The sequence below is a fragment of the Streptomyces sp. NPDC003635 genome, assembly GCF_053587635.1.
Genome location: NZ_JBSFOK010000016.1, coordinates 57,119 through 114,789, shown reverse-complemented (window position 1 = coordinate 114,789; position 57,671 = coordinate 57,119). Strand labels below are relative to the sequence as shown.

The window sequence follows — 57,671 nt, the reverse complement described above, 5'->3', positions numbered from 1 at the left end:
GGAAGTGGTCGGGGGTGGGCCAGTTGAAGCCGGTTCCCTGGACGACCTGGATCTTCTCGCGCAGGAGCAGGTCCAGGACGAACTTCTCGTCGTCGTGGATCTTGTGCACCTTGGGGTCGAGCCGCGGGAAGGCGTACAGCGAGCCCCTCGGTTTCACGCACGACACCCCGGGGATCTCGTTGAGCTTCTCCCAGGCCACATCGCGCTGTTCGCGCAACCGTCCGCCCGGCGCGGTCAAGTCGTTGATCGACTGGCGGCCGCCCAGCGCGGCCTGGATGGCGTACTGCGCGGGCGCGTTGGCGCACAGCCGCATCGAGGCCAGCATGGTCAGCCCTTCCAGGTAGTTCCGGGCGTGCTGCTTGGGTCCGGTGACGACCAGCCAGCCCGACCGGAAGCCCGCCACCCGGTAGGTCTTCGACAGGCCGCAGAAGGTGAGGACCACCAGGTCGGGGGCGAGGGCGGCGGCCGAGTGGTGGACCGCGTCGTCGTAGAGGATCTGGTCGTAGATCTCGTCCGCGAAGACCATCAGGCCGTGCCGGCGGGCGAGGTCGAGGATGCCCTCGATGATCTCCTTCGGGTAGACCGCGCCCGTGGGGTTGTTGGGGTTGATGATGACCACGGCCTTGGTGCGATCCGTGATCTTCGACGCCATGTCGTCCAGGTCCGGGTACCAGTCGGCCTGTTCGTCGCAGAGGTAGTGGACCGCCTTGCCGCCCGCGAGGGTGGTGACGGCCGTCCAGAGCGGGAAGTCGGGGGCCGGGATCAGAATCTCGTCGCCGTCCTCGACCAGCGCGGTCACGGCCATCGAGATCAGCTCGGAGATCCCGTTGCCGAGGAAGACGTCGTCCACGTCGACGTCCAGGCCCAGGTTCTGGTAACGCCCCACGACGGCCCGGCGGGCCGACAGGACGCCCCGCGAGTCGGTGTAGCCGTGCGCCTGGGGGAGCATCCGGATCATGTCCTGGAGGATCTCCTCCGGCGCCTCGAAGCCGAACAGCGCGGGGTTGCCGGTGTTCAGGCGCAGCACGCTGTGGCCCGCCTTCTCCAGTGCGTCGGCGTGCTCGATCACCGGGCCGCGGATCTCGTAACAGACCTCGCTGAGCTTGTTCGACTGCCGGAACTCCATGCGCCCCTCCAGTATCTGGTGTCACTTGGTTTTACCAAGTCCGCGCTTGGAAAGTCCAATGACATGTCTAGACTGCGTGCCATGTCACCACGCCGAAGCTACGACCAGTACTGTTCCGCCGCCCGCGCGCTGGATGTCGTCGGCGACCGCTGGACCCTGCTGATCGTCCGTGAACTGCTGGCGGGCCCGCGCCGCTACACCGACCTGCACGCGGACCTGCCGGGCGTGAGCACCGACGTACTCGCCTCACGGTTGAAGGACATGGAACGGGACGGCCTGACCACCCGCCGCCGACTGCCGCCCCCCGGCGCCGCCTACGTCTACGAACTCACCCCGCGTGGACGCGAGTTGCTGCCGGTCCTCCAGGCCCTCGGTACCTGGGGTCAGGCCGAACTCGGGACCCGGCGTCCGACGGACGCGGTGCGCGCCCACTGGTTCGCGCTGCCGCTGCTGCGGGCCCTGGAGGGGGAGGGACTCGTCGAAGTGCGGCTGGAGGAGGGGGAGTTCCATGTGTACGTCGGCGGGGCGGACGGTTCCGTCTACGGCGACGGACCCGCTCCGGCCGAACCCGACGCACGGCTCGCGCTGGACACCGACACGTGTACGGCCGTGGCGCGGGGGGAGTTGAGCGTGGCCGACGCGGTACGGGACGGACTGATCAGCGTCACCGGGGACGGAACCCTCGCCAAAGCGTTGCGGGAGGCATAGGAAAGGGGCCCGCCGGACGACGGGCCCCTACGACGCGGACGCGGTCAGACTCCCGGCGGTCGCCCGGTCCCGCGCGTCAGCGCGTACCCGCCGATGCCGGCGAGCGCGGCCAGCACGCCGCCGATCCCCGTCCACACCCAGCGGTCGGACCACCAGCCGGACGCCCAGCCGTCCTCCGGGTCGATGCTGGACAGCACGGCGGCCGAACTGTCCCTCTCCGCCTCGGACTTCACCGCGACACCCGGCACCAGCGGCTCGGCCAGCGAGCCGTCCACGGCCGCCGCGCCGCCCATGTCCTTGGAATCGACCCGGACCGAGGCCCGCACCGGCAGACCGAGGTCGGCCGTCGCGAGGTTCACCACGGTCAGCCGGACGTAGTACGTGCCCGGCAGCGGGTCGTTCGCCCACGGCTCCGACCAGGCGCGGACCGTGCGCAGCACACAGGCCAGCTCCACGGAGGAGGCGTCGGCGGCGACGGCGCGCGTCTGGGAACCGTACTGGCAGGCCTGGCGGCGGCGCAGTCCGTCGTAGACGTCGATCTGCCAGGTCTCGGCGGCGTGCGTGTCGGGCAGCCGCACCGTCGCCTTGACGTCGGGGCGCTGTCCGGCGTCCGCCGGGAAGGACCAGTACAGGTAATCGCCGGCCGAACCGCTGGCGGTCGCCTCCTGGCCCTGCTCGATCTCCGTCGCCGTACGGAAGGACGTACCCGCCTCGTCCGGGGCCTTCTCATCGGCGAGGGCGGGCGCCGCCGCGAGTCCCAGCATCAGCAGGGCCGCTGTCAACGTACGTGTGATGCGCATCAGTTGGTCCTCCAGACCGCGACCCGCCAGCGGGACACCCAGCCCCAGATCAGCCCGGCGAGGAAGCCGGTCAGGATCAGCGCCCCGAGCAGCCACCAGCCGCGCCCGAGGCCGAAGGAGGCCACGTCGCTCGACCCCGACGGACCGTCGACGACGTCCACGGTCAGCTCCAGTGGCAGACCGGGCGTGGTCTTCACCCCGGAGGCGGCCGAGAAGGAGTGCGTGACCTGGAGGCAGACCGTCTCCGCCGGGGCGTCCTCGTCGTCGCTGTCCGCCTTTGGATGGCGCAGACCGGTCGACACCACGTCCGTGCGGCCGTTGCCCGCCGCCTCCCCGCGCACGATCTCCCGGCCGCGTTCCGTCACGGCCCGCAGCAGCACGCCGTACGACGGGTTCACCTCGCGGTCGGCCGACACGCTCACCGAGGCCCGCAGTTCCTGGCCGGGCTCGACGTCCACCCGGTACCAGCGCTGTTGCCCGAACTCCGCGCGGTCGGTGTACAGGCCCGACTCCAGCGTGGGCGCCTCGGCGCAGACCGAACCGCCTTCCGTGGCCACGGGCGTCACCACCGGCTCGGCCGCGCGGTCCACCAACTGGTTGACGCGGTCGCGGAGTTCGTCAGTGTGCTCCACCGAGGTGTAAGTGCCGCCGGTCGCCTCCGCGATGCAGCTCAGCTGCTGCCGCATCTTGGTGTTCGGGACCAGACCGAGCGTGTCGATGGTCAGCCCGATGCCCTTCGCGGCGATCTCCCGGGCCACCTCGCACGGGTCGAGCGGGGCGCAGGTGTCCTCGCCGTCGCTGATCAGCACGATGCGCTTGGAGCCGGTGCCGCCGTCGAGGTCGTCGGCCGCCTTCAGCAGCGCGGGCCCGATGGGGGTCCAGCCGGTGGGCGTGAGGGTCGCCACCGCCGTCTTGGCCTCGGTGCGGTCCAGCGGGCCGACCGGGTAGAGCTGCGCGGTGTCCTTGCAGCCCGTCTTCTGGTTGTCGCCCGGGTAGTTGGCGCCGAGGGTCCGGATGCCGAGCTCGACCTCCTCGGGCGTGGCGTCGAGCACTTCGTTGAACGCCTGCTTCGCCGCCGCCATCCGGGACTGGCCGTCGATGTCCCGGGCCCGCATCGAGCCGCTCACGTCGAGGACGAGGTTCACCTTCGGCGCGTCCTCGCCCGTGGGTTCGCCGGCGGCCGCCCCGGCCGGGAACGCGAGCCCCGCCGTCAGCGCGGCGAGCAGGGCACAGGCCCCTGCCGCCAGCCGTGTTCTTGTGATCATCGGCGGATCCTATTGATCGGGACCGTCGCACTCCAAAACGACCCCCGACGGCCACCTCGAAGCCCCCTCAGCACAGGGGATTGGGCAGCCGCGCCCACTGGTCCCCGGGTGTGTTCGGCGACAGCCGCATCAGCGTCAACGCCTTGGCGGGCAGCGGCTCCCCGCACAGCACGGCGAGATCGGGCGTGCGCGGCAGATCCCGTACGGCCTTCTCCAGCGCTCCGCCGAGCGCCGCCGCCGAACCCGCCGTACCGGCGAGCGCGCCCGCGACGAGGGAGCCGAACAGCTTGCGGCGCAGGGTGGTCTCGTCCTCCGTGACGATCCGTCCGGTCAGCTCCGGCACCGGGATCCCGTGCCGGACCAGCCGGGCCGGGCTGATCCGGATGTCGGCCAGGTCGCGGTAGACCAGGCGCAGCGGGGTGCCGTCGGCGGCCAGCACGACCAGCAGGTTCTGGCCGTGCGCCTCCAAGGCCACGCCCAGCTCCAGCAGCCGCAGCCCGACGGTGAGGGCGAGCCGGGCGAAGGCGGCCAACCAGGCGGTGCAAGACGGTAGTTCAGTGGTCGCGAGCGCGGCGACCGGCACCACGCGGTCACCCGGCCGCGCGTACTCCTGCGGCGACTCGCGCAGTACGGCCGCCAGGTCGGGGGAGTCCGCGGTCGCCGCCCCCAGCGTGCGGGTGACGTGCAGCAGCCCGTCCGTGCGCGCGGCCAGCGACTCCGCGAACGCGGACAGGGTCGCCGAGAGGCCGATGGAGTACACCGAGATGTCCCGCACCGACGAGGTCAGCCGGGCGCTCAGCGCCGTCTTGACGTGCGGTCCGCCGGGCAGGGCGAGGGTGCGCAGGGACATCAGCGGACGCGCGCCGCCGAGACTGCGTTCGCAGGGGCGCTTGAGCACGTGCGCGGCCTGCCAGGGATGCACCGGCAGCAGCAGGTCGTCCCCGTCCCGGAGGTCGTCCGGCCAGGCGCCGGTCAGCAGGCACTCGGCCGCCGGTACCGGCCACAGCCCGAGCTCCACCAGCGGCCGGTGCTCGGGCCCGTAGGCGAGTTGCTCGGCCACCGAGAAGCCGGGCCGGGAACGGCAGTTGGGGTGGTACGGATGACCGTCGACGACCCGCTGCTCCCACTCCCAGTCGTGCACCGGCCAATTTGGTGAGGTGTCCGGCTGATTCGCCCGGGACAACGCCAACGAGGCGACGCTGTGCTCGAGTTCGGACCCGAAGGCGGTACCGTCGGCTACGCCCAGGTCGGTCGTCAGCAGCGCCGGATCGGCGTACGCCGTCTCGTCGAGACGCACCTCCGTGACGTACGCGGCGGTGGCGTACGGGTCCGCGTGCGGTCCGTGCAGTCGGCGGCCGTCGGCGAGGCGCAGGGTGAGGCCGTCCCGGCCGGTCTCGCGGGCCGTGATCCAGGGCAGCGGCTCATGAGCGAGCGCCCGCCACAGCCGCGTCAGCACGGCCGCGCGGGCGCCGGGCAGCTCGGCCGCGTACCGGGACGCCAGACCGGGGCGGAGGTCCGCCAACTCGGCCGCTACCTCGGCTTCGGCGGTGAGGGGACGGTGCACGGTCGGGCTCCTCGGGTACGAGTAGGGCGTCAGCGCGGGCGGTGACGACAGACATACTGATCTTCGCCGCCCGAACGGACCGTAGAGAACGAGTGAACGCGTGGACCTGATGCCCTCGCCCGCCGCTGCCGACGCCGCCGCCGACGCGTACGCCGCCGCGCCGCTGCTGAACTGCCTGCTGCGGGAGGTGGCCGAGCCGCTCGATCGGCCCGGCGAACCGCTCCACCAGCCCGGTGGGCCGCGCGTGCACCGGCTGCCCAGCGGGCGGCTGCTGCGGGTGCGCGGCACCCGGCGCCCGGCCGTGCCCGAACTGCGGGTGGACGGGGAGTGGCTGCCCGTCGGCCATCCCGAGCTGGTGAAGCTCGTCGCCGAGGAACTGCGCCGGCACACCGGCCTGGACAACCCCGAACTGCCCGCCGAGATCGTCGACAGCCGGCACGCGGTCGCCGCGCTGCTCGCCGCACGGGCCCGCGCGACGCCTCCGGCCGACCCGTACCTGCTCTCGGAGCAGTCCCTGGTCACCGGGCACCCGCACCACCCGGCGCCGAAGGCGCGCGGCGGCGGCCCGGTGGCGGCCTGGCTGCCGTACGCGCCCGAGGCGCACGCCCGCTTCCCGCTGGTGCTGCTCGGCGTGCGGGAGGACACGGTCGTGGAGGAGGGCGACACCACTGCTCTGGACACCCTCGGCGAGGCACCGCCCGGCTACCGGCCGCTGCCCGCCCACCCGTGGCAGCTCGACCTGGTGGACCTCGGTCCGGCCTTCGCCGACGGGCGGCTGATCCGCCTGGGCACCACCGGCTTCGAGACCTGGCCGACGGCCGCGATCCGTACGGTGTACGACCCCCAGCGGGATCTGTTCCTGAAGTTCAGCCTCGACGTCCGCATCACCAACGACATCCGCCGGCTCTGGCGGCACGACCTGATCGAGCTCCGCAGGACCGATACGGCGGTGACCGAGGCGTTCGCCGCCGGGCCCGGCGCCTGGCTCAGCGACCGGGGCTACCGGACGGTCGACTTCGCCTTCGAGGAGCTGGCCGTCCTGGTCCGCGACGGCTTCCACGGCCACCTCCGCCCCGGCACGACCCCGCTGCTGGCCGCGGGCCTCGTCGAGGGCTTCGCCGGGAGCCCTCTGGACGCCGCCGAGGACCCGGCGAGCTGGTGGGACGCCTACCTGGGCGCGGTCGTACCGCCCGCCCTCACCGCCTTCGCCGACCACGGCGTCGTACTGGAAGCGCATCTGCAGAACACGGTGGTCGCCGTCGACGCCGAGGGCACCCCGGTGCAGGCGCTGTACCGGGACGCCGAGGGCGTGAAGCTGCTGGCGGACGTGGACCGGGCCGCCGGGTGGGAGCGGCTGGTGTACTGCCTGGTGGTGAACCACCTCTGGGAGGTCGGCGCCGCCCTCGCCGAGCGCCGGGCGGGCTTCGACCCCTGGCCCGCCGTACGCCGGGCCCTGGCCGCCCACGACCTGCCGGAGATCCCCGCCCTGCTCAGCGCCCCCACGCTGCCCGGCAAGACCAACCTGCTGCTGCGCTGGACCGGCGCGGACGGCGCCGCCGCCCGCTACCGCCCCCTGCCCAACCCGCTGGCCCACACCTGACCTGACATAGGCTGGCCGGTGTGCTGCGTGAAGTGACTGGTGTGCGATACGTGACCCCGCTGCGGTCCGGCGGCTCCGTGCCCGGAGTCGTCGAGGCCGACGATCTGGGCACGTACGTCGTGAAGTTCACCGGCTCCGCGCAGGGGCACAAGGCGCTGGTCGCCGAGGTGATCGTGGGCGAGCTGGCCCGCGCTCTCGGCCTGCGCTTCCCCGAACTGGTGCTGGTCCACTTCGACCCGTCGATCGCCGACACCGAACCGCACCAGGAGGTCCGGGACCTGCACGCCGCCAGCCACGGCGTCAACCTCGGCATGGACTTCCTGCCGGGTGCCAAGGACCTCACCCCGGAGCTGGCCGAGGTGTTCCCGGTCGATCCGCTGGAGGCCGGCCGGATCGTCTGGCTGGACGCGCTGACCGTGAACGTGGACCGCACGGTCCACAGCTCCAACCTCATGGTCTGGCCCACCCTGGGCACCGTCCCGCCGCGCCTGTGGCTCATCGACCACGGCGCGGCCCTGGTCTTCCACCACCGCTGGGACGGCAGCGACCCCGCGAAGGCCTACGACTTCCGCCACCACGCCCTCGGCCGCTACGGCCCCGACGTACGGGCCGCCGACGCCGAACTCGCCCCCAAGGTCACCGAGGAGCTGCTGCGCGGGATCGTCGCGGAGGTTCCCGACGCCTGGCTCACCGACCACGCCTCGCCCGACGAGGCGCGCGAGGCCTATGTGGCGTACCTGCACGCGCGCGTGCGCGCCTCCGAGGCCTGGCTGCCCACGGACTTCCCCACCCGGGACGAGCTCGCCGCCGAGGACGCCCGCCGGGCGGCGAAGAGACAGCAAGGACGCCCCGCGTGGCTCAAGCAGGTCCCCGATCTGCACGGCAAGCCCGCGGCCGAACAGGATTGGTCGGTGCACCTCGGATGAGTGGCCGGGTCGAGATCGAGTACTGCACCCAGTGCCGCTGGCTGCCGCGGGCGGCCTGGCTGGCGCAGGAGCTGCTGACGACCTTCGAGGCGGAGCTGGACGAACTGGCCCTGAAGCCCGGCACGGGCGGGGTGTTCGTCGTCCGGGTCGACGGTGAACCCGTCTGGGACCGCCGTGAGCAGGGGTTCCCCGAGCCCACGGCGGTCAAGCAGGCCGTACGCGACCGAGTGGCCCCTGGGAAGTCCCTGGGCCACTCGGACAAGTCGGCGCGGGAGTAGCTCAGCCCCGGAGCTGCTCGTACGCCGGGAGCGTCAGGAAGTCCGCGTAGTCGGCGTCCAGGGACACCTGGAGCAGCAGGTCGTGGGCCTGCTGCCAGTGGCCGGCCGCGAAGGCCTCCTCGCCGATCTCCTTGCGGATGGCGTCCAGTTCCTCGGCCGCGACCTTCCGGGCCAGCTCGGGGGTGGCCTTCTCGCCGTTCTCGAACTCGACGCCCGCGTTGATCCACTGCCAGATCTGGGAGCGGGAGATCTCGGCGGTGGCCGCGTCCTCCATCAGGTTGAAGATGGCGACCGCGCCCAGCCCGCGCAGCCAGGCCTCGATGTAACGGATGCCCACCTGCACGGCGTGGACCAGGCCGGGGTAGGTCGGCCTGGCGTCGAGGGAGTCGATGGCGATGAGGTCCTCCGCCCGCACCTCGACGTCCTCGCGCAGCCGGTCCTTCTGGTTCGGCTTCTCGCCGAGCACCGCGTCGAAGGAGGCCATGGCGATCGGCACCAGGTCCGGGTGGGCCACCCAGGAGCCGTCGAAACCGTCGTTCGCCTCGCGGTCCTTGTCCGCCTTGACCTTCTCGAACGCGACCTTGTTGACCTCCTCGTCCCTGCGGGACGGGATGAAGGCCGCCATGCCGCCGATGGCGTGCGCGCCGCGCTTGTGGCAGGTACGGACGAGGAGTTCGGTGTAGGCCCGCATGAACGGGGCGGTCATCGTCACCGCGTTGCGGTCCGGCAGGACGAACCTCGCGCCCCCGTCCCGGAAGTTCTTGACGATGGAGAACAGGTAGTCCCAGCGGCCCGCGTTCAACCCCGAGGCGTGGTCGCGGAGTTCGTAGAGGATCTCCTCCATCTCGTACGCGGCGGTGATCGTCTCGATCAGCACGGTCGCGCGCACGGTGCCCTGCGGGATGCCGACGTAGTCCTGCGCGAAGACGAACACGTCGTTCCAGAGGCGGGCCTCCAGGTGCGACTCGGTCTTCGGGAGGTAGAAGTACGGGCCCTTGCCGAGGTCGAGCAGCCGCTGGGCGTTGTGGAAGAAGTACAGGCCGAAGTCGACGAAGGCGCCGGGCACGGGTCGGCCGTCGATCTCGAGGTGGCGCTCGTCGAGGTGCCAGCCGCGCGGGCGCATGACGACGGTGGCGAGCTCGTCGGCCGCCTTCAGGGCGTACGACTTGCCGGACCTCGGGTCGGTGAAGTCGATGCTGCGGGTGTACGCGTCGATCAGGTTGAGCTGGCCGAGAACCACGTTCTCCCAGGTGGGAGCCGAGGCGTCCTCGAAGTCGGCGAGCCAGACCCGCGCGCCCGAGTTGAGGGCGTTGATGGTCATCTTGCGGTCGGTCGGGCCGGTGATCTCCACGCGCCGGTCGTTCAGGGCGGCGGGGGCCGGGGCCACCTTCCAGGTGTCGTCCGCGCGGATCGCGGCGGTCTCCGGGAGGAAGTCGAGGGTGGAGGTGCGGGCGATCTCGGCGCGGCGCTCGGCACGGCGGGCGAGGAGTTCGTCACGCCGGGGCGTGAACCGGCGGTGCAGCTCGGCCACGAAGGCGAGGGCCGCGTCGGTGAGGACCTCCTCCTGCCGGGGCAGGGGCTCGGCGTCGACGATGGCCAGCGGGGACGGCGCTGGTGCGGACATGAGCTGTCACTTCCTTCAGCGGTGGCACCGGGTGCCAGGAGGCACACATGGGTCAGACAGCGCCCGCTGTGCGGTCGGACGCTTCTGAACAGTGGATAGTAGTTTCCTCATTGTGGAACTTCAATGGTTTGTTGATGTCGAGATTCTCTGAGTCGAGGCAAGGTGTCGCTCGGTGCCACCTCGCTCACTCAAGGTGGACCAGGTCGGCCTCGGTGTCGATGTCGTACGGCAGGGCCACGTCCCCGCACTCGACGAGCGTGACAGCGTCCGCGTGCTTCTTGAGGTAGCCGCGCGCCCCCTGGTCCCCCGTGGCGGCCTCGGCGATCCCCGCCCAGTGCGCGGCGCCGAACAGCACGGGATGTCCGCGTACACCGTCGTAGGCGGCCGACGCCAGCGAGGAGTCCCCCGCGTGGGCGGCGAGCACCCGGGCCACCGCCGCCGCTCCGATCCCGGGCTGGTCGACCAACGAGACCAGGGCGGCGGATATGCCGGTTCCGGCCAAAGACGCGAGCCCCGCCCGCAGTGAGGTCCCCATCCCCCGCTCCCAGTCGGGGTTGTCCACCACCACGCAGTCGCCGAGCTCCGCCCGCTCCCGCACGGCGTCGGCGCGGGCCCCGAGGACCACGTGGACGCGCGTGCAGCCGGCCGTACGCAGGACGGCGACCGCGTGTTCGACGAGCAGCTGTCCACGGTGTTCGAGCAGGGCTTTGGGCCGTCCGCCGAGCCGTCGCCCGCCGCCCGCGGCGAGGATCAGGCCGGCGACCTGCTGTTCGTTCTGCGTCATGTCTCCTGCATACCCGATGCCGTGCCGGGGCCACGATGTCACCAGAGGATGAATTTCGGCCCGCGTGGTGGCGTACGACGCACGGGTGGCGTTTACTGACCCGCGTCCCCACGGCGCCCGACCAACGCCCGGGGCCACTCGGCGACAGCACGACATGGAGCGCACCCCGGCGTGCGTGGGGGAGGGGCTGTGGTGCGGAGCTTGGGGCAGAGGCCGATGACCGGCAGCGACGAGGATCCGAGGGTGACGGGACTGCGGACCGCGGTGTCCCGGCTGCGCCGCGAACTCGCCGCGCTTCCGGCTGAGTTCCCGGACCGGGGCATCGCGGAGGACGAGCTCGCGGCGCTGGCCGCGATGACGATCAGCGGGGCCCCGGAGATCCCGCGCTTACAGCGGTCGCTGCTGCTGATCGCCGGGGCGATCGGCTCGGTGAGCGCGTTGTCGCGGGGCCTCGGCGAGGTGCGCAACGCGGTGGAGCTGTTCGGGGAGCAGCGGCGTTAGAGGCGTCGGCTCGGGAACGGCCCCCGGTAGCCGCGGTCCGACGTGCGGTGCTCGAACTCCTCGCACAGCCAGGTCTCCTGCACGAACCCGGTGTGCCGGGGCCAGATCGTGAGGATGCCGTTCGGGCCGTACTTGCCCTCGCACCGGCGGTAGACGTCCTTGGCCCCGCGGAAGCAGGCCAGGCCGGACATCATGCCGTGGCCGACGGGGTGGTAGTCGGACCAGGCGCACGAGACGCACGCCTTGAGCCGGTGCGTGCGGGGCAGCGCGGCCCCGATCTCGTGCAGCGCGTCCTCGAAGTCGGGGTGCGTGGCGCGGTACTCGCGCCCGTCGAGGCGCAGGGTGAGGGCCAGGTCCTCAGTCTCCCGCGGATACCAGAGGTTCAGCGCGCAGTGCGCCGTGGCGATCCGTTCGCCCCGCCCCTCGACCTCCACGGGCATGGTCAGCCCCCACTCCAGCAGACAGGACCGCAGGTCCCCGTCCTGGAAGGTGAACATCGACTCGGGCGGCTCCCCGGCCGTCGCGCCGAGCGAGTCCATCGTCCCGCCCTCGAAGCGGACGCCCCTGATCGTCGTACGGATCAGCTCACGGCCGTCGGACTCGAGGACGATGTCCTCCGCGCCGTGCCGGTCGGTGTACCGACCCGGCCGGTCACACGGGGTTCTGGGTGGCCAGCGCCTCGGACAGTTCCCGGGCCATCTGCTGGAGCACCGGAACGATCCGCTCGGTGGCGGCCTCGGTGACCCGGCCGGCCGGGCCGGAGATCGAGATGGCGGCGGCGGTGGGGGAGTCGGGCACCGACACCGCCAGGCAGCGGACCCCGATCTCCTGCTCGTTGTCGTCCACCGCGTAGCCGAGCCGGCGTACGTCCGCCAGGGCCGCGAGGAAGCCGTCCGCGGTGGTGATCGTCTTCTCCGTGGCGGCCGGCATGCCGGTACGGGCGAGCAGGGCCCGCACCTCGGGGTCCGGGGTGTTCGCCAGCAGCGCCTTGCCGACGCCGGTGGAGTGCGGCAGGACCCGGCGTCCGACCTCGGTGAACATCCGCATCGAGTGCTTGGACGGCACCTGCGCCACGTAGACGATCTCGTCGCCGTCGAGCAGCGCCATGTTGGCGGTCTCGCCGGTCTCCTCGACCAGACGGGCGAGGTAGGGGCGCGCCCAGGTGCCGAGCAGTCGGGAGGCGGACTCGCCGAGGCGGATCAGTCGCGGGCCGAGGGCGTACCGCCGGTTGGGCTGCTGGCGGACGTAGCCGCAGGCCACGAGGGTACGCATCTGCCGGTGGATGGTGGGCAGCGGTAGTCCGCTGCTCGCGGAGAGCTCGCTCAGGCCCACCTCGCCGCCCGCGTCCGCCATCCGCTCCAGCAGGTCGAAGGCGCGCTCGAGGGACTGGACGCCACCGCTGGGCTTGGCGGCGTCGGTGGTGCTGGCGCTGGACGTCGGCACGGCGCGTTCCTTTCGGGGCGGGCGGGAAGGGCAGCAGCCTACCCGGGAGTCGGTTGACTCCCCGCTTGTGCGTAGCTACGTTCTGCTTGCTGGAATTCTAATTCCGCTTTGTGGAAACGTCCAGAGTGGGTCCGTGGGGTGCGTCCGGTAGCAGTGTGCCCTTGACGGGGTGAGAGCGGGAGTTCAGACTCCTTCAACAGAACGTTGAATTCCGTAACGTGGAAGTCAGCCCCGTTTCCGGAAACGCCATCAGCGGCACAGAGAGGGGTCCCGGGTGTCCGACGTAGAACTGGTGCTGCGCTCGACGCGCGTCATCACGCCGGAGGGGACGCGGGCCGCCACGGTCCAGGTCTCCGCCGGAAAGATCACGGCCGTACTCGGCCACGACGCCGAAGTCCCCTCCGGCGCACGGCTCGAGGACCTCGGCGACGACGTCCTGCTGCCCGGCCTGGTCGACACCCACGTGCACGTCAACGACCCCGGCCGCACCGAGTGGGAGGGCTTCTGGACCGCCACGCGCGCCGCCGCGGCCGGCGGTATCACCACCCTCGTCGACATGCCGCTCAACTCCCTGCCGCCGACGACCACGGTGGAGCACCTCCGCGTGAAGCAGCGGGTGGCCGCCGACAAGGCGCACATCGACGTCGGCTTCTGGGGCGGAGCGCTGCCCGACAACGTCAAGGACCTGCGCCCGCTGCACGAGGCGGGGGTGTTCGGCTTCAAGGCCTTCCTCTCCCCGTCCGGCGTGGACGAGTTCCCGCACCTGGACCAGGACCGGCTCGCGCAGTCCCTGGCCGAGATCGCCTCCTTCGGCGGCCTGCTGATCGTGCACGCGGAGGACCCGCGTCATCTGGAGGCGGCCCCGCAGCAGGGCGGCCCGAAGTACGCGGACTTCCTGGCCTCGCGCCCCCGGGACGCCGAGGACACGGCGATCGCCCAGCTCATCGCGCAGGCCAAGCGCCTGGACGCGCGCGTGCACGTCCTGCACCTGTCCTCCTCCGACGCCCTGCCGCTGATCGCGCGGGCGAAGGCGCAAGGGGTACGGGTCACGGTGGAGACCTGCCCGCACTACCTCACCCTGACCGCCGAGGAAGTCCCGGACGGGGCCAGCGAGTTCAAGTGCTGCCCGCCCATCCGGGAGGCCGCCAACCAGGACCTGCTCTGGCAGGCGCTCGCGGACGGCACGATCGACTGCGTGGTGACGGACCACTCCCCGTCGACGGCCGACCTGAAGACCGACGACTTCTCCACCGCCTGGGGCGGTATCTCCGGCCTCCAGCTGAGCCTCGCGGCGGTGTGGACGGAGGCCCGCAAGCGCGGCCACGGCCTGGAGGACGTGGTGCGCTGGATGTCGTCGCGCACGGCGGAGCTGGTCGGCCTCGATTCCCGCAAGGGCGCCATCGAGGCGGGCCGGGACGCCGACTTCGCCGTCCTCGCCCCGGACCGGACGTTCACCGTGGACCCGGCCGCCCTCCAGCACCGCAACCGGGTGACGGCCTACGCGGGCAAGACCCTGTACGGAGTGGTGAAGTCGACCTGGCTGCGCGGCGAGCGCGTTGTGGCCGACGGCGACTTCACGGAGCCGAGGGGTGAGTTGCTGACCCGTACCAAGTGACCCCGATGTTTGTCCCCCGAGACCGAAAGGCACCAGTAGTGACGGCGATTCCGAGTTTCACCGGCGACGCGAACCCCTACGGAGGCGGTGACCCGTACGCGGACTACCGCACGGCCGACCTCCCCTTCACCCAGTACGCCAACCTCGCCGACCGGCAGCTCGGGGCCGGTGTCATCGCCGCCAATGACGAGTTCTTCGCCCAGCGCGAGAACCTGCTCGTGCCCGAGCGGGCCGAGTTCGACCCGGAGCACTTCGGGCACAAGGGCAAGATCATGGACGGCTGGGAGACGCGGCGCCGACGTGGCGCGTCGGCGGAGCACCCGTGGCCGGCGGCCGAGGACCACGACTGGGCGCTGGTGCGGCTGGGCGCTCCCGGCGTGATCCGGGGGATCGTGGTGGACACGGCCCACTTCCGCGGCAACTACCCGCAGGCGGTGTCGGTCGAGGCGACCTCGGTACCGGGCTCCCCGTCGCCCGAGGAGCTCCTGGGCGACGACGTGAAGTGGACGACGCTGGTCCCGAGGACCCCGGTCGGCGGCCACGCGGCGAACGGCTTCGCGGTCTCGGTGGAGCAGCGCTTCACGCATCTGCGGGTGAACCAGCATCCGGACGGCGGCATCGCGCGCCTGCGGGTGTACGGCGAGGTGGTCCCGGATCCCGAGTGGCTCTCGGTGCTGGGCACGTTCGACGTCGTGGCGCTGGAGAACGGCGGCCAGGTGGAGGACGCGTCGAACCTCTTCTACTCCCCGGCCACCAACACCATCCAGCCCGGCCGGTCCCGCAAGATGGACGACGGCTGGGAGACGCGGCGCCGCCGTGACCAGGGCAACGACTGGATCGGCTACCGCCTGGTCGCGCAGTCCCGGATCCGCGCGATCGAGATCGACACGGCCTATCTGAAGGGGAACAGCGCGGGCTGGGCGTCGGTGTCGGTGAAGGACGGAGAGTCCGGCGACTGGGTGGAGATCCTCCCGCGCACCCGCCTCCAGCCCGACACGAACCACCGCTTCGTTCTCCGGACGCCGGCGGTGGGCACCCACGCGCGCGTGGACATCTACCCGGACGGCGGCATCTCCCGCCTCCGTCTGTTCGGCTCCCTGACGGAAGAGGGCACGACCTCCCTGACGGCGCGGCACCAGGAGCTGGGCGGCTGACCTCCCCGACGCCGCAAACGCCGGAGGGGCTGATGCCTTCAGCCCGTCCGGCGTTCGCGGAGGCCCGTCCAGGGCCGACAGGGGGTCCTAGGCCGCGTGGCCGCCGTCCACCGCGAACTCCGCCCCCGTCACGTACGACGCCCCGGCCAGATGCACCACGGTCTCCGCCACCTCCTCCGCGCGGCCGAACCGCCCGAGCGCCGTCATCTCCGCCTGCCCCGCCGCGTACGGACCGTCCGCCGGATTCATGTCCGTGTCGGTCGGCCCGGGATGGACGATGTTGGCGGTGATCCCCCGAGCCCCCAGCTCGCGCGCCAGCGCCTTCGTCAGCCCCACCAACGCCGACTTGCTCATCGTGTACAGCGTGCCCCCCGGCCCGGGAACCCGCTGCGTCATGCACGTACCGATCGTGATGATCCGCCCGGCTCCGTCGGGCATCCGCGAGGCGGCGGCCTGCGACGTGAGGAACACCCCGCGCACGTTCACCGCCAGCACCCGGTCCACATCGGCGAGGGACAGCGACTCGAGCGGCCCCAGCACCCCCACCCCCACGTTGTTCACCAGCACGTCCAGGCCGCCCAGCGACGACACGGTACGAGCCACGGCCTCCGCGGCCTCCCCGGCGTCCGCCGAGTCCGCGCGCAGAGCCACCGCCCGCCGACCGACCGCCTCCACGGCCCGTACGACGTCCTCGGCCGCCTCCTTGCCGTGCACATAGGTCACGGCCACATCCGCGCCGGCCCGGGCCAGCCGTACCGCCGTGGCCGCGCCGATACCGCGGCTCCCGCCGGTCACCAGAGCCACCTTGCCGTCAAGCGTTCCACCATGTGTGTTCATGCGCCCATCCCACCGGCTCCCGCCCTCACCGGCTGGCGGCCGACGGACATCGACGTCGCCCGCCGGGGCCGGGCCGGTGACCGATGAGTTGCGGGTGCCGGTGGGGTCTGCACTCATGACAGACAGACCCCGCCCCGCACCGGGGCCCGAAGGAAGGCACCCGTCATGGGCAAGCTCGTCTCCACCATCTTCGTCACCCTCGACGGCGTCTACCAGGCCCCCGGCGGCCCCCAGGAGGACACGCGCGACGGCTTCCCGGACGGCGGCTGGGTCTTCCCCTACGCCGACGACGACTTCGGCACCTTCGTCAACGGTGTCTTCGACCGCGCCGGCGCGTTCCTCCTCGGCCGCTTCACCTACGACATCTTCAGCGGGTACTGGCCCAAGGTGACCGACCCCCACAACCCGGTCGCCGCGCCGCTCAACTCCCTGCCGAAGTACGTCCCCTCCGCCACCCTCACCGACCCGGGCTGGGCCGGCACCACCGTGCTCACCGGCGACCTCGCCAAGGAGGTCACCGCCCTCAAGGACCGCACCGACGGCGAGTTGCAGGTCCACGGCAGCGGCGCCCTCGTCAGGTCCCTGCTCGGCCTCGGTGTCCTGGACACGGTCCACCTGCTGACCTTCCCGGTCGTCCTCGGCACCGGCCGCCGCCTGTTCCCGGAGGGCAGCACGCCGACCGCGTTCCGGCGGACCGGCGGAACCGTCACGTCGAAGGGCGTGTCGATCCAGACGTACGACGTGGCGGGCGCACCGGAGTACGGCGAGTTCGGGCTGCCCGACGAGGACTGACCGCTTCCCCGTACTCGGCGGGTGTGACGTTCCCCCTTGCGCCGCCGGGCCGGTGTCGAAAGTCTCTCGTGGAACTGGTGTCCGAGTAACTGTTATCCGCGGCGCATCGAGCGATCTCCCAGGTATCGGACAGCACCGTTCGGCGTCGAGGACAGGGAAGTTTTTGATGAGTACAGAGGGCACGAGGGACGCGGCGGCACTGGTGACCGCTGCCCGAGACGGCGACCCGGAGGCCCAGGACGCCCTGGTCAGCGCGTACCTCCCGCTGGTCTACAACATCGTGGGGCGGGCGCTCAACGGCTCGGTCGACGTGGACGACGTGGTCCAGGAGAGCATGCTCCGTGCCCTCGACTCGCTGGGCGGTCTGCGCAACCCCGAAGCCTTCCGCTCCTGGCTCGTGGCGATCGTGATGAACCAGGTCCGGGCGCACTGGAACGCCCGGCAGTCCGCCCCCGGCGCGGTCGAGGAGGCCCAGGACCTCGCCGACCCCGGAGCCGACTTCGTGGACCTGACCATGGTGCGGCTCCAGTTGTCCGGCCAGCGCCAGGAGACCGCACGCGCCACCCGTTGGCTGGACCCCGACGACCGCGGACTGCTGTCGCTGTGGTGGCTGGAGTGCGCCGGTGAGCTGACCCGGACCGAGGTCGCCGCCGCGCTCGAACTGTCGCCTCAGCACACGGCCGTACGCGTGCAGCGGATGAAGGCGCAACTGGAGGCCGCCCGGGTGGTGGTGCGGGCGCTCGACTCGCGGCCGCTCTGCGAGGAACTGCAGGGTCTGCTGGCCACCTGGGACGGCCGGCCCTCGACGCTGTGGCGCAAGCGCATCGCCCGGCATGCCCGCGGGTGCGCACGCTGCGGCGGCCTGTGGAGCGGGTTGCTGCCCGCGGAGGGACTGCTGGCCGGACTGGCCCTGGTCGCGGCGACCCCCGCGCTGCTGGAGCGGGTGCTGTCGTCGTCCGGCGGGATGGCCGCCGTGGGCTCCACGTCCCGGCTGGACGCGGCGGCGGGCCCTGGAGGCCCGGGCTCCGGGGCCGGGCGGGCCGCGCGCGGGCGGGCGACCTCCCGAGGCGAGGCCCGCCGGCGTCGCCGCAACCGCCGCCGCGCGGTCGGGGGCGCGGTCGTGGCGGCCTGCGTGGCGGGCGGCGGACTCTGGTACGCCGACACGGACTCCGGGACCGGGACCGGTCCCGGGGAGGCGTCCGCCGCGCGCACCGCCGGAGCACCGGCGCAGGACCTCGCCGAGACGAGCACCGCGCGGGCCACCCCGTCGGCCTCCGGATCCGCCTCGCCGTCCGCCTCGCCGTCGCCGTCGAAGAAGCCGCGCCCTTCCAAGACCGCCGAGGTCACCGAGAAGCCCACACCGACTCCCAGCGCCGCCACCCGGCAGGCCAGGACCGCGTCCGGCGCGCCGCAGGCCCAGTCGGCCCCGACCGGCACCGTCGGCCAGGTCGTCGCCCTGGTGAACAAGGAACGGGCGGCGGCCGGTTGCGGCGCCCTCGCGGAGGACGCCCTGCTGAACCAGGCCGCGCAGGGACACTCCGAGGACATGGCCGCCCGCGGCTTCTTCGACCACACCAACCCGGACGGCGAGGACCCCGGGCAGCGCATCACCGCGGCGGGCTATCGCTGGTCCACCTACGGGGAGAACATCGCCAAGGGCCAGCAGACGCCTGAGGTCGTCATGGAGTCCTGGATGAACAGCCCCGGCCACCGGGCCAACATCCTCAACTGCGCGTTCAAGGACATCGGCGTCGGTGTCCACGACGGCCCCGGCGGCCCCTGGTGGACGCAGAACTTCGGCGCCAAGCTGTGAGCCGGGACCGTACCCGTGCTCAGCGGGGTGCCCGGCGGGCCTGCCATCGGCCGTACGGTCAGGAGAGATCGTCGAACTCCAGGCTGCTCACCTGGTCCGGGTAACGTTCCACGTCCTGGTCCTCTTCGTCCGTCTCCGTGTCCGTGTCCTTGTCCAAGAAGCTCGGCTCGTCGTCACCGAACACGTGCCGGACCATGCCCCACGCCCGGTACAGCGGGGTGAGTTCGCCTTCCGAGACGACCTGCAGGCTGGCCGCCGAGCCGCCGGCCCACTGCAGGCTCCCGGAGGCGGTGAGCAGGTCGAGGCCGGCGGCGGGGGCGTCGGCCGCCGCGCGCAGGGCGACGCGGTCATTGCGTCTGTTGCACATGATCGCCGTGGTGCTCGCGGCGTGGGTCACCTCGGTGATCACCACTTGGCCGCGGGGCCAGTCGCCTTTGCTGTGCCGTTCCGCCATGAGCTCCTCGACGAGGTCGATACGGTCGATCTCCTCCGTGCGGCAGCCCGTCGCCTGGAAGAACACCGAGTCCGCCTTGCCGAACTCCAGGACGACCGATCCGTCGGCGGCGACCAGCGCGGCCCCGGCGCCGATCGCGGTGTTGTGGTGGACCTGCACGGTGCCCTTGGAGTCGCTGCGGAAGACGGAGCTGTTCTCCTTGACGGGCCGGGGGGTGACCCGGAGGCCGAACAGGGTCTCCAGTGTGCCCCTGCGCTCGAAGCGGCCGTTGCGGAGCCTGCCCACGTCGCCGAGGACGCGCTCGGCGGCCGGCGGCCACGTCGGCTCCATGCCCACGTCGGCACGGACGTGCTTGATGTACTTCTGGTAGCGGCCGTCGGTCATGTGCGGTCCCCCCGCTGTGATTCTGCCCGGGAAATGGATGACGTAGCCTAAAGCGCCTGACGTCACGTCAGTAGTGGCTGGTTCCATTGCGATTACAGGTGGTCGCCATTCGTTCGGAAGGGGGCGCGTCCGAGCATGAAACGATCCGCTGTGCTCGAAATTCGCGAATTCCACAGGGATTCGGTGAGTGGCCGGCCGGACTGGTGGATCTGGTCGCTGAAACAGCCGGGGGAAGGGCGTGCCGCGTACACCGAGATACGTGCCGAACCGCCCGGAGAACTGGACACGTTGTACGCGCTCGTCGACCGGATTGCTCAACTGCGCTTGAAACGGACCCCGTTGCGACTGCTGGAGGAAGAGGTACGGGCCTGCGGTGCGTGGATCGCGCGGACCGGTCTGGGCTGCATGGCGCACCGTCTGAAAGCCCTGGCGCCCGTGGCGGTGGAGCTTCGACTACCTCCGGAACTGGGTGACTTCGAGTCCCTGCCGTGGGAGCTGGCGCTCATCGACGGCCGTCCCCTGGTGTTGGATGGAGTGGTCTTCGTCCGCGGCGGGCGGTCCGGAGCGCCGACGGCGCCGGAGCGGGCGTCACCGATGCCACCGCACCTGCGGATGCTGGCCCTGTTCAGCCTGCCGTGGTCGGCTTCTCCGGTGGACCTGGGCGCACACCGGTCCTTCCTGAGGACGGAGTTGCTCGACATGACCGCGGGCGGGCCCGACGACTCGGTCCCGTTGGAACTGCGCACGCGCCAGTTCGGGGTGAGCCGCCGGACCGTGCGGAGCATGGTCGGGGAGCCCCAGGGCTGGGACGTCCTGCATCTGGTGGCTCACGGTCAGCGCGGCAGCATATGCCTGGAGCTGCCGGACGGTGGGGAGGACGATGTCCGCGCCCCCGACTTCGTCGACCTGCTGCGCTCGGGGCGCGGCCGTGTGCGGCTGGTGTTTCTCGCCGCCTGCTGGTCGGGGAGTGAGGCCGTCCGTGCGGAGAGCGATTCCAGGCCCGTTCCCGCCCCGTCCCTCACCTCTCTGGCCGCCGTCGTCGCCGAGCACCTCGGGTGTGCCGTCGTCGCCATGCGCTTTCCCGTCAGCAATGAATTCGCCCGCGTCTTCGCCGTCAGCCTCTACACCTCCCTCTTCCGGCACGGCCATACGCTCCCGCAGGCCGTGCACAGCGCCCTCACCGACACCAGCGGCAACCGGGAGCTCGACGAGGTCCGCACCCCGCTGCTGGCCGCGGCGACTCCCATGCTCTTCGGGGCCGCTGCCCGAAGCCGGCGGCTGCCGGACCGCCCGATGACGCGGGGGCCCCTGCGCGGTGTTCCGGGCGCCGGTGCCGGGCCGCTTCCGGACAGGCCGCGCTCCTTCGTCGGGCGCCTTCGGGAGATGACCGAGGCGAGCCGCACACTCGCGGCCGAAAGCGGATCGCGTGGCGTGGTGGTGCACGGCGACGGCGAGCGGGGCCTCGGGGCCACGGCGTGTGCGTCGCTTCTCGCGCACGACCATCGGGAGGCCTTCGACGTGCTCGTATGGCACCCGAGACCGGTCGGGGAGGAGGCCCCACCCTCCTGCGGCGACCCGTTCAGCGACCTCCTGCGGTGTCTGAGGATTCAGGTGCCGGTGCTCGACCGGCTCGGGGCCGAGGAGCCCTGGGGGGCATACGTCGACGCGGTGAGGTCGCTTCGGTTGCTCCTCGTGATCGACGCGGTCGACCGAACCATCGCGCACGACACCCGTTTCGCCTCGCTCGTCGAGCAATTCGTCCGGCCGGGCGGCCCGGGCAGAATTCTGCTGACCTCCGTGAGCGCGTTGCCGGACCTCGCCCCCGCCCTGCCCCGCGTGGCATTGCCACCACTGAGCGAAGCGGAGTTGAAGCAGATCGTCCGTCGGCTGCCCCGTCTCGGCCCCCTCTCGCGGGATCCCGCCACCAGAGCATTGGCCGGCAAGGTGCTGCGCAGAGTCAGGGGAAACCCCGGTCGGCTGATGGACGCGGAGAGCCATGCCGGGACGGTGGACGGTCTGAAGGGGTGGATCAACAGACGCTGACGCCGAATTCGCATTCCCATTCGATTGATTCTGCCCGGAGAACGATGAGGAAGGATCAATCGTCGAGTGCGAAGCATTTCTCCGCCACTTCGGGACACGCGTGGCCCGCGTAGGTCTACTCTTCTGCTCTGCAGTGGCATATGCGTGGGGTTCTTAGGGGGACTGAGAACGTGGCGGGGGAATACGATGCATTACTGGAAGTCCTGGACTTCGGCAGGGGCGAGGACGCGCCGCGATGGCGATGGCGGATCAGCGACTGGGGTCCGTCGGGCGAGGTATACGAGTCCCCGGTCGATCTGACGGCGGACGCCGGGGGACGTCCGGAGAACTACGGCTTCCTGGCCGATCCTTCCGGGTTCATCCAGGACACCTGGCTCGACGCGGCCGGGAAGGCCAACACGTTGCGCAGACTGGGTCATTGGCTGCGCACGGCGGTGCTCACCCAGGACATCTGGGACCTGTTGCCCCTGCAGCGGCCGGCGACGGTGCTGATCCGGCTGAACCCCGACGGACCGGAGCGCGAGATACTCCGGTACCCGCTCGTGCTGGCGGCGGACGACGCCGGCTCGCTCGCCGACCGCAGAGTCACCTTCGTGTACGACGTGGCCTCCGGAACCTCCCTGTCCCGCCGGGCGGAGAAGGACGAACCGCTGCACATCATCGGTGTGTTCAACCGGAGCAGAACCGGTGAACCGCTCGATCTGCATGCCGAGCAGTCCCAGGTCTTCGACGCCGTACGGGACATCGCCGCCGACGGCGGCGGGATGGACATCACGAGCCGGACGCTCTCGTACCACGTCACGCACGAGCAACTCAGAAATCACGTGGTGAGTGCCAAGCGCGGCAACCGGCAGGACGAGGGCCGCTGGCAGCTGATGCTGCATCTGGCCGACCGGGGCGTTCCGGGCAGTTGGTCGGCGGTCGCCCACGGCAGCGAGTCCGCGACCAAGGCGCCGTTGAGCGCGGCCGAACTGGTCGGCATGCTGCAGACAAGTGACAACGACCGACGTCTGCGGCTCGCGGTGATCACGACGAGACCGGCCAGCAGCCCTTCGATCGCCGACCAGTTGAACCTGTTCCGCATCCCTTCCCACCTCGCGCCCGAACCACACACGACGGCGAACGCCGACGCGGACGCCGACCGGCTCGCGGTGGACCTCGCCGGCAAGCTGGGCTGCGCCGTGCTGGCCTTCCGGCACCGCATCGGCGACCAGGCCGCCGTCGACTTCGTCACCGAGGTCTACGGCCACCTGCTCTCGCAGAACCTGACCCTCCCGCGAGCGGTGGGCGCGGCCATGGCCACCTGTCCGTCGCTGACGACCCTCGACCGGGCGGCGCCCGTGATCTACGGTGCCGAGGCCTGCGGGCTGGTCGTGCAACCGCCCCCGCTCTTCAGGCCCGACGCGCCGACGCGGGAGCATCCGCCGCCCAGCCTCATCGGCCATCACGACCCGATGTGGCAGGCCAGCGAGATCTTCGCCCGGATCGGCGGCAGCGGGGTCAACGGCGTCGTGCTGCACGGCATGGCGGGGGTGGGCAAGACGACCTGTGCCGACGAGCTGATCAGCCAGTACGCCCATCGCTACCGGAACGTCGTGCGGTACCCGCTCAAGGGCAGACGGATGGATGACGAACCCTGGGACGCGCTGTGCGGTTTCGTCGGCGAGCTGCTGAAGGAGCAGGCACTGCGCGATGCCTTCGACAGCCGTTCGGAGCCTGTCCCGGAGCCGGACGAACTGGAGGAATTCCTCGCCCACGAGACCAGGTTCGAGCGGTTGTGCACCGACGTCGAGGAGCGGCTGACCGGCAACAACAGCAGCTACGTCCTGGTCTTCCTCTCCGATGTGGAGAAGCTGATCAGCCGTCGGCCCCGGGACCTGCGGGCACCGTCCGGGAACGGACACGGTCCCACCTCGGACAGCCCTTGGATCGACCCGCGCTGGGAACGGCTGATCCGCGCGATGACCGTGCCCAGGGCTCCGGGATTCAGGCTGCTCATCACCAGCCCGCGGCCACTGCGGCTGGACCGGCGACGGATGCCGGACGTTCGGGTGCCGCTCCTGGCCCCCGCCGAGGCGTATCTGTATGCCCAGAGCCTTCCCGACCTCGGCCGCGTCATCACCGACGCCGCCCGGGGTATGGCCGGTGAGGACGAGCGGGACCTCGTGCGCAACGTGATCACGCGCGCCGAGGGGCACCCCGAGCTCCTGCGCTACGCCGACGAGGTGGCCGCCGGCCACGACGGGACGAAGCGGCTCCATCGTCTCGCGACCGTGGACGGCGACCAGTTGGAGCAGGACTCCGAGGAGCAGATCCCCGAGGCGTGGCGGCGGATCCAGCAGTGGACCGTGGACACGCTCGAGTGCATCCCCCGCCGCGACCCCCGCCACCTTCTGCTCCTCGCGCTCTGCGGGCTGTGCCGTCGGCACCGCCAACTCCACCCGGACGGTGACGACTGCGCGCCGGGCCTGCTCGCCGAGGTGTGGGCCGGTCTGCGCGTCCACGGACAGCGCTTCGTGGACCCCGTCGGGGAGCGGGCTGACGCGGAAGGGCGGTCCACGGACGAGGAGCGGGACGAACTGCGCTTCCTGCTCGGGTCCTTGGCCGAGGACTGTCTGATCGACTGTGTGGGGGAGGCGGACGGGATGCACCTGAGGATACGGATGCAGCCCGCGGTCGTCGCGGCCGCCCAGCGCTACTACGAGAACTGGCTCGACGAGGACGGCTCGCTGCGGGCCGAGGTGGACCGGATCGCCCTGCGGCACACGGCGGGCCGGGTGAAGGTGGCCCTGCGGCACCGGACCCACGGCAGAACCGCCGACCTGCAGAGGCTGATACCCGAGGCGATGCCGTACCTGGAACGGGCGGGCGACTGGGAGACGTGGCTGCACTTCGTCGCCGTCCGCATGAGCCGCTCCCGCCGGGGCCGCCGGGGCCTGGACGACTCGGTGCGCAAGCTGGAACGGGTCACCGCCGCCATAAGGGACAAGGAGTCGGACCAGTTCACCATGGCTCATCGTCTGAGCGGCGTGTTCAAAGCGCTCGGCAGGGGCGATCGTCCCGGCCTGTCCGCGCTGCTCGGGGAGGGGCCGGGCGATGCGGTCGTGGACAACTCGCCGCTGGCCATGGCCATGAGCGTGGGGATCCTCAGTGGGCTGCGGGACACCGGCAGGCTGGCCGAGGCACGGGAGGTGGCCCAGGACTACCTCCAATTCGTCGAGTCGGGCATCGGTGCCGGTCTCGTGGCCGGCGCCGTCGAAGTCGAGCTGCTCAGGGTCCTGGTCGACGAGGGAGAGCTGGCCGAAGCGCTGGGCCGTATCGAGGTCGCCTTCGAGGAACTGGCCGACGTCCGATTCCGCGACGCGGTCCGGACCCGCTGGGCCGACGGGGAGATCCTGCGCCGGAAGCTCTTCACCATACGGCGGGACATCCATGTCCTGCTGGCCGAGACCGCGGTGGACGAACTCGCCCGCAACAGCCATGTCGAGCTCGCCCGCGCCGATCACGAACGGCTCGGTCAGTACCTGCTGTTGGAGGGACACGACCGGGTGGAACGGCACCTGCACACGGTGGAAGCCTGCCTGCTCGGGCTGGACAGCCGACTGGAGGGCGACCGGGAGGCCCTGGAGGAGTTCGACCAGGAGCTGATGGGCTGTCTGCAGGAGGTCGAACGCTCCGGCGATGTGATCGTCCGGGCCATGACCGACGCGGCCCGTGCCCAGGTCCAGCGTCAACAGGCCCTGCGGATACGTGACCTACGGGGCGAGGAGGCGTGGCACACCGGCATGCAGCGCGCCCGGGACTACGAGCTGAAGGCGCTCCGGTTGCTGTACGCCCAGGGCACGCCGATGGACATCGGCGCCTGCCATCGTCGTATAGCCAACGATCAACGCGCTTGTCAGCACGAGCCTTTGAGGCGTAGTACACCAGCCCACCACATGTACGCGGGACTGCTCGGCCGACTCACCGGTGCGCACATTCTGCGCCCTCGGTCCGCGGAACGGGCGGGCGAGGCTCGTCCCGCCACGGTCGAGGAGCTGTGCGAACGCATTGGCGAAGATCTGTTCACGGAGGGAGACAAGCCGGTTCCCGGCGCGCTGGACCCGGAAAGCCTGCTGCGCAAAATCGCGGCGGACGACGCCCAAGTGGAGCGGGCATTCCAGGAAATTTCAGCGGATTCATAGGCTCCATCAATAAAGTGCGGGGAATATGGGGGGTGGGTGAATGACGCACGTCGTCCACCTGAGGGTCGGAGCGTTGGGAGAAAGTGCTCCGGCGTCCTACATCGTCAAGACGACGTCCTTGCGGGAGAGCGACGTCGTGAGCGAAACGCTGGAGATCACCATGCCGGTGGCGCTGAGGGACCGGGCGGGACCACAGGCGCTGTGGGACTTGTTGCGGGCGCGGGTGGGCCATGGTGAAGGGGATGTCCCCGATTTGATGGCGTTGCATCTGAACGAGCCCGAACTGCGCGCACTGGACTGGGAGGACCTCGTCCACCGGACGACGGCCACACCGGAGGATTCCCCGCCCAGAGTGGTACGGACCGCCGTCGGTCCCAGCGGATTCCATGAGAGCAACCAATTGTCGTTCGGTGATCTCCCGGTGCGGGTATTGGTCGTGGGGGTGGATTCCCACGTGGACCGGGGGGCGGCCGACGATCCTTTGTGGCACGAGGACGTGGCCGTGCACGACGCGGTGCACACGCACGCCGAACGGTGGGAGGTCGACGTGCTCCCAGGGGCAGTGAGCCAGAAGGCCCTCGCCGAGGCCATCACGGTCAGCAAGCCCCACGTTCTGCACCTCGCGGGAGACACGGCGCGCTCACTGTACGAGGAGGGCGCGCACGCGCTCGGCGGGCTCAACCTCTGCGACGTGCGGCTGGTGATCTCCAGCAACCACGAGCCCCGTGCGCAGGCACACCGGCTGCTGGAGCCCTACGTCCAGGCCGATGCCCTCACCCCCGCACTCGCCGTGGTGTCCCTGACCCCGGAGCCGCGGCCGGAGCCGGAGCACGCGTTGTGCAAGTCGCTGACCGAGCTGTACGGCCGGCTGATGGACGGCCACAGCGTCGATGTTGCCGCGCGGGCCGTCACCGAGGCGGAGGACGCGTCGGTGTCCGCCGCCGTCACCGTCAACTGCCGCCCCGAGCTGGTGCTTCCGAGCGCGCCCGAGCCGCCGTCGGAGGTCCCGGAACTGTACGAGAGCCTGAAGCGGGCCACCGACCGGGTGGGCCAGCGCCTCACGGCCCTGGAGAAACTGGAGTCCGGGACGGCCGCCCGTCAGCTGATCGTGCTCTCCGGCGGCGACGAGGACGACAAGATCGGCACCACCTGGTTCCTGCTCTCCCTCATGCGGGTCTGGGAGCAGCGCCCCGGTTGCCGGGCGCTCTACCTGGACTTCGCCCGGCTGGGCAGTATCCGACCGCCCAGGTCCGCGGGGCAGTCACCGCGGGCCGACGATGTCGTCCTGGACACGGCGGCCCTGCTCGCCGAGTCCGTGCGCACACAGAGCGAGCGCCACGGCGGCTGGGGCCTGGACGAGCGCGTCGACGCCGTGCGGAGGCTGCTGTCCCGGGACGGCGGCTATCACACCCGGATCAGTACCGTCCGAGGCGAACTGGTCAAGGCCGCCATCGACCTCCTCGTCAAGGCCGCACCGGCCGACACCCACCTCGTACTGGCTCTCGATCATTTCCTGGAGAACGAAGAGGTGCGGCCGTCCGCCGAATTCCTGGTGAAACACCTGTTCAAGCCGGTTCTGCACAGTCGTAGCAGCATCACGGTCGTGGTGACGGCCAAAAGACCGCATCAGCCCCAGACGGCCGACCGGCTCGCCGAGTTCGTCGCGGAGCGGCAGCACATCACCCTGCAACGCTGGTCGGCCCATCACGGATGGCCGTTGTTGCGGGAACTGGGCACACGAATGGGTTACGACTGGCATGACAAGCCCGAGTGGCGCGCGTTGGTCAGGGAGAAACTCGACACCCTTGAGGAAGACTTCGGTCCGAAGTTCCTGAAAGACGTCTGCGACACCGCACTCACCAGGATCGGCTGAGACACGTGAGAAGGGGGGCGATGAGCGAATGGGACAGGCGGGGCGAGTGACCGCGGCCGGATCCGACGAGTACGGGACGGCGTTTCAGCACTTGCTGGATTCGCGTAAGAACAATCCGGTGCGCTACGAGGTGCTCAAGCGCTGCAGTCTGATGACGGCCATCAGCAGAACCGCGTTCGCCGTCGCCGCCGACGGCCTGGAGTACTCGTTCGAGGAACTGCGCCGAGTGCTCGCCGCGCACCCCGCGGAAGCCGGGTGGTTCCAGCTCAACGGCATGGTCCGCAAGGGGGCCTGGGCCGCATGGTGGCTGGACGGCCAGGAGGAGTCCTACACCGCCGCGGGACTGCCCGCCGCGATGACCGAGACGGCCGCGCTGCTGGCCGCGCAGCTCACCCGTGTCGACGGAGACACGGCCATGATCGAGCGGTTACGGCTGCTGGTGCTCGCGGGGCTGCACCGGGAAGCGGTCGACGAGTTCGACCGGTGGTACCCGGAGTTCGAGAACGTCGCCGACTTCACGGTGTGCCGCAAACTCGCCGAAGCGGTCGCCCCGGACGATCTGCGACGGTTCGCGGCCGACGCGCTCGACGCCGATCTGCTCCGGCGCCGTGAGCGAGCCGAGCGGCGGCTGGAGTTGAGCGCCGGGCTGCAGGAGTACTTCGAACGGACCCGGCACTACGTCTCGCGCCGCGACATCGAGGGCATCCTGGAGGCGGCCGTCCACGGCGTCGCACCGCCGAAGCCCGGCGTCATCCCGGACGGCATCACGCCCGGACCACCCCGCGTGATCCACCTGCATGCCGGTGGAGGAATGGGAAAGAGCACCCAACTCGCCTGGCTCGTCTCGCGGTTCGGTATCCAGCGGCAACCGGCCGTCCTCTCCGCCGTACTGGATGCCCAGAGCATGGTCTCCGAGCGCGTCCGTGACGTTCCGGAGCTGCTTCTGGTCATCGCCGCCGAACGGCTGCTGGAACAGTCACGGGCGCTGGATCGTGAGCAACGGGGCTGGCGCCTGGCGCAGTTCCTCAGGACCCATGGACATCGGCGCCGTGAACTCGACCGGGAATTCGCGCCGCCCGGCTACGCCCCCCTGCAGCGCTGGAACGCCGCCCCCCTCCCGCCGGACGTCGTCACCACCTTCGCCGACGCCCTGAACGAGATCGCCGACGGCGGCCCGGTGCTGATCTGCCTGGACACGACCGACGAGCTGCTGCAGGCCGAACCCGGCGAACTCGCGGCCATGATGACCATGTGGGGCCGCCTGGTCCGTCAAGTCCCGTGGCTGCGCCTGGTGTTGTCGGGCCGTTCCGACGTCACCACACGACCGGACTTCCGCGAAGCCTTCCGCGACGTGCCGTGGCGGGCCCTGCGACTCGAACCGTTCACCGCCCAGGAGGCCCGGACCTACCTCGAACTGCGTGGCGTCGCCACCGAGCAGGCCGAGCGGATAGTCGCCGTGTGCGAGCAGGACATCGAGGGCTCGCCGACCTTCAACCCGCTCGTCCTCGCTCTGCTGGCCGACTCGCCCCACAAGCTGCCCGCGGCCGGCGACCCGCTCTACCTCTTCGTCGTCGACCGCGAACTGGACCACATCGAGGACGACTACACCCGCACCGCGCTCAAGTACTGCGCGGTCGCCCGGCATCCGACGTACGAGTACTTCCTGAAGGTCCTGTTCCCCCTGCTCCCCGCCCGCGGTGATCGCCCCACGGACACCGGATCGGACCTGCCGGCGGACCCCGAGGGGCTGTGGCGACGGCTGCTCCACTACGCCCGGCGCTCGGCCTGGATCAGCGCCCAGGACACCAGGCTGAACGTGCACGTCAACGTGCGGCGGGAACTCCTGCGCACGATGCGCTCCACCGAAGAGCGCGTGTGGCGTCAGCTCCACCGGGACGCGGCCGTCCGCTGCGCGGACCTCGCCGGCAGGGCCGGGAGCGCACACGAACGGGCAGGCTGGGTCGCCGAGCAGGTCTACCACCAACTGCACTCGGCCGTGGACCGACGAGGCGACCACGACGCGTTTCTCGACGAAGTCGCGCAGACCTGGCGCGCGCAGGTGGACGCCGCCTGGCGGCGGGGCGACTTCGCGACCGTGATCGATCTGGCCGACCGGCTGCTCAGCGCCGACCTGGAGCGCCCCGACAGCGAACCCGACGGCAGCGGCGAGCCCGACCCCCAGGTGATGTCCCCGCAGCTGTGGTACGACATCGCCCTCGAGCGTGCCTACGGCGAACTGCACGCCGTGCTGTACGGCGGCCGGGCCGGGTGGTCCGACGTCGAGCGCTACCTCCGGCTGGTGGGACGCCGGTCGACCATGCGCTGCCCTGGGCGCCCCGCGGTGCGGCAGGACCGATTGCGGGTCGAGGTCGCCAGTGCCGCCCTGCTGCTGCGCCAAGGGCAGCGGACGGGCCTCGACCAGGTGCACACGGCCCATGAACGGCTGCGGGCCGTGCTGGAGGAGCGTCGCCCGGCGGACGACGCGTCCCAGGGGCTTGAGGATCTGTGGGTCGCCGACGCTCAGCTGCTGCTGGCCAGTTGCCAGGTCCGGATCGGCCGCGCCCACGATCTGCCCCACCTCAGCCATACCGCGGCCGACCGTGACTTCACCACCATGTTCGAGTCCGCGGTGGCGCGCGGCGCCTCCCAGGCCCCGCTCGTCGCGCGGTACGCGATGCAGGACTGGGCCCTCGCGGACCGCCCCGACCTCGTACGGGCCTGGTACGGGCGACTGGGCGGGCTCGGCGACCCCGTCGAGAACTGGCTGCACCTCCTGGCCGCTGACGCGGAGCTGCGCTCAGGGCTGCCCCTGGCGGCGGAGCGGTTCCCGCGGTCCGGGTTCAGCCCGGACGACCTGCGGGCGGATCTGATGCTGGCCAGGTCGCAGCTGCTCGTGGGCGAGGCCGAGGAGGCCGAACGGATGCTGAGCGAGGTCACCCTCCCGGCCGTGGCCGGACAGGTGGAGACCGAGTTGGCGTTCGAGACGCTGATGGTCCTGGCCCGCGCGAGTGCGCAGGTGCTGGAGCTCGAACGGGCGGAGACCTACGCCGGCATGGCGATGGGTCGGGCCTCCGACGACGAGCGGCGGCTGTCCGTGATGGTCCTGCGGGCCTCCATCGCGCTCTCCGTCGCCGGGGATCTGGGGCGGGCGAACCAGTGGATCTCACGGTCCCGGCCGCTCCGGGAAGGCCCGCGCGGCCCGGCCGGCACGGCCATGAACGGCGCCGAATGCGCGCTGCTGCATCGTTGGGAGCGCTTCGCGGAGGCCGAGGAGCTGGTACGCCGCTGGGGTGAGCAGCTGGGTGAGCGCCGCGAGTCGGCCGGGAGGCAGGGCGAGCCGCCCACCGCGGCCGAATGGCTCTCCTACGGCTTCCACGCCGTGGTCAGCGGACCAGCCGACGAGGTCAAGCACCGGCTCGCGACGGTCACCACGGCGTGTGCGTCCATCCCGGACATGAACCGCCGGTTCATGCTCCTCGCCGAGCAGGCCCGGCTGTATGCGGCCGTCGTCGAAAAAGGGCTGCTCACCCACCCGGCCCGCGTCAACGCGATCGAACAGCTCTTGGGGCGGCAACGCTCCGAGGGGGAGAAGGCCACCCGGCCCGCGGGGCTGAGGGCCCTGTGGTCGTCGGAACTGCACGGGTTGCTGCTGGGTGACGGCCGCCGGGCCGTCGCCGACCTGCGCACCGCGGCCGAGCTGCTGGGCCGGGACAACCGTCAGCTGCACGCCACCTGGCTGCGACTGCACCCCCTGTTGCCGGAGGACCTGCTCCCCGCTCCACTGCCTCGGGCACAGGCCGTCGACACCACCCAGCGGCTGACCCTGCGCGGCGCCGACCTGATGGCCCGGGCCCGGCACACTTCGCGCAGGCAGCGACGCAGGGCGGCCGCGGAAGCCGCCGCGCTCCTGCGGCTGACCGGCGACACCGACCCGCCGACCGTCTGGCATCTCGTCGCCGCCCGCGCGGGGGGCGACACCGGGATCTCCGCCGACGTCCTGGCGGAGCTGCTGCACACCCCGATGATCGAGGAGGCACGCTGCCGCAACCTGCAGTTCGCGCTGCAGCGCCTCGGCCGCTACGAGCCCGGCGTACTGCCCACCGGCAGGACGGACGAGCGCTGGCACAAGGCATGGGCGGCGTACCGGCGGGAGGTGCGTGGTGAGGTCCCCGCCCACCTGAGGCAAGCCGTGCGCGCGGCCGCCGACGTACGGCCTGTCACCCAGGTCGAGGTGGACGTCCAGGGCAGTGCAGTGGGCGGCGCGGCCGGTCCCGGACTCGAACCGTCCGCGGTGCCGCCGGAGGACCCGAGCAGTGGGCCTGTCGTATGGCGGGCGACCGAGGACTTCCTGCTGTCCCCGGAGTCCGTCGTGGCCGGCGAGCAGCCCGTCGACGTGCTCCTCCTGCACGGCGACATGCGGCCCTACGACCAGGGCGCCGCGCTGCGCATGCCGGGCAGCGCCCGGTCGATCCGCCCGGAGGACGTCGACGCAGCCGTGCGCAAGCTGTGCGAGCAGCGGCGTCAAGCGCCTCCGTTGGTGGTCCTCGACGGGTTGCCGCAGGAGGCGGGGGATGACGGAACGGCCGAGTTGCGCGACCTGTTCGCCTTCCAGCTGCACCTGCTGGGGTACGTCCCCACGGTCCTGACGTCCGGGCCCATCGCCACCGATCTGGACGGCAGTTGGCGGCGCACGGCCCTGCGGCAGGCCGTCGCCTTCGGCCGGACCGCCCATCAGATCGCCGAGCGCCTCCAGCAGATGGCGGTACGGCACGGGGGCAGTGGTGCGCGTATCCGGCTGCTGACGCACATCCCGGAGGAGGAGACCTTCGGCATCGGCCTGCTCTGAGCGGCCCGGCCGGCCGGGCCGCTCACGACACGTCGCGCCACATCGCCCCGACCACCAGCAGCATCGCCACGACGACGACAAAGCCGAGGAACAGCTTGCCGAGCAGCAGGAAGTCGTCGGCGTTGCCCCCCGGGCCCACGCGGGGCCGTGCCTCGGCCCGGTGCGCGGCTTCCGCGTGACCGCGCCTCCGGCCCGCCAGCCAGGCCGGGGGCGTGAGTCGCGGGCGTGGGGCGGACGGCCTCCGGGGCCGGGGATCGCCCGGGGGATCGAGGCGCAGTGCGCGGGGGATGGCCCAGCGGCCCATGACGACGAAGAAGACCGGGTGGATGGCGAGAAGCCGCTGCTCGTAGCGGTCGAACATGTCCTGGACCACGGATCGCAGCGGCTCGGTGAGCGCGGTCACGCACTCCTGACGGAGGAACAGGGCCCACTCGAGGGCCGGTTCCCGGCGGCGCAGGTTCGCGCCGATCAGCAGGTCGAACACCTCTTGCGGATCATGGGAGAAGACCGGCTTCCTGGCCTGCCGCCGTGATCCCCCGGCCGCCAGGCCGAGCCGGAAACGGATCGCCGTGAGGCATGCGATGTCCGACTGCGACTCGGTCCAGGTACCGGCCCAGAACTCCACTTCCCCCAGCAGTTCCTCCCGCTCCTCCTCGCCGCGGGCCTGGAAGAGCCGTTCGACCAGCGCGGCGGCCTCCCGGTCTCGCGTCTCGTCGTCCGGTGGGTCCGTCGCAGGCACGTCCGGGGCGTGGGACGGCATCGGAGGGGCCGGTTCCGGTGCGCAGTCCTGGGCCGGTGGGAACTCGGGTTCCGCCCGGCTCGCCCTTGTCTCCGTGTGCCCGGTCAGCGTCTCCGCTCCCTCGATGGCGTATTCCTGCTGCGAAGCCGACGAGGAGGACGCGACCGCGGGCAACTCCTTGTGCGGTGTGGTGCCGGCATGCAGGGTCAGCAGATTGCGCAGCGACTCGGCCCGCTCGGCCGCTGACATCCCGGGCCAGTCCTCCCGTCGGCGTAGCACCTCGAGACCCGGCAGGCCGTAGGCCTGGTAGCGGGTGACCAGCAGCCGTGCGGCCGTGTGCGCCGGGCCGTCGGGCGCGGGCCGGTCGATGATGCGCTGCCGGCCGTAGTCGGGACTGCCGACCCGGGGCCAGCCCGGCATGACGATGAGGCGGTAAGGGCCCGACTCGGCGGACTCCTCCGTGGAGAAGGTCCAGTCGCCGGGCACCAGTCCGGAGAGCATCTCCACCAGGCCGAGCAGCATCGCGCGTGGTTCGCCGGCCATCTGGGGGGCGGCCACCGACAAGTTGGACCGCGGCTCGGTGAGCACCCAGGTCGCCAGGTGGCACAGCGCCTCGGTCAGGTGCGCGGCCCGGCTGGTGTCCCGGAGCCGGTCCGCGCCCTCGCGGCTCAGACGCCGCAGTTCGGCGGGGTTGGGACGGGCGAGGGACTCTCCCCGTCGCACACGAGCGATCCCCTCTCCCAGCGGCCAGTCGGCCTGGTCGAGCCCCAGGGCCATGGCGGGGGAGAACTGCTCACGACCTCCGATCACGGCCTGGCTGAGGAGATTCTCCCGACGCAGGGAGTCGATGACGACGACTCGGCGGACGATGAGGTCCTGTCCCGAGGGCAGCCGCCCGTACGCGATCGAGTCCCCGGCGCTGAGGCTGCCCGGTGGCCGCAGCACGGTGGCCGCCAGCTTGAACAGGCTCACCTCCTCCAGAGTGGGCAGCGAGGACGCGACGGGGCCGAACCCCTTGCTGTCGGCGGGGTTGTCGGGATCGTAGGCGCAGATGACCTGGTGTACGTCGGTGCTCGGCACGGACACGTCCTCACATCCCCCTCAGCCGGGCGACGGGCAATGGAGTCTCGAGCAGACCGCACATCTGGAACACCGAGAGCAGGGGCCCCAGCACCCGCCGAGGGCGGATGCCGCCGATGAAGGCGGTCGGGGAAACGGCTCCCGAACCGCCGTTGGCCACGGGCAGCACGGCGGGGGACATGCCGGTGGCGGTGGCGAAGTGCAGCGTGCAGCGACGGCACTCCATGAACGGACGGAGCCACGACGTCGCTTGATGCTGCGTGAGGAAAGCGAAGACGTCCTGGCTCTCCCGGAACACCTCCGCCGGATCGGGGACGCCCCGGGGGCGGCTGTCCTCGCGCAGCCACTGGTCGATCGGCGGCTCGAACCGCAGAACGTCGCACTTGTTCAGCACGATCGCGGTCGGCACGTCGCACAGGCCGTCCACGCGGGGCAGACGGTCGAGAACGGCTCCGAAGGTGGGGTCGGCCACGCCCGCGGCGTCGGCCCGCACACCCGCGAGCTCCCGGGCCGGCGTCAGCTGCTTCAGCCGGAGGGCTCTGAGCGCGTCGACGACGAAGATCAACGCGTCCACGCCCAGCAGGAACTCGGTCGTCTTCCCGGGCAGATTCAGTGACTCCCCGGCGATGTCGAAGAAGGCCACCGGCCTGGTCTGGCCGTTGACGGTGATCAACAGGGCGTCGGTGAAGTCCACGAAGTCCGTGGGCCTGGTGGCCGGCAGAACCTGGCCCTGCTCCAGCTTGTTGACCGCTTCGGCCAGGAAGGCGTGGTGCTGGGAGGTGTTCACCGCTCGACAGCGCAGGCCCAAGGAGTCCAGGCCGCCCCGGCCGATCTCGGCCATGATCGCTGCCAGCAGATGCGTCTTGCCGGTGCCGGACTGGCCGACGAGCGCGATGGTCAGCGGCTTTCCGAACATCAGGTAGGGCACGGGAAGGAAGTGAGGGCCCGGCCTGTCGTTCGGGCACCTCATGAAGGCGCGATTGAGCTGGTCCTGGCGCCGCATACGGTTGGGTTCCGACGCCGGGTCCCACGGCACCATGCTCGAGGTGTGCGGATCCGGGACGTGCAGTTGGCTCTCGTCCAGGCGCAGTTCCTCAAGACAGCTGGGACACCGCACCGGCTGTCCCGCGTCTCCGTCGGGGAATACCTGATCCACTATCCGCCATCTCCCGCCCTGCGGCCGCCCGTTCCCCAGCGTCCCGTTCCGGACCCCCTTCGTCGCCGACCCCAGCCGCCGAACTGGTCGTACGACCCGCTCCGTCCGTCCGGCTCGGTCTGGGGCGCCGGACCCGGCGGATCGGGGTCCATGGCCCCGGGCACCGCCGGCCAGGCCGACGGCCCTTTGTCCGCGAGGAATTCGACGAACCTGCGGCGGCTGTCCTGCAGCGGGTCAGAGGGGCGGCCGAGATCGTCCCAGGGGTCCGGGGCCGCGACCCGCCGCAGCATCGTCCTGGCGTCCGGCCGCTGTTCGGCGCGTTCGGCGAAGACGTCCTTGAGCAGGTCGTCGCGGACCGGCCCGGCGAGCGGCGGCATCCGGTTGCCCGTGGGCTCCCGGGAATGGGCGACGAAGTACACGAGCTGTCCGGCGCTCCAGATGTCGTCACGGGGGTCGGTGCTGCCGGTCCCCTCGCGCTGTTCGGGGGAGGCCCAGGGCGGGGATCCCAACCGCTGGCGGGGCCGTCCCGCCCGGTCGGCGGTGCCGAAACCGGTCAGCTGCACCCGGGCGCCGTCCCAGCGCACGGTCGCCGGGCTGATGGACCGGTGCACCAGACCCGCCCATTCCAGCAGGCGCAACGCCCGGAACAGACTGCTCTCGAACTTCTTCTGCTCGGCGGACAGCACCAGACCGCTGGCCCGCTCCGCGAGGGTTCGTCCGTCGCGCGGCAGGTCCAGCAGCAGGAACGGCTGCTCCGCCTCGATGGCGTACCCGGCGAGCCGGGTGAACTCGGGGGGATAGCTCACCTCGCTGAACATCCGCACGAGGGTGAGGCCTGCCCGGATCTCCGCCTCGAGCGCGTCGATGCTCTCCGCGCGCGTGGTGTACGCGGGCAGCAGCCGCCGCTGCAGGAAGAGCCGCCCGTCCTCCATCCGCAGGGTGCGGGTGCGCAGCCCGGAGGGCGGCGCGGGCTGCTCGTCGATGCCGTATTCGAGCACCCGGACCCGCTCGGGCATGCCGGAGGAGTCGACGAAGGACAAGCTGTCGTTCATCCCGTCACCCTCCGGATCGTGTTCCACGGCATGTCAGCCGTGCCCCGCTGCCTCACCCTGTCTCGCCCGGAGCGCGCGAGACCGGCGGGCCGGGGGCGGCGCCGCGCGTGGAGCCGCCGTCCGAGTCGGCCTCCGGCCACACCGGGCGTACCGCCCCCGACGACAGCGGCACCAGCCGCAGCAGCCCGGCGAACCGGCCCGAGGCCGTCCAGACGATCTCCGGCATGCCTGCCACCGCCGCCGGTGAGCCGGTAGTCCCCCGTCGGCTGTTCTTCGCGGTCTCCCTGTCGTCGAGACCCTTGTCCGCGCCCGAGGTACTCATCAGTGCCTTCCAGAACGCCCCTTGCATGGCCTGGGGCACGAACCCGAAGCTCTGCGCGGAACCCGGCGCGCGGTCCAGCATGCGCAACTGGTCCGGGGAGCACAGCTGCAGCGCGCCGTCGCGGTCGTCGGGCAGCAGGACGTCGATGATCCGGCGCAGGTCGACCCCGACGAGGGTCGCGGGATCGGGCCGGCCGGCCGACGCGGACGCGAACGGCGGCGGGGGAGTGGTGCCCATCCTGGCCAGCTGCTGCTGGTAGGTGTGCATCAACTCGTCGGTGCGGGAGGCCACGGGCAGTGCGGCGGCACTGGACGGGTCGCGCAGCACCACATCCCAGTACGGCGCGAGGACCTCCGCGACCAGATCGGTGACATCCCCGGCCAGCGTCGTGCGCAGCGCCTGTCCGGCCTGGCCGACGTACTCCACGGCGAACGTGCTGCCCCCACGTCCCCCTGCCGGACCGGTCCGCCCGCCCCCGCGGGGCACGGTGTCCCAGGCGGGCCGGGCGCGGCGGCCGAGTTGCTCGGCGAACTCCGTCAGCGCCCCGCAGACCGTCTGCACCAGATGGGCCAGCGCCTTGGCCTGGTCCGACGCGCCGGCCCGGGCGTCCGCCAGCAGCCAGTGCCGCAGCACCCCCTGGTCGAGGACGTCACCGAGCCGCTCTATGGCTCGGCCTGCCTCCGCCAGACCGGTGTCGGAACGCCACCGCCGTACCGCGGCGACCCACAGGGACCGTGCCGACAGGGCCGCTGCCAGCAGGGCCAGGACGATCAGCGGGGCGCCCGTCCACTCGGGCACGCCCACCGAACGCAGCGCCACCCCGGCCGCGCCGCCGACCAGCCACGCCACCGCCAGCGCGCCCGCGGTGGCGGGTGGCACCCGCCCCGGGGAGCCCGCGGTGCGGGCCGCGCCGAGGCCGAGGAGGACCAGGACGACGACGGCACCCCACACCCCCAGCGGGCTGAGTGCCGCCAACAGAGCGGCGGCGGCCACCCACAGGGCCGACGGCACCGGGTCGGTGCCGATCACCGGTGGTGGTGGGTCGCGCAGGGTGTCGAGCAGGTCGTCGGGGCAGATCCGGTGCAGCCGGTCCAGCTGCGCGGCGCTGCCGGTGGGGACCGTACGTCCGGCGAAGTCGCGCAGCCAGGACACGATCTCGGGCAGCGGGCGGCGCCGCCGGAGCCGGTGCACGACCTGCTGCCGCAGTTCCTCGCCGACCTCCTCCGGGCGGGTGCCCGGCACCAGGGGCAGCTGGATGCCCATCTGCGCGAGGTGGTCACGCCCCTCGGCGTTGAGCCCCGCGCGTCCGTCCGCCCATTCAAACGTCTGCTCGATGGCATCGCGGTAGTCCGCCAGGGCGTGCCCGGCCTCCCGTGCCGCGCGCACCACGTCACCGGCCGGATCGCCGGGCAGCAGCAGGCCGCGCCAGCCCTCCAGCACGTCCAGTCGGTCGGCCGCCTGCCCGAGGCACTCGACGCTGCGCCAGTGCGCCTGCCGCAGCAGGCTGCTCTCCGGCAGGCAGTCCTCCACCACGAGATCCTCGGGTTGGACGTATCCGGCCAGGACGTCCAGGGCGCCGCCGGGAGTGGGCCCGGTGCGCAGGTCGTCCGGGAGCGACACGCAGGCGTCGAGCGCCTGCAACTGCGCACGCAGCAGATCCTCTTCGGGTACTTCGTGCACCAGCAGCCGCAGAGCCGGGCTCGCCACCGCGGACGGCAGGTCGCTGAGCGCCGCCATGGCCGCGTCGAACACCTCGGCCACCCGCAGCAGGTCGATCAGCGGCTCCAGGCCGGTGATGTCGTCCGCCGCGATGTCGGTGTCGGTGAGCGCCAGCGAACGGGCCTGTCCGGGATGCCAGCCGATGCCGCGGACATCGCCGACCCACAGCGTGGCCGCGACCGGGGGGCGCAGCTGAGAGGGCACGCTCAGGACCCGCTCGTCGGGTCCTGGCAGCGGCCCCACGGCCAGGCACAGCACAGTGGAGACCAAGGGGTTGGAGCACAGTCGCTCGTAGGCCGTGTGGTGGCCCAGCAGTGCGGCGACCGTGTCGATGACCAGGACCCGGGAGACATCCGCGGACCGTATGCGCGCGTCCCGCATCGCGTCGCGGAAGCGCTCGTCCAGGGAGCGGGGGTCCAGTACCTCCGCCAGTTCGTGGCGCAGGTCGATGCAGACGACGAGCTGGTCGTCGGTGGAGCCGATCATGGTCATTCTCCCCGCGGGTCCCTGGTCTGGTCGGCGCCCGCACCGAATCGCCGTTCGTGCATCGAGGGCTGGTAGGGGCCCGGCGCCGGCTGGAAGGACTGGCTGAGTTTGCGCAGGTTCCAGCCGGACATCCGGTGCGCCCGTGGGAAGGGCAGGTCGAGCGCGCCCGGCAGGGTCTCGTTCCAGAAGGTGCTGAGGTCGGTGAACCCGGCGGGCCGCTGTCCGTCCTCCTCATGGGCCAGCTGTTCGAGCAGCCTGCTCTGCTGTGGTGCCACCTCCTGCACGAGCGTCTGGAAGAGGCCGTGCGGGGGGACCGGCGAGACCTCGAGTCCCAGGGGGGTGGTGGTCATCAGCTGTTCGCAGAACGCGTTGCGGATTCCCCCGCTGTCCTCGGCCAGTGTCCACGCCTCGTACGCGCGCAGCAGGTTGCCCCAGCTGGACAGCCCCCCGCCGGGTGCGTCCAGCGGACAGACCATCGCGGCGGAGTCCCGGTCCTGGAGCCCGATGCGGATCCGGCGCGGGCTGGTGACGTCGCCGAAGACCTGGACCTGGTTGTTCCAGATGGCGCACAGCAGGCGGTGCAGGATGTGCCGGCGGTCCGCCGCCGTACCCATCAGGAAGTCGTAGCCGTGGCCCAGCCGCTGACGCCATCTCAGGTGGTCGCCGGGCTGCTCGGCGGTGAGCGCCTCGGCCCACAGGGTCAGTGTCTCGCGCACCTCCGGCACCTCGGTCAGGCTCATCGCGCTCCGGAAGAGCACCACGGTGATGGACTCCGTGGACACCGGCCGGAACTCGATGTCGCGTTCGCTGTCGCGCGGCAACCGCATCTCGCGCTCCAGGAACCTGCGCACGGTCGCGTCCGAGGACGTGGCCGGGTACACGATGAGCACCTTCAGCCGGCCGCTGCCTTCGGGTGAGAACCCGACCGGAAGCAACGAGGCCAGTTTGTGCCGGCACTGTTCCAGGGCGTCGTCGCCGACCTGACCGCCACCGCCCGCGGCCGCCTCGGCCAGCAAGGTGCCCAGGCGGGGGAGGAGCGGGCGCTCCTCCCGGTCACCGGGCTCCACGAACAGTCGCTTCATCCGGTGCTGGAGCTGATCCTTGATCATGTGGACGGCGCGGCGGGGGTCGGTCCGTGCCTCGCCGAAGGCGGCCCGCCATTGCTCGGAGCCGACCAGCCGCCCCAGCAGGGCCCGCTCGTCGTCGGTCTCGCGCAGGCCCTCGGCCAGGAGCAGCCGGCGCACCACCGCGTCGTAGAAGGAGGTGAGATCCGCCTGGGCCGGCAGCAGGTACGACACACCGGTGCGGGGCCGGTAGAGGTGGCGGGTGCGCTGACTGAAGGAGGTGTGCTCCTCGTCGGCCTGTTCCCGGAAGGCGGCGACGAGGGCGTTGAGTTCGGACTTCACCGCGGCCAGCGTGCGGTCCCAGCGTGCCGCGTGGTCGGCCCAGTGGCGGTGCCAGGTGCGTCTGGCCTCCCACTGGTACCACGCGTCCTGCTGCTGGAGCACCGCGGACACCTCCGGGTCGGTCCACTTGGCCTTGACGAACCCGCCCATGCGGTCCCGGATGCCCTGCGGTTGCGGGGGGCCGGTGGTCAGCCCCGGCGGGCGCTCGGGCTCGCGCCGGCGGTTCTCCAGGAGTCCGGCGAAGCCGACCCGCTCCAACCGGTCCTTGGCGGCTGCGTCCCCGAGGAGCACGTGGTGCAGTTCCGTGACGTCGCATCGGCCGAGCAATTGCCGCACTCCGCGTACCGGGTCGAAGTCGGCCGCCAACTCGGCTATGCGCTGGCGCAGTTGACGGTCGAGGTCGCCGAGGGCGTCCTCCATCGCGACTTGCCGGGTGGCGAGCGCGTCGAGGATGGCGCGGGCCCCGGTGGCCGGACGGGGCTCGTTGATCGGCAGACTGGCCCGGCTCCACAGCGGGTCGATGTTCGAGGCGGTGAAGAACTCGCGGACGAGTTCCCGCCTGGAGCCGTCGGGAGGACGGGGCGCGGCGTCCTGCTGGCGCAGCGCGGTGGCCTGCAGCCGCGAGGCGAGGAGTTCCGCCAGCTCGTCGACCGGCACGGTCATGGAGGCCACCAGGCTCGTGGAGACCCCTCGGTGGCCGATCCCCGTCGGAGCCACGGCCGCCCGCTCCACGTTGGTGTTGATGAAGGAGTCGGCGAAGGACTGGTACAGGTGGTCGTTGGCGTAGGTGCGGCCGTCGTCGTCGCCGAGTTCGGTGCCCAGCAGGGACATCACGAGCGACACCACACTGCGGTGCAGGTCCTCGCGCTCGATACCGGAGGTGCGGCTGAACAGGAACGCGGTCTGCGTGGTCGAGGGGCGCAGCCGCACCGACAGGCCGCCCGGGTACTCCAGCCGCAGCTGACCGTGGGTGCCCACGTCGTCGAGGTTGTCCTCGGCGTCGGGGGCGTTCTGATCGTCGACCAGACGGAAGAGGTCCACCAGGGCGCGGCCGGCGTTGAGCCGCGCGGCCCGGCCGCCGCCGCGTCCGTCGTCGAAGGCGGACGGCATGAGGACCAACGGGTAGATCTTCACCCGGTAGTGAGCCTCTTCGAATGCCTGGCCGATCAGATGCAGGTAGTCGTAGAAGAGGCCCGAGCCGGTGCCGCCGGCCACCGAGAAGGCCACGAAGACGTCGCAGCTGTCGGCCAGTGTTCCCCCGAGCGAGGTCAGGTCGCCCCCGGACTTGCTGATCATCGAGATCGCGTTGCGCAAGGGCTCCATCGCGGCCCCGAGGCCACTGCGGAACGTCTCGAACAGGGCCGCCCTGCCCACGGTGGGCAGCTGCCCCGCGCCTCGGATCAGGGGCGCGATGCGTGGCTCGCCGGTGCGCGGGGGCAGCCATGCGCACAGCGGCCCGGGCAGGTTGGTCCGCAGGCTGCGGGCCACCTCGGGATAGGAGTCGAAGCGCGGCAGCAACCCGAAGGTGGCGTGCGAGGTCCGGCTGTACGCGGCCTTGAGGGGGCCTTCGGCGCGCATGTGCGCCAGGCGGTTCAGTTCGGCCTCGTTGAGGTCGGCGTAGACGAACTGCAGGCAGTCGGGCAGCTGGTAGGGCAGCAACTGCCGGCCCCGGAGCACGGAGAACAGGGCGGTGCCGTCCGGCCCGCACAACGCCTCGCGCAGCCGGTTCTCCAACTCCGTACCGATGAGGCACCCGGTACCGCCGAGGCCGACGAAGAGCATCGGCTGATAGACCTTCACTGGGCTTCACCTCGTGGGACGTGTCGCGCGTCGACTGTGCGGGCCACGGGCGCCTCAGAAGTCGTCGTCATAGGGCCGCCGTTTGGTCAGCGTGGTGTTGTGGACGGAGGACGCGCGCTCCCCGCGGCCCCGTCGCGATCGCGTCTTGGCCTGTTGTTCGGGCAGGCTCCGCTCGGGACGCGCACCTCGGCGGGCGCCGCCGCTTCCTCGCAGCGAGCGGGCGGCGGGGCGATGGTCGGCGAAGCCCAGAGACAGGCCGTCCCCGAGGGCGGAGCGCTGGTTGCGGGGAACGACCAGCCGCTCGCCACCCGGGAGTCGGACGGAGAGTCCGCCGTCGGGTGTCCTGCGCACCCGGTGCCGGATCGGGGAGTCGTCCAGCAGGAGTCGCTGGTTCCCCCCGGCTGAGGCGCGCAGGGTGAAGCCGAACTCGGGGCCGGCGGTGGCCGGCGCCCGCAGGCGGCTGAGTTCCTCCTCGCCCCGGTACAGGATCAGCTGGAGATCCGAGGTGTCGCGCGTACGGCGCCGGTCCTGCCAGCGCAGCCCGAGCAGTACCGTCAGCGCCAGCACGACCGCGGCCGCGGCGCCCACCTCCGTGCCGTACCGGTCGAGGAGACCGGGCACCGGCACCACTCGGACCGTGACGAAGGCCTCTGTGACCACCTGGCCCGATGTCTCGTCCCGCAGCGTCAGCCGGCCGGGCACCGTGCCCGGCGCGGCGCCCCGGCCGAAGTCGATGCGCAACGGCACCTGATCGGTCTTGCCCGCCGCGAGCGTCATCCGCTGCGGCCGGACCGTGAGCGCGCTGTCCGGCGAGCCGCCCAGCAGCGTCAGGCGCAGGCGGTGTGCCGAGTCGTCGTCGTTGCGCAGTTCGATGCTGCCGTGGGCGGTATCACCGGGGTGCACTTCCCGGTCGTCGAGCACGATCGCGGCGGTCACCAGCGGTGCGCTGGAGGCCAGTTCGGTGGCGTAGGGGCTCTGGTCGCCGGCGATGCCCTCACCGACCATGACACCGGTGAAGGACAGATCGCCGGTGGCGGTGCGCGGGACGGTAATGCGCGCGGAGAACTCACCGTCGTGGGACTGCGGATCGGGGCCTTTGCCGTCGTCCGCGAGGCGGACCGTGCGGGCGGTGAAGCCGCCGCCCGTCAGTTCCACCGAGACCTTGATCCCGGCCAGTTGCTCGCGCCGAGTGAGGACGACCCCCTGCCTGGTCTGCAGGGTGACATGGGCCGTGACCTGTTGACCGGCGGTCGGGACGGGTGGGTCGACGACGATGTACGAGCGCAGCACGCCCTGCCAGATGGCCGTGGCGGTGATCCGCTGCGCCGGTGCCCCGTCGAGCACCTCCACGTGGACCCGCCAGGTGCCGGGGTAGGGATTGCGGATGCGCAGGGCCTCCACCGAGCCGGACTGGCCGACGAGTTCGAACTCCGAGCCGAAGGCCCTGCCGTTCAGCGGCACCTTGCGGCCACGCGGATCGTAGTAGGTCACCGCGATGCCGTCCGGGTTCTCCTTGATGACGTTGATGGTCCCGTCCGTCGCCACGGGCGGGATCGTCACGCGCAGGTCCGCGCTCGACGACACGGACCTCGCGTCTCCGTCCGCCGTACGGGCGCATCGCGCGCCGGCGAAGGCGGTGAGCAGGACCGCCGCCACATCGGCGGAACCGGTCGTGACCCGTGCCTCGGGGCGGGCCGAGGGGAGATCGGCGCAACGGCTCTGGTAGCCGCCCGCCGCCAGCGCGTCCAACTGCCCCTTGTCGATGGCCGACCCGAAGCCCAGGGGCCAGATCTGCACCTTGTCCGCGCGGGCCTGTGCGACCTTCTTCTCCAGGATCTTCCGGGCGTTGGCGTTGCGGGAGCCGGGGTCGTCGCCGTAGGCGGGGCTGTCGCCGACGTCGAGTTGCCCGTCGGTCAGCAGGAAGATGATCTTCGGGGTTCCTTCGGCGCTGCCGGACAGCAGGGACAGCGCCTGTGCCAGAGCGGCCGGGAAGTCGGTTCCGTTTCCCTCGTCGTCGGTGCGCCGGTGGAGGTCCGCGACGCATGCGCTCAACCGCTCCCGGCCGGCCGCGTCCACCCGGGTCAGCGGACACACGGTGTCCACGGGGGCCTGGCCCGGCCGGGTCACGCTGCCGAAGCCGACCACGGCCACCCGGGATCTGTCGGAGACCTCTCCGAGCGCCAGCACCGCGGCGGCCGCGCGCTCCGCGGCGACGTCTGCTTTCGACAGGCTCCCCGACTCGTCCACCAGGACGACGAAGTCGACGGGCTCCGGACTGAGGGTCCCCCGATCTTCCGCGTGAGCCGGCACGGGAATGGCCGAGGGCAGCAGTGCCAGCAATAGCGCGCAAAGAAATCTGGCCGCGCGTAACCGGCCCGTTCGTCGAAAAGGGCTGGGGCGCAATGATTCTCGCGAAGCAAGAATCCTTCGTTTCGACGCACGGCTGGAGGCGCCCGTCGTCATCGGACCACCCCCCTGGCACCTGCGAGACGTGACAGTAGTTGTAGCACCAGGCGATGACGCCCCGTAAGGGTTTGACGCAATCAGGAAGGGGAGGGCGCTGATCAAGGGAAATGGAATCAAGAACACCAAGCGTGTTCGAATCGATTTCTCCGCGAGGCTGAATTCGGAGCTGCCGTTTTCGCATTCTTTCGAACTTGACTGAATGTTTCTCGTTCCAGTCGTTTCGGCGAAGTGAGGGCTGCGGGGAAGGGGTGGAGCGACCTGAAAATTCGAACGAATATACGTTTAGATACTCGCGGGGCGTCAGGTTAACTCCCCGAAAACTTCACGGTGTTGTCATTGACATGCCATCGTCTACGCGCGTCATCATGGTGCCCATGAGATTCCCCCCACGGATCACTCGAATCGGCGCCGCGGCCGCGCTCCTGTCCGCCGTCCTGCTGGGCGGCACGGTGACCGCGCCATCGGCTACCGCGGCCGCCACCGCCGTCGGTGACATCTGCTACAGCGACCTGCCCTCCCAGGCACACACCACGCTCGACCTGATCGAGCAGGGCGGCCCGTTCCCCTACGCGCAGGACGGGTCCGTGTTCTCCAACCGGGAGGGCATCCTGCCCGGCAACTCCTCCGGCTACTACCACGAGTACACGGTCAGGACGCCGGGCGTCTCCACGCGCGGAGCGCGCCGGATCGTCACGGGTCAGGCACATGAGGAGGACTACTACACCGCCGACCACTACGCCTCCTTCGACCTGATCGACTACCGCTGCTGAGCCGGGCCGTCAGCCGGACCTCCGGCTCCCGGCGGCCGCGAACAGCGCGAACGCCAGCACGAGCAGGGTGACGCCGGCGTAGATCTCGTAGCCGTCGAGAACGCCGAGCCTCTGCACGAGACCCCAGTCCCAGTCGGTGAACTCGTGCACAAGACCGGCGACGCCCTGGACCAGGGCGAGGAAACCGAGGAATTCCAGCAACTGCTTCATGGCCCGACCCTCGCCCCGCGGCCCCCCCACGCACATCGGCCGCGGGGCGGGACCCGGCCCGCCGGAAGTCTCCGGCCGCGCCGGCCCGTCGCGCCGAAAGTCTGCGATACCGCGACTTTGGTCGACGATCCCGCTCGGGCGGAGGTGTCCGGGCGCGAGTCTGCGTAGATTTGTCGACCGTGAGTGGTGATCTGCCGGGGCCCGAGAGTCAGCCCTTCGTCCAGCAGCGCTGGCTGCTTCCCTCGGCCGTGGTGACGGAACTCGACCCCGACGCGCGGCGCCCGGGGCGCCAGCGCCGTACCGCCCGCGACTGGGTGGTGGACTTCTGCTGCTTCCTGGTGGCCGCCGCGATCGGCCTGCTGGCCGCCGACACCCTGCCGGACGAGAACCTGCCCCGAGCCGTGGTCGCCGTCGACCAGCTGGTCGGGGCGCTCGCCTGCGCCGCGGTCTGGCTGCGCCGTCGCTGGCCGCTCGGGCTGGCGGTGGCGATGATCCCGGTCGGCTTCGTCTCCGCCACCGCGGGCGGCGCCGCGCTCGTCGCCGTGTTCACGCTCGCCGTGCACCGGCCGTTCCGGTACGTGGCCTGGGTCAGCGCCGCTGCCCTGGCGACCGCCCCGATCTTCTACTGGTTCCGTCCCGACCCCGACATTCCCTACGGCTGGACGCTCTTCCTCAGCGTGGTGCTGACCGGCGCCGTCGTCGGCTGGGGCATGTTCGTGCGGTCCAAGCGGCAGCTCATGCTCAGCCTGCGCGACCGCGCCCGGCGGGCCGAGACCGAGGCGCGGCTGCGCGCCGAGCAGGCCCAGCGGCTGGCCCGCGAGGCCATCGCCCGGGAGATGCACGACGTCCTCGCCCACCGGCTGACCCTGCTGAGCGTGCACGCGGGCGCGCTGGAGTTCCGTCCCGACGCGCCTCGGGAGGAGATCGTCCGGGCGGCCGGGGTCATCCGGGAGAGCGCACACGAGGCCCTCCAGGACCTGCGGGAGATCATCGGCGTCCTGCGGGCGGGGGAGCGTGACGACGCCAGCCGGCCGCAGCCCACGCTCGGCGCGCTGGAGTCGCTGGTCGCCGAGTCCCGCGAGGCCGGGATGAAGGTCGCCCTCGACAACCGCGTCACCGACCCCGCCGCCCTCCCCGCCGCCGTCGGTCGCACCGCCTACCGCATCGCCCAGGAGGGCCTGACCAACGCCCGCAAGCACGCCCCCGGCGCCGAGGTCACCGTCGCGGTCCGCGGCGCCCAGGGCGAGGGGCTCGACGTCCGGGTGCGCAATCCGGCGCCGGAGAGCGAGGCGCCGCACGTGCCCGGCTCCGGGCAGGGGTTGATCGGCCTCTCGGAACGGGCCACCCTCGCTGGCGGCCGGCTGGCCCACGGCCCCACGGACGACGGCGGGTTCGAGGTACGGGCCTGGCTGCCCTGGGGATGACAACTGGGCCTGAAGTGAACCCGGTTGACTTGCGTGGAACGATGGCACACGTTTGTGCAGCCACTGTCCCGCAGGCACCGGAAGGAAGTCAGCAGCGTGAGTTTCGGGGGACCGTACAACCCGTACCAGCCACCGCCGCCGGGCCCGCCGAACGGCGGACCGTACCCGCCGCCGCCCCCGAACGTCCCGCCCCAGCCCTACCCCTACGGCTATCCGCCACCCCAGCCCTCCCCCTACGGCTACCCGCCGCCTCCGCCCTTCGTGCCGCCGCCGCAGCCCGCGCCCACCACGCTGTGGGGTTGGCTGCGCGGCCTGCGGGAGGCCGAATGGCCGCCCCTGCGGGTGCTGTTGCGGGCCGGGCGGCCCAGGATCCACGGATGTGCCGCGGCGTTCGTCCTGTTCCCCTGCGCCTGGTTCGTGACCGTGCCGCTGATGGTCGGGTACGTCTTCGCCCGTTCCGCCCGCACCCGGGCCCACGCCCTCTTCCCGCCGCGCGGACACCGCCGGATCGAGGACCCGGACATCCTGCGCGTGCAGCGGATCCGGGCCTGGACGGCGGTCGCCATGTCGCTGCTGCTGCTCGTCGTGTACGGCAAGCCGGAGGACATCGGCGAGGCGCAGCAGCAGTACATGATGCGGCTGGCCGTCACCCCGCCGCTGCTGCTCCTGAGCGCGCCGCTGGTGATCGCGTTCCTGTTCCGCATGGCCTCGCCGCGGACCAAGGCCGATATGCGGCCGCGGGTACGGGCCGCCGGGAAGTCGGCCCTGCTCTACGTCGGCGCGGTGACCGCCGTACCCCTGCTCGTCATGGCGACCGCCCTGGTCGACAGGCGCCAGTCCGGGAACGGCGACCCGGGCTTCCCATGGTTGCACGTGGCGCTGATCCTGCTGGTCTTCTGGCTGCTGTTCTTCCTCTTCTTCGCCACCGGGTCCGCGGTGCGCACCGGGTTCAACTCCGCGGGTGTGCACGCGGCGCTGCCCGCCCTGCTCACCGCGGTGCTGGTGTGGGAGTTCGCGCTGATCAGCCTGGCCGCCGGCGGACTGCCGCCCGGCCCGCCGGTCGTCCAGGTGCTCGCCGTTCTGGCCGGACCGGTCTCGGTGACGGCGGTGACCCGCTGGGAACTGACCCGCCTGCGCACCCGCTACGGCGTGGTCCTGCGGGCCTGAGCGGCCGTCACCTAGGGCGGCGGGGCACCACGCGCTGCCCCGCCGCGCCGTACACCCAGGGCGAGGTGCCGTCGATGAACTCGGCGGGGAAGCCGGGTCGGAAGCCGGTCGTCTCCTCCAGCCGGGTCACCACCTCCGCGGGCAGGGCCAGTTCGGCCGCGCCCAGGTTGTCCACGAGCTGCTCGACCCGCCGTGCGCCGACGATCGGGTGCACGGCGGGGGAGTGGGACATGGTCCAGGCGAGGGCCACCTGCGCCGGTGAGACCCCGAGTTCGTCCGCCGCCTCCCGCACCGCCCCCGCCACGGTGTGCTCGCGCTCCCCGAGCGAACCGGGGTCGTGCCGGGTGGGCTCCGCCCGGCCCGGCTGGGCGTACTTGCCGGACAGGATCCCGCCCTGCAGGGGACTCCAGGCCGCCACCGACATCCCGAACGCCTCGGCCATCGGGAGCAGTTCGCGCTCGATGTCCCGGTTGAGCAGGCTGTAGGGCACCTGGAGCCCGGCGAACTCCGTCCACCCCCGCAGCTCCGCCAGGGTGTTGGCACGCGACACCAGCCAGGCCGGGGCGTCCGAGATGCCGATGTAGAGCACCTTGCCGGAGCGCACGGCGTCGTCGAGGGCGCGCATCGTCTCCTCGACCGGGGTGTTGCGGTCCCAGATGTGCACCCAGTACAGGTCGACGTAGTCCGTGCCGAGCCGGCGCAGGCTCGTCTCCAGCGACAGGGTGAGGTTCTTGCGGTGGTTGCCCGCGGCGTTCGGGTCCTCGCCGTCGCGCGTGCAGGTGTACTTGGTGGACAGCACGAACCGGTCGCGCCGCCCCTTCAGCAGTTCACCGACGATCGTCTCGCTCTGTCCGGCACGGTAGTTGACGGCCGTGTCGACGACGTTCCCGCCCGCCTCGGCGTAGGCGTCGAGGATGCGCGCGCACTCCTCCCGGGGCACCCCCGCCCCGCCCTCCTCGCCGAAGGTCATGGCCCCCAGGAACAGCTCTGACACGCGCAGGCCGGTACGGCCCAGCAGCCGGTAACGCACGTAATCCCCCCTCGCCGGACGCTCCGTCCGGCAATCTAGCCGCACCGCGCGCGTCCCCGTCCCGCAATCATGATTACGTAAGGGCCATGACTGCCATCAGACTGCTCCTCGTCGACGACGACCCGCTGGTCCGGGCCGGTCTGTCCCTGATGATGGGCGGCGCGGACGACATCGAGATCGTCGGCGAGGCCGCGGACGGCGCCGAGGTGGCGGAACTCGTCGAGCGCACCCGTCCGGACGTCGTCCTGATGGACATCCGGATGCCCTCGATGGACGGCCTCACCGCGACCGAACTGCTGCGTGGCCGACCCGACGCCCCGCAGGTCGTGCTGCTCACCACCTTCCACGCCGACGAGCACGTCCTGCGCGCCCTGCGCGCGGGGGCCGCCGGTTTCGTGCTGAAGGACACCCCGCCCGCCGAGATCGTGGCCGCGGTGCGGCGGGTCGCGGCGGGCGATCCCGTACTGTCGCCCACCGTGACCCGGCAGTTGATGGCGCACGCGGCGGGCGGTGCCCCCGACACCCGCCGCACCCGCGCGCGTGCCCGCGTCGCCGCCCTGAACGACCGCGAACGCGAGGTGGCCGTGGCGGTCGGCCGGGGCCTGTCCAACGCGGAGATCGCGACCGCCCTGTTCATGAGCGTCGCCACGGTGAAGACCCATGTCTCCCGGGTCCTGACCAAGCTCGACCTCAACAACCGGGTGCAGATCGCGCTGCTGGCGTACGACGCGGGCCTGCTGGAGGAATCCGAGGAGGACGGGCACTAGCGCCGGATCTCGCGCGTTGTGCGGGTGTCGGCCGGCCGTGCGAGGGGGGAGTGGTCATGACCGAGGTCATCGATCTGGGGGAGTTAGGCGAGGAGTTCCGGAGCGATCCGCATCCGGCGTACGCGAGCCTGCGTGCCAGGGGTCCCGTCCACCGGGTCCGGCCGCCCGGGTGGCGGACGGAGACATGGCTGGTGGTCGGATACGAGGAGGCGCGGACCGCGCTGGCCGACCCCCGGCTCGCCAAGGACGGTGCCAAGATCGGCACCCCGGCGCTGGACGAGAGCCTGGTCGGCAAGACCCTGCTGAGCACCGACCCGCCCCAGCACACCCGGCTGCGCGGCCTGATCTCCCGCTCGTTCACCCTCCGCCGCGTGGAGGAACTGCGCCCGCGGATCCAGCAGATCACGGACGATCTGTTGGACAGGATGCTGCCGTGCGGCCGCGCCGACCTCGTGGCGTCGTTCACGCTGCCGCTTCCGCTCACCGTCATCTGCGAGCTGATCGGCGCGCCCGAGATGTCCCGGGCCGAGTTCCGCGAGATGGCCACAGAGTCGATCGCGCCCAGCCGTCCGGGCGCCGAGCGCGAGGCCTTCGCCGGCCTCGGCGCGTACTTCAGCCGGCTCATCGAGGACAAGCGAGCCACGGGCCCGAGCGGTGACTTGCTCAGCGACGTCATCCACGCCGTGCCCGAGGACGGCGAGCCGCCCACCCTGGACGAACTGCGCGGCATGGCCTTCATCCTGCTGATCGCGGGTTACGAGAGCACGGTCAACCTCATCTCCAGCGGCGTCCACGCCCTGCTCACCCATCCCGACCAACTCGCCGCGCTGCGGGCGGACATGACCCTGATCGGCAGTGCGGTCGAGGAGATGCTGCGCTACGAGGGCCCGATCGAGAACGCGACGTTCCGGTACGCCGTCGAGCCCTTGGAGATAGCCGGCGTGCGGATCGAGGCGGGCGAGCCGGTGATGGTCTGCCTCGCCGCCGCGGACCGGGACGAGGAGCGCTTTCCCGACCCCGGGCGCTTCGACATCCGCCGCGACTCCCGCGGCCATGTCGCCTTCGGCCACGGCATCCACTTCTGTCTGGGCGCGCCCCTGGCCCGCCTGGAGGCGCGTACGGCGATCCGCTCGCTGCTGGAGCGCGCCCCCGGCCTCGCCCTCGACGGCCCGCCCGGCGAGTGGCTGCCGGGCACCCTGATTCGCGGCATGCGGAGCCTGCCGGTGCGCTGGTAGGTGTCAGACCGCCGTCGCGTCGTGTGCGCCGGGGAGTTCTGCCAGCCGTACCGGTCTGCGCTCGCGCCGGGACAGCTCGCACGCCTCGGCCACCCGCAGCGCCTGCAGGGCCTCCCGGCCGTCGCAGGGGTTGGCCCGCTCGCCCCGTACCACCTCGACGAACGCCGCGAGTTCGGCCTCGTAGGCGGGTCCGAAGCGCTCCAGGAAACCGGGCCACGGCTTGTCCGCGGCCGGTGGCCCGGTCGGCTCGGTGGACGCGACCGGCGTGCGGTCGTCCAGGCCCACGACGATCGTGTCCCGCTCCCCGGCCAGCTCCATGCGTACGTCGTAGCCGGCGCCGTTCAGCCGGGTCGCGGTGGCCGTGGCGAGCGTGCCGTCGTCGAGGGTGAGGACCACGGCCGCCGTGTCCACGTCGCCCGCCGCGCGGTACATGGCGCCGCCGGCGTCCGACCCGGCCGCGTACACATCGACCACCTCGCGTCCGGTCACCCAGCGCAGCGCGTCGAAGTCATGGATCAGCGTGTCCCGGTACAGCCCGCCGGACAGCGGCAGGTAGGCGGCCGGCGGTGGCGCCTGGTCGCTGGTGAGGGCTCGCACGGTGTGCAGCCGTCCGAGGCGCCCGGCGCGCACCGCCTCCCGGGCTCCGGCGTAGCCCGCGTCGAAGCGGCGCTGGAAGCCCATCTGAAGGATCGTTCCGGCGGTCTCGACCTCGCCGATCGCCTGGAGTGTGCCGGGCAGGTCCAGCGCGATGGGCTTCTCGCAGAACACCGGGAGCCCCGAGCGTGCCGCCCGCCCGATCAACTCGGCGTGCGCCGAGGTGGCCGTCGTGATCACCACGGCGTCCACGCCCCACCGGAAGATCTCGTCCACCCCCGGTGCCGCCGTCTCGCCCAGCCGCAGGGCGAGCTCCGCCGCCCGGGCGGGATCGGCGTCCGTGAGGATCAGCGAACCCACCTCCCGGTGGCGGCTCAGTGTGTTCGCATGGATCGTGCCGATCCGGCCCGTCCCGATGACTCCGATGCGCATGTGAACAAAGTGGGGTCGCATCCGGCACCCTGTCAATGCGTATGTCCGGACAATCGGACTACACAACTTCCCGTCAACCGGCCACGGAGCTACGCTCGGGCCGTGCCGAAACCAGAAGTGGACCCGACCGTGTCGCTCGACCTCAGTGTGGACCGGAGCAGCCCGGTGCCGTTGTACTTCCAGCTCTCGCAGCAGCTGGAGGCCGCGATCGAGCACGGCGCGCTCACCCCTGGCAGCCTGCTGGGCAACGAGATCGAACTCGCCGCACGGCTCGGCCTCTCCCGGCCCACCGTCCGTCAGGCCATCCAGTCACTCGTCGACAAGGGCCTGCTGGTCCGCCGCCGGGGCGTCGGCACCCAGGTCGTGCACAGCCAGGTCAAGCGCCCCCTGGAGCTCAGCAGTCTCTACGACGACCTGGAGGCCGCGGGTCAGCGCCCCGCCACCAAGGTGCTGGTCAACACCGTCGTCCCGGCCTCCGCCGAGGTCGCCGCCGCACTCGGGGTCGCCGAGGGCGGGGACGTGCACCGCGTCGAGCGGCTTCGCCTGGCGCACGGCGAGCCGATGGCGTACCTCTGCAACCACCTGCCCGGCGGACTGCTCGACCTGGACACCGCCCAGCTGGAGGCCACCGGCCTGTACCGGCTGATGCGGGCCGCCGGGATCACCCTGCACAGCGCCCGCCAGTCCATCGGCGCCCGAGCCGCCACCGCCGCCGAGGCCGAGCGGCTCACCGAGGAGGAGGGCGCCCCGCTGCTCACCATGCAGCGCACGACCTTCGACGACACCGGCCGGGCGGTCGAGTTCGGCGATCACATCTACCGGCCGAGCCGCTACGCCTTCGAGTTCCAGCTCCTCGTACGGCCGTGAGGAGCAAATTCCCGGGATCCGAGTTCGTCGCAATGTCCGGACAATGCGACCGACTCGTGCTCCCCGGTCGCCCGGCGCACGCTCCCTGTGTTTGATACTGGGGCGTTTGGGGCTGGTGAGGTTACCGGCCCCTCGCGTACGTCAGGCACAGCAAGAAGGGCACCGCCTCGTGGCACGGTTGAGGACCTGGGCAGGAATCGCGCTGGCGGGGGCACTGTGCGTCTCGCTAGCCGGATGCAGCAGCACCGGCGGCAAACGCGCCGAGGACGCGCGCGAGGCCGCGGCGGCCCAGGGGAGGGCGGCGGTGAACACCCCCCGCTGGACCTTCGCGATGATCACTCACTCGGGCGACGGCGACACCTTCTGGGACATCGTCCAGAACGGCGCCGAGCAGGCCGCCGCCAAGGACAACATCAACTTCCTCTACTCGCACGACGACGAGGCCCAGCAGCAGGCCCAGCTCGTCGACGCCGCCGTCGACAAGCAGGTCGACGGGATCATCGTCACCCTCGCCAAGCCCGACGCCATGAAGGCCGCCGTGGCCCGCGCCCGCAAGGCCGGCATCCCGGTGATCACCGTGAACTCCGGCTCCGAGGAGTCCAAGGCCTTCGGCGCGCTCACCCACATCGGCCAGGACGAGACCATCGCCGGCGAGGCCGTCGGCGAGGAGCTGAACCGGCGCGGCCGCGAGAAGGCCGTCTGCGTCCTGCACGAGCAGGGCAACGTCGGCCACGAACAGCGCTGCGACGGACTGAGGAAGACCTTCGACGGAACCGTCCAGGACCTGTACGTCACCGGCACGAGCATGCCGGACGTGCAGTCCGCCATCGAGGCCAAGCTGCAGGCCGACAGCTCCATCGACACCGTTGTCACCCTCGGTGCGCCCTACGCCGACACCGCCGTCAAGGCCAAGCAGGGCGCCGGCAGCGACGCCGAGATCGACACCTTCGACCTCAACGCCAAGGTGGCCGCCTCCCTCGAGGACGGCACCCTCGGCTTCGCCGTCGACCAGCAGCCGTACCTCCAGGGCTACGAGGCCGTGGACCTGCTGTGGCTGTACAAGTACAACGACGACGTCCTCGGCGGCGGCAAGCCCGTGCTGACCGGCCCGCAGATCATCACCAAGGACCGGGCGGCCGCGCTGGCGGAGTACACCGAGCGAGGCACCCGATGAGCGCCACCACCGTCGACGAGCGGCTCATCGCGACCTCGCCGCTGCGCAAGCTCCTCGGCCGACCCGAGCTGGGCTCGGTGGTCGGCGCGCTCGCGGTCTTCGTCTTCTTCGCCCTCGTCGCCGACGGCTTCCTGCGCGCCTCCAGCCTGAGCACGGTCCTGTACGCGTCCTCGACCATCGGCATCATGGCGGTCCCCGTCGCCCTGCTGATGATCGGCGGCGAGTTCGACCTCTCCGCGGGCGTCCTGGTGACCTCGTCGGCCCTGGTGTCGTCGATGTTCAGCTACCAGATGACCGCCAACACCTGGGTCGGCGTCGGAGTCTCCCTGCTCGTCACCCTGGCCATCGGCGCCTTCAACGGCGTCATGCTCACCCGCACCAAGCTGCCCAGCTTCATCATCACGCTCGGCACCTTCCTGATGCTGACCGGCATGAACCTCGGCTTCACCAAGCTGATCGACGGCACGGTCTCGACGAAGTCGATCGCCGACATGGAGGGCTTCGCCAGCGCCCGCGCCGTCTTCGCCTCGACGCTGACGATCGGCGACGTCGACTTCAAGGTCACCATCCTGTGGTGGTTCGGCCTCGTCGCCCTCGCCTCCTGGATCCTGCTGCGCACCCGTGCAGGCAACTGGATCTTCGCCGTCGGCGGCAACCAGGACGCGGCCCGCGCGGTGGGCGTCCCGGTGACGAAGACCAAGATCGGCCTCTACATGGGCGTGGCCCTCGGCGCCTGGATCTCCGGCCAGCACCTGCTCTTCTCGTACGACGTCGTCCAGTCCGGCGAGGGCGTCGGCAACGAGCTGATCTACATCATCGCGGCCGTCATCGGCGGCTGTCTGATCACCGGCGGCTACGGCAGCGCGGTCGGCTCGGCGGTCGGCGCGTTCATCTTCGGCATGACGAGCAAGGGCATCGTCTACGCCGAGTGGAACCCCGACTGGTTCAAGTTCTTCCTCGGAGCGATGCTGCTCCTCGCGACCCTGCTCAACGCCTGGGTCCGCAAGCGCGCGGAGGCCACCAAGTGACACTCGTCGAGCTGGCCGACGTCAGCAAGCACTACGGCAACATCCGCGCCCTCGAAGGCGTCTCCCTCCAGGTGAACGAGGGCGAGGTCACCTGCGTCCTGGGCGACAACGGCGCGGGCAAGTCCACCCTGATCAAGATCATTTCCGGGCTGCACCAGCACGACGGGGGCGTCCTGCGCATCGAGGGCGAGGAGACCGAGCTGTCCTCTCCGCGCGAGGCCCTGGACCGCGGCATCGCCACGGTCTACCAGGACCTGGCCGTCGTCCCGCTGATGCCGGTCTGGCGGAACTTCTTCCTCGGCTCCGAACCCCGCAAGGGCGTCGGCCCCTTCAAGCGGATGGACGTCGACCACATGCGCCGCGCCACCCGGGCGTCGCTGCGCGACATGGGCATCGACCTGCGCGACGTCGACCAGCCCATCGGCACCCTCTCCGGCGGTGAACGCCAGTGTGTCGCCATCGCCCGAGCCGTCCACTTCGGCGCCAGGGTCCTGGTCCTGGACGAACCGACGGCGGCCCTCGGCGTCAAGCAGTCGGGCGTGGTCCTGAAGATGGTGGCGACGGCGCGGGACGAGGGCCTGGGGGTTGTGTTCATCACACACAACCCGCACCACGCGTATATGGTCGGCGACCGGTTCGTGCTGTTGAAGCGGGGCACCATGGTGGGCGGCTACACGCGGGGTCAGATCACCCTGGACGAGCTGACGAGGCAGATGGCAGGCGGAAACGAGCTCGACGACCTGCGCCACGAGCTGGAACGCAGGTAGGGGGCGCGGGGTGCCGCCCCCGAACCGGTGGACGGCGTACGACCGGGGCCACCCCGCTGTTTCCCCGTTCGGCACCCCTACCGACGGTGAGGCAGAATCAGGCCCGATGAGCACCTACGGCAACTTCACGGCCCCCATCGGCTCCCGCCGTGCCCCCGTGCTGCGCACAGTAGGCACAAGAGAGCGCCGGTCGCATCTGACCGCCCCCCGCGTGCCCACCGTGGGCATCGACATCGGCGGCACCAAGGTGATGGCCGGCGTCGTCGACGCCGACGGCAACATCCTGGAGAAGCTCCGCACGGAGACCCCGGACAAGTCCAAGAGCCCCAAGGTCGTCGAGGACACCATCACCGAGCTGGTGCTCGACCTGTCCGACCGGCACGACGTGCACGCCGTCGGCATCGGCGCGGCCGGCTGGGTCGACGCCGACCGCAACCGCGTCCTGTTCGCCCCGCACCTGTCCTGGCGCAACGAGCCGCTCCGGGACCGGCTCGCGGAACGGCTCGCCGTACCCGTGCTGGTCGACAACGACGCCAACACCGCCGCCTGGGCCGAGTGGCGCTTCGGCGCGGGCCGGGGCGAGGACCACCTGGTCATGATCACGCTGGGCACCGGCATCGGCGGCGCGATCCTGGAGGACGGCCAGGTCAAGCGCGGCAAGTTCGGCGTCGCCGGAGAGTTCGGCCACATGCAGGTCGTCCCCGGCGGGCACCGCTGCCCGTGCGGCAACCGCGGCTGCTGGGAGCAGTACAGCTCCGGCAACGCGCTGGTGCGCGAGGCGCGGGAGCTGGCCGCCGCGGACTCCCCGGTGGCGTACGGGATCATCGAGCACGTCAAGGGCAACATCGCCGACATCAGCGGCCCGATGATCACCGAGCTGGCCCGGGACGGCGACGCCATGTGCATCGAGCTGCTCCAGGACATCGGACAGTGGCTCGGCGTCGGCATCGCCAACCTCGCGGCCGCCCTCGACCCGTCCTGCTTCGTCATCGGCGGCGGGGTCTCGGCCGCCGACGATCTGCTGATCGGCCCCGCGCGGGACGCGTTCAAGCGCCATCTGACCGGCCGCGGTTACCGCCCCGAGGCCCGCATCGCGCGCGCCCAGCTCGGCCCCGAGGCCGGCATGGTCGGCGCCGCGGATCTCGCCCGCCTGGTCGCCCGCCGCTTCCGGCGCGCCAACCGGCGCCGGGTGGAGCGGCATGAGCGCTACGAGCGGTACGTGGCCGCCCGCCGTGACTCCCAGGGGCTTGCGTGACCCCAGATCTGCCCCGCCAGGCCGAACCGACCGACGAGCCGCCCCGGCCCGCCGAGGACCGGCGCCACATGATCCGCCGCCGGTCGCTGACCCTGCTCATCATCGTGCTGC

At 71.5% G+C, this 57,671-nt stretch carries 42 protein-coding genes and 1 pseudogene (2 of these 43 running past the window's edge); 24 read left to right on the top strand and 19 right to left on the bottom strand.

Annotated features, from left to right (window positions below):
- Positions 1–1,126, bottom strand: the 5' portion of a protein-coding gene (locus tag ACWDRW_RS17580) for a pyridoxal phosphate-dependent aminotransferase (RefSeq protein ID WP_451724114.1). Its footprint begins 83 nt before the window's first position; 1,126 of the gene's 1,209 nt are visible here — the first part of the coding sequence; it begins with the start codon at positions 1,124–1,126; its stop codon lies beyond the left edge, outside the window.
- A gap of 81 nt (positions 1,127–1,207) precedes the next feature.
- Here ACWDRW_RS17580 and ACWDRW_RS17575 point away from each other — a divergent pair, with 81 nt between their 5' ends.
- Positions 1,208–1,834: a winged helix-turn-helix transcriptional regulator gene (locus ACWDRW_RS17575; RefSeq protein WP_451724113.1), complete on the top strand. Its 627-nt coding sequence runs from the start codon at positions 1,208–1,210 to the stop codon at positions 1,832–1,834.
- Between the two features lie 44 nt (positions 1,835–1,878).
- Here ACWDRW_RS17575 and ACWDRW_RS17570 read toward each other — a convergent pair whose 3' ends face one another.
- The 3 genes from ACWDRW_RS17570 to ACWDRW_RS17560 all read right to left on the bottom strand — a co-directional run bounded on the left by ACWDRW_RS17570 (position 1,879) and on the right by ACWDRW_RS17560 (position 5,463).
- Positions 1,879–2,634 carry a hypothetical protein gene (locus ACWDRW_RS17570; RefSeq protein ID WP_451724111.1) on the bottom strand — a complete coding sequence of 252 codons (756 nt, stop codon included), beginning with the start codon at positions 2,632–2,634 and terminating at the stop codon, positions 1,879–1,881.
- Positions 2,634–3,899, bottom strand: coding sequence for a VWA domain-containing protein (locus ACWDRW_RS17565; RefSeq protein ID WP_451724109.1), 1,266 nt, complete (start codon positions 3,897–3,899; stop codon positions 2,634–2,636). The genes ACWDRW_RS17570 and ACWDRW_RS17565 overlap by 1 nt, the downstream gene beginning before the upstream one ends.
- Positions 3,900–3,966: 67 nt before the next feature.
- A complete protein-coding gene (locus ACWDRW_RS17560; protein WP_451724107.1) occupies positions 3,967–5,463 on the bottom strand; it encodes an IucA/IucC family protein in 1,497 nt (498 codons plus the stop codon).
- 109 nt (positions 5,464–5,572) lie between these two features.
- Here ACWDRW_RS17560 and ACWDRW_RS17555 point away from each other — a divergent pair, with 109 nt between their 5' ends.
- From ACWDRW_RS17555 to ACWDRW_RS17545, 3 genes are read left to right on the top strand one after another with little or no spacing between them, the layout of a single operon-like run.
- On the top strand, positions 5,573–7,063 hold the full coding sequence (locus ACWDRW_RS17555) for an IucA/IucC family protein (RefSeq protein WP_451724191.1): 1,491 nt from the start codon (positions 5,573–5,575) through the stop codon (positions 7,061–7,063).
- A 20-nt stretch (positions 7,064–7,083) separates the two neighbouring features.
- On the top strand, positions 7,084–7,989 hold the full coding sequence (locus ACWDRW_RS17550; protein ID WP_451724104.1) for a HipA family kinase: 906 nt from the start codon (positions 7,084–7,086) through the stop codon (positions 7,987–7,989).
- The gene (locus tag ACWDRW_RS17545; protein ID WP_451724102.1) at positions 7,986–8,267 is read left to right on the top strand and encodes a SelT/SelW/SelH family protein; all 282 of its coding nucleotides are present in this window, start codon (positions 7,986–7,988) and stop codon (positions 8,265–8,267) included. The genes ACWDRW_RS17550 and ACWDRW_RS17545 overlap by 4 nt, the downstream gene beginning before the upstream one ends.
- A gap of 1 nt (position 8,268) precedes the next feature.
- Here the strand turns inward: ACWDRW_RS17545 and aceB are convergent, their stop codons facing one another.
- Complete coding sequence (gene aceB, locus ACWDRW_RS17540; protein WP_451724100.1) at positions 8,269–9,891, bottom strand: malate synthase A; 1,623 nt, start codon at positions 9,889–9,891, stop codon at positions 8,269–8,271.
- Positions 9,892–10,075: 184 nt separating this feature from the next.
- Positions 10,076–10,675, bottom strand: a complete 600-nt coding sequence (locus ACWDRW_RS17535; RefSeq protein ID WP_451724098.1) for a nucleotidyltransferase family protein — start codon at positions 10,673–10,675, stop codon at positions 10,076–10,078.
- 216 nt (positions 10,676–10,891) lie between these two features.
- On the opposite strand from ACWDRW_RS17535, the gene ACWDRW_RS17530 reads away from it, so the two are divergent.
- Positions 10,892–11,176 carry a DUF5955 family protein gene (locus ACWDRW_RS17530; protein ID WP_451724097.1) on the top strand — a complete coding sequence of 95 codons (285 nt, stop codon included), beginning with the start codon at positions 10,892–10,894 and terminating at the stop codon, positions 11,174–11,176.
- Here the strand turns inward: ACWDRW_RS17530 and ACWDRW_RS17525 are convergent.
- Both ACWDRW_RS17525 and ACWDRW_RS17520 read right to left on the bottom strand, forming a co-directional pair.
- Positions 11,173–11,811: pseudogene (locus ACWDRW_RS17525) on the bottom strand (DUF6304 family protein); the annotation flags it as partial. The gene ACWDRW_RS17530 and the pseudogene ACWDRW_RS17525 overlap by 4 nt on opposite strands.
- Positions 11,812–11,827: 16 nt before the next feature.
- Positions 11,828–12,619: an IclR family transcriptional regulator gene (locus ACWDRW_RS17520; protein WP_451724095.1), complete on the bottom strand. Its 792-nt coding sequence runs from the start codon at positions 12,617–12,619 to the stop codon at positions 11,828–11,830.
- Between the two features lie 274 nt (positions 12,620–12,893).
- On the opposite strand from ACWDRW_RS17520, the gene allB reads away from it, so the two are divergent.
- Positions 12,894–14,234: an allantoinase AllB gene (allB, locus tag ACWDRW_RS17515; RefSeq protein ID WP_451724094.1), complete on the top strand. Its 1,341-nt coding sequence runs from the start codon at positions 12,894–12,896 to the stop codon at positions 14,232–14,234.
- Between the two features lie 38 nt (positions 14,235–14,272).
- Positions 14,273–15,388, top strand: a complete 1,116-nt coding sequence (gene alc, locus ACWDRW_RS17510; protein WP_451724092.1) for an allantoicase — start codon at positions 14,273–14,275, stop codon at positions 15,386–15,388.
- 87 nt (positions 15,389–15,475) lie between these two features.
- On the opposite strand, the gene ACWDRW_RS17505 is transcribed toward alc, so the two are convergent.
- On the bottom strand, positions 15,476–16,225 hold the full coding sequence (locus ACWDRW_RS17505; RefSeq protein ID WP_451724091.1) for an SDR family oxidoreductase: 750 nt from the start codon (positions 16,223–16,225) through the stop codon (positions 15,476–15,478).
- A gap of 165 nt (positions 16,226–16,390) precedes the next feature.
- On the opposite strand from ACWDRW_RS17505, the gene ACWDRW_RS17500 reads away from it, so the two are divergent.
- Together ACWDRW_RS17500 and ACWDRW_RS17495 are read left to right on the top strand one after the other, a co-directional pair.
- A complete protein-coding gene (locus ACWDRW_RS17500) occupies positions 16,391–17,017 on the top strand; it encodes a dihydrofolate reductase family protein (RefSeq protein WP_451724089.1) in 627 nt (208 codons plus the stop codon).
- Between the two features lie 166 nt (positions 17,018–17,183).
- The gene (locus ACWDRW_RS17495) at positions 17,184–18,830 is read left to right on the top strand and encodes a sigma-70 family RNA polymerase sigma factor (RefSeq protein WP_451724087.1); all 1,647 of its coding nucleotides are present in this window, start codon (positions 17,184–17,186) and stop codon (positions 18,828–18,830) included.
- Between the two features lie 58 nt (positions 18,831–18,888).
- Here the strand turns inward: ACWDRW_RS17495 and ACWDRW_RS17490 are convergent, their stop codons facing one another.
- A complete protein-coding gene (locus ACWDRW_RS17490) occupies positions 18,889–19,668 on the bottom strand; it encodes a hypothetical protein (protein WP_451724086.1) in 780 nt (259 codons plus the stop codon).
- Positions 19,669–19,851: 183 nt separating this feature from the next.
- On the opposite strand from ACWDRW_RS17490, the gene ACWDRW_RS17485 reads away from it, so the two are divergent.
- The 4 genes from ACWDRW_RS17485 to ACWDRW_RS17470 all read left to right on the top strand — a co-directional run bounded on the left by ACWDRW_RS17485 (position 19,852) and on the right by ACWDRW_RS17470 (position 32,614).
- A complete protein-coding gene (locus ACWDRW_RS17485; protein ID WP_451724085.1) occupies positions 19,852–21,711 on the top strand; it encodes a CHAT domain-containing protein in 1,860 nt (619 codons plus the stop codon).
- A gap of 170 nt (positions 21,712–21,881) precedes the next feature.
- Entirely contained in the window at positions 21,882–25,895 is a 4,014-nt protein-coding gene (locus tag ACWDRW_RS17480; RefSeq protein ID WP_451724083.1) for a hypothetical protein, read from the top strand.
- A 136-nt stretch (positions 25,896–26,031) separates the two neighbouring features.
- A complete protein-coding gene (locus ACWDRW_RS17475) occupies positions 26,032–27,768 on the top strand; it encodes a hypothetical protein (protein WP_451724081.1) in 1,737 nt (578 codons plus the stop codon).
- A 46-nt stretch (positions 27,769–27,814) separates the two neighbouring features.
- Positions 27,815–32,614, top strand: a complete 4,800-nt coding sequence (locus tag ACWDRW_RS17470) for a hypothetical protein (RefSeq protein ID WP_451724080.1) — start codon at positions 27,815–27,817, stop codon at positions 32,612–32,614.
- A gap of 22 nt (positions 32,615–32,636) precedes the next feature.
- On the opposite strand, the gene ACWDRW_RS17465 is transcribed toward ACWDRW_RS17470, so the two are convergent.
- The 6 genes from ACWDRW_RS17465 to ACWDRW_RS17440 all read right to left on the bottom strand — a co-directional run bounded on the left by ACWDRW_RS17465 (position 32,637) and on the right by ACWDRW_RS17440 (position 44,684).
- A complete protein-coding gene (locus tag ACWDRW_RS17465; RefSeq protein ID WP_451724078.1) occupies positions 32,637–34,433 on the bottom strand; it encodes a hypothetical protein in 1,797 nt (598 codons plus the stop codon).
- A gap of 10 nt (positions 34,434–34,443) precedes the next feature.
- Positions 34,444–35,361: a hypothetical protein gene (locus tag ACWDRW_RS17460; RefSeq protein ID WP_451724076.1), complete on the bottom strand. Its 918-nt coding sequence runs from the start codon at positions 35,359–35,361 to the stop codon at positions 34,444–34,446.
- 227 nt (positions 35,362–35,588) lie between these two features.
- Positions 35,589–36,641 (bottom strand): hypothetical protein, encoded by a 1,053-nt coding sequence (locus ACWDRW_RS17455; RefSeq protein ID WP_451724074.1) that lies wholly within the window; start codon positions 36,639–36,641, stop codon positions 35,589–35,591.
- 52 nt (positions 36,642–36,693) lie between these two features.
- A complete protein-coding gene (locus tag ACWDRW_RS17450; RefSeq protein ID WP_451724073.1) occupies positions 36,694–39,168 on the bottom strand; it encodes a hypothetical protein in 2,475 nt (824 codons plus the stop codon).
- Between the two features lie 2 nt (positions 39,169–39,170).
- Complete coding sequence (locus tag ACWDRW_RS17445; protein ID WP_451724072.1) at positions 39,171–42,374, bottom strand: tubulin-like doman-containing protein; 3,204 nt, start codon at positions 42,372–42,374, stop codon at positions 39,171–39,173.
- 54 nt (positions 42,375–42,428) lie between these two features.
- Entirely contained in the window at positions 42,429–44,684 is a 2,256-nt protein-coding gene (locus ACWDRW_RS17440; RefSeq protein ID WP_451724070.1) for a VWA domain-containing protein, read from the bottom strand.
- 530 nt (positions 44,685–45,214) lie between these two features.
- On the opposite strand from ACWDRW_RS17440, the gene ACWDRW_RS17435 reads away from it, so the two are divergent.
- Complete coding sequence (locus ACWDRW_RS17435; RefSeq protein ID WP_451724067.1) at positions 45,215–45,610, top strand: ribonuclease domain-containing protein; 396 nt, start codon at positions 45,215–45,217, stop codon at positions 45,608–45,610.
- 9 nt (positions 45,611–45,619) lie between these two features.
- On the opposite strand, the gene ACWDRW_RS17430 is transcribed toward ACWDRW_RS17435, so the two are convergent.
- Positions 45,620–45,820, bottom strand: coding sequence for a hypothetical protein (locus ACWDRW_RS17430; RefSeq protein WP_451724065.1), 201 nt, complete (start codon positions 45,818–45,820; stop codon positions 45,620–45,622).
- Between the two features lie 179 nt (positions 45,821–45,999).
- Between ACWDRW_RS17430 and ACWDRW_RS17425 the strand changes: the two genes are divergently transcribed.
- Both ACWDRW_RS17425 and ACWDRW_RS17420 read left to right on the top strand, forming a co-directional pair.
- Complete coding sequence (locus ACWDRW_RS17425; protein WP_451724064.1) at positions 46,000–47,244, top strand: sensor histidine kinase; 1,245 nt, start codon at positions 46,000–46,002, stop codon at positions 47,242–47,244.
- Between the two features lie 96 nt (positions 47,245–47,340).
- Positions 47,341–48,411, top strand: a complete 1,071-nt coding sequence (locus ACWDRW_RS17420) for a hypothetical protein (protein ID WP_451724063.1) — start codon at positions 47,341–47,343, stop codon at positions 48,409–48,411.
- Positions 48,412–48,418: 7 nt separating this feature from the next.
- On the opposite strand, the gene ACWDRW_RS17415 is transcribed toward ACWDRW_RS17420, so the two are convergent.
- Positions 48,419–49,441 (bottom strand): aldo/keto reductase, encoded by a 1,023-nt coding sequence (locus ACWDRW_RS17415; RefSeq protein ID WP_451724061.1) that lies wholly within the window; start codon positions 49,439–49,441, stop codon positions 48,419–48,421.
- An 86-nt stretch (positions 49,442–49,527) separates the two neighbouring features.
- On the opposite strand from ACWDRW_RS17415, the gene ACWDRW_RS17410 reads away from it, so the two are divergent.
- Positions 49,528–50,208, top strand: coding sequence for a response regulator transcription factor (locus ACWDRW_RS17410; protein ID WP_451724059.1), 681 nt, complete (start codon positions 49,528–49,530; stop codon positions 50,206–50,208).
- A 56-nt stretch (positions 50,209–50,264) separates the two neighbouring features.
- Positions 50,265–51,443, top strand: a complete 1,179-nt coding sequence (locus ACWDRW_RS17405; RefSeq protein ID WP_451724057.1) for a cytochrome P450 family protein — start codon at positions 50,265–50,267, stop codon at positions 51,441–51,443.
- Between the two features lie 3 nt (positions 51,444–51,446).
- On the opposite strand, the gene ACWDRW_RS17400 is transcribed toward ACWDRW_RS17405, so the two are convergent.
- Positions 51,447–52,469, bottom strand: a complete 1,023-nt coding sequence (locus tag ACWDRW_RS17400) for a Gfo/Idh/MocA family oxidoreductase (protein ID WP_451724056.1) — start codon at positions 52,467–52,469, stop codon at positions 51,447–51,449.
- Positions 52,470–52,598: 129 nt separating this feature from the next.
- On the opposite strand from ACWDRW_RS17400, the gene ACWDRW_RS17395 reads away from it, so the two are divergent.
- The 6 genes from ACWDRW_RS17395 to ACWDRW_RS17370 form a co-directional block, all read left to right on the top strand.
- A complete protein-coding gene (locus ACWDRW_RS17395; RefSeq protein ID WP_451724190.1) occupies positions 52,599–53,336 on the top strand; it encodes a GntR family transcriptional regulator in 738 nt (245 codons plus the stop codon).
- Between the two features lie 169 nt (positions 53,337–53,505).
- Positions 53,506–54,510 carry a sugar ABC transporter substrate-binding protein gene (locus ACWDRW_RS17390; protein ID WP_451724053.1) on the top strand — a complete coding sequence of 335 codons (1,005 nt, stop codon included), beginning with the start codon at positions 53,506–53,508 and terminating at the stop codon, positions 54,508–54,510.
- Positions 54,507–55,538, top strand: a complete 1,032-nt coding sequence (locus tag ACWDRW_RS17385; protein ID WP_451724051.1) for an ABC transporter permease — start codon at positions 54,507–54,509, stop codon at positions 55,536–55,538. The genes ACWDRW_RS17390 and ACWDRW_RS17385 overlap by 4 nt, the downstream gene beginning before the upstream one ends.
- Entirely contained in the window at positions 55,535–56,305 is a 771-nt protein-coding gene (locus ACWDRW_RS17380; RefSeq protein ID WP_451724050.1) for an ATP-binding cassette domain-containing protein, read from the top strand. Before ACWDRW_RS17385 ends, ACWDRW_RS17380 begins: the two co-directional genes overlap by 4 nt.
- Positions 56,306–56,411: 106 nt before the next feature.
- A complete protein-coding gene (locus ACWDRW_RS17375; protein WP_451724048.1) occupies positions 56,412–57,560 on the top strand; it encodes an ROK family glucokinase in 1,149 nt (382 codons plus the stop codon).
- Positions 57,557–57,671: the beginning of a sugar kinase gene (locus ACWDRW_RS17370; protein ID WP_451724047.1), read on the top strand. 479 nt of this gene lie beyond the right edge of the window; 115 of the gene's 594 nt are visible here — the first part of the coding sequence; its start codon is at positions 57,557–57,559; the stop codon falls past the right edge of the window. Before ACWDRW_RS17375 ends, ACWDRW_RS17370 begins: the two co-directional genes overlap by 4 nt.

Bases quoted from the DNA above. Each gene is read 5' to 3' on its own strand.
- ACWDRW_RS17555 (WP_451724191.1), top strand. From the start codon at position 5,573: ATGCCCTCGCCCGCCGCTGCCGACGCCGCCGCCGACGCGTACGCCGCC.
- ACWDRW_RS17450 (WP_451724073.1), bottom strand. From the start codon at position 39,168: ATGATCGGCTCCACCGACGACCAGCTCGTCGTCTGCATCGACCTGCGC.
- ACWDRW_RS17405 (WP_451724057.1), top strand. From the start codon at position 50,265: ATGACCGAGGTCATCGATCTGGGGGAGTTAGGCGAGGAGTTCCGGAGC.
- ACWDRW_RS17375 (WP_451724048.1), top strand. From the start codon at position 56,412: ATGAGCACCTACGGCAACTTCACGGCCCCCATCGGCTCCCGCCGTGCC.
- ACWDRW_RS17410 (WP_451724059.1), top strand. From the start codon at position 49,528: ATGACTGCCATCAGACTGCTCCTCGTCGACGACGACCCGCTGGTCCGG.
- ACWDRW_RS17575 (WP_451724113.1), top strand. From the start codon at position 1,208: ATGTCACCACGCCGAAGCTACGACCAGTACTGTTCCGCCGCCCGCGCG.
- ACWDRW_RS17500 (WP_451724089.1), top strand. From the start codon at position 16,391: ATGGGCAAGCTCGTCTCCACCATCTTCGTCACCCTCGACGGCGTCTAC.
- ACWDRW_RS17570 (WP_451724111.1), bottom strand. From the start codon at position 2,634: ATGCGCATCACACGTACGTTGACAGCGGCCCTGCTGATGCTGGGACTC.
- ACWDRW_RS17495 (WP_451724087.1), top strand. From the start codon at position 17,184: ATGAGTACAGAGGGCACGAGGGACGCGGCGGCACTGGTGACCGCTGCC.
- aceB (WP_451724100.1), bottom strand. From the start codon at position 9,891: ATGTCCGCACCAGCGCCGTCCCCGCTGGCCATCGTCGACGCCGAGCCC.
- ACWDRW_RS17545 (WP_451724102.1), top strand. From the start codon at position 7,986: ATGAGTGGCCGGGTCGAGATCGAGTACTGCACCCAGTGCCGCTGGCTG.
- ACWDRW_RS17435 (WP_451724067.1), top strand. From the start codon at position 45,215: ATGAGATTCCCCCCACGGATCACTCGAATCGGCGCCGCGGCCGCGCTC.
- ACWDRW_RS17400 (WP_451724056.1), bottom strand. From the start codon at position 52,469: ATGCGCATCGGAGTCATCGGGACGGGCCGGATCGGCACGATCCATGCG.
- ACWDRW_RS17565 (WP_451724109.1), bottom strand. From the start codon at position 3,899: ATGATCACAAGAACACGGCTGGCGGCAGGGGCCTGTGCCCTGCTCGCC.
- ACWDRW_RS17535 (WP_451724098.1), bottom strand. From the start codon at position 10,675: ATGACGCAGAACGAACAGCAGGTCGCCGGCCTGATCCTCGCCGCGGGC.
- ACWDRW_RS17490 (WP_451724086.1), bottom strand. From the start codon at position 19,668: ATGACCGACGGCCGCTACCAGAAGTACATCAAGCACGTCCGTGCCGAC.
- ACWDRW_RS17505 (WP_451724091.1), bottom strand. From the start codon at position 16,225: ATGAACACACATGGTGGAACGCTTGACGGCAAGGTGGCTCTGGTGACC.
- ACWDRW_RS17530 (WP_451724097.1), top strand. From the start codon at position 10,892: ATGACCGGCAGCGACGAGGATCCGAGGGTGACGGGACTGCGGACCGCG.
- ACWDRW_RS17385 (WP_451724051.1), top strand. From the start codon at position 54,507: ATGAGCGCCACCACCGTCGACGAGCGGCTCATCGCGACCTCGCCGCTG.
- ACWDRW_RS17430 (WP_451724065.1), bottom strand. From the start codon at position 45,820: ATGAAGCAGTTGCTGGAATTCCTCGGTTTCCTCGCCCTGGTCCAGGGC.
- ACWDRW_RS17455 (WP_451724074.1), bottom strand. From the start codon at position 36,641: ATGAACGACAGCTTGTCCTTCGTCGACTCCTCCGGCATGCCCGAGCGG.